A 57024-nucleotide genomic window follows, 5' to 3' on the forward strand; every position below is an offset into this window, starting at 1 on the left:
TAACCAGTTGAGTTCTTGAACCGTCAGAACGATGGCTTCATCCGAAAAATCCGGCGATGTTTTGAAGCGCTCGGACTCCAGCCGCTTTAGCCAAAGGCAAAAACCGTTACGCTCCCAATACAAAATTTTCACTCGGTTTCGAGGCTTGTTGAGGAACACGAAAAGTACCGGGTCAAACACCGCGACCTTAATGTCCAGTTCGACCAGAGCGGCGAGGCCATCGATGGATTTTCGGAAGTCGACGGGTTTGGGGTAGAGATAGACTTTTTCGACTTTTGCGTCGGGACGCATCATGAGGTGCTGGCTCCGGAAAGGAATCGAGAGCACAGCATCGGGGATCAGGTGGCGGCTTTGAATGTGGGGTTCATGGAGCGCTTACAATTCAGCCGGTTCGCCGCGGCGTCGTAGCGGAATTCTTCGCTGTCGACAAGCTTGCCGGTGTCGCGGCTGTGCAACTGGCCGTTGGCTTCGTATTCGTACTTGATCTCGCCGCGCAGTTTGTCGAGGGTTCGGATCAGTTCGCCGGCCGGGTCGTACTGGTGACGGCGGTGGATCGGGTTGTAGGCGTGCTCCACCAGCAGGTCGGGCTGGATGCCGGGGTTGTGAATTTTTGAGAGTTTTTCCGCTGGCAGGCGCGAGGCGAACTGCCAGCTCTTGCGGCCCATGGCGTCGCTGTCGAAACACTTCAAATATAGGCTGCAAAGCTCAATCTAATCATTGAAGTATATTTTTTTTAGCCGTAAACATTACTCTCTTGGGCCTTCTCAATAAAGATATCAAGGAGATCACCTTGAATTTCCTCTCCATCACACGTAACAACAAAATCTCCGTCTATACCATCAGGGAAATGAACGCCATCCAGCGCCCCCAAGACCACCGAAGCACTATCAGCAATAATAACTTTAAAGAAATCAAAAACATTAGCCCTATCATGATCGCTAAGCGTAGCCAATGCATTTCTGGCTTTGGCATAAGGGTCATTTTCGTTATTAATAGGCTTAGTTAATGAATCTCTATATTGCTCTAAATTTTTTGTATATAGCTCATTAAATATTGCTAATACAAATCGTTGATCCGTTTTCATAAACCATCCTCGTTAGCGCATTTCTGGGTACATTGCTTTATTGAGCGATATCAATTCTTGAAGCTTTGCATTGGGTACATCAGGATACACACGCCTGAGCTCTCTTATGTCGCGAGCCACAACATCACGCGCACTGGTAAATGGTAATCCTGTCTTTCCATTCACCCCACTCCTTGACAAAATACCTACTCCTTCTTTAGAAACAGTATGCCCCACACGAGGCACTAACATTGCAGGAGCAGTTGCTGGATCGTAGCCCTCAACCAAATCTTTCATAAGATTTTTTTGTCCAACATGGTGAGAGTCTAATCCCAGATTTTTACCCTTTACAGCACTTTTATTGCCTTGATGTGAGTTCACATCCCATTTTTCACAAGCAAGGCCTAAAGAGTCGATCCATGCATTTGGATTAGGCGCATACTGGTAAAGATTTTCTCCTCCGTATAACCCAATCGGATCCTGCGTTACAAACCGCCCCACCTCCGGATCGTAATACCGAAACGTGTTGTAGTGCAGCCCCGTCTCATCGTCAAAATACTGCCCCTGAAACCTCAGGTTCTGCTCGACGGCATTAACCGTCAGTTTCTCAACCGCCCCCCACGCCTTATACGTCGCCTGCCAGACAATCTGCCCTTCTCGGTCCGTCATCTCCAGCGGCGTACCAATCTGGTCGGTATGGAAGTAATAAAGCTTTTGCTCCTCACCTTCCGCCTGGTCGACCCGCGCCAGCGGCGCATAACTTCCCGGTTCATACAGGTACAAACTGCTCTGCCCCGGACTTTCCTCCCGCAGCATCCGCAGGCCTTGCCACAAGAAGTGTTTCTGCTCGGTCACGCCATTAACAACGGACTGCTTACCAACCCGCCGTCCCAGGCTGTCGTATCGATAAAAACCACTGCTTTCCAGCTTGCCGTTAACCAGCGTCTCGGCCTTGACCAAGTGGTTTTCGCAGTCATAAACAAACGTCTGCAGTTTGCCCATGCCGCTACGTTTTTCGATCAGGTTACCCCACGCATCGTAGGCATACTCCTGATCCCGCCAGCGTTTGAGGCGGTTGTCTTTGACGTGGTCGAACTGGCTGGTGTTGAAATTCAGCCGGTTCGCTGCGGCGTCGTAGCGGAATTCTTCGCTGTCGACAAGCTTGCCGGTGTCGCGGCTGTGCAACTGGCCGTTGGCTTCGTACTCGTACTTGATCTCGCCGCGCAGTTTGTCGAGGGTGCGGGTCAACTCGCCGGCCGGGTCGTACTGGTGACGGCGGTGGATCGGGTTGTAGGCGTGCTCCACCAGCAGGTCGGGCTGGATGCCGGGGTTGTGGATGCGCGAGAGTTTTTCCGCTGGCAGGCGCGAGGCGAACTGCCAGCTCTTGCGGCCCATGGCGTCGTAGCCGAAACAGCTGGTGAGCGCGCCTTGGGTGCGCAGGACTTCGCGGTGCAGGTCGTCGCGCTCGATGTCGCTGATCAACTGACCGTCGAGGTTGAGTTGGTGCAGGTGGCCGCTGCCGTAGTACAGGTGATTAAGGTGTTGGCCGGTGGGCAACGTCAGGGTGGTGAGGTTGCTCAGTGGATCGTATTCGTAGGACAAGGCGCCTTGCGCCGTGGTCTCCTGGATCAGACGGCCGAGCAGGTCGTAGGAGAATTCGAGTGTTTCTTCGCTGACGCCGATTTGCTTGCCCTGCGCGGTCGGCAGGCGCTGGATCGACAGCAAACGGTCGCCGTCGTCATAAGCATAATCTTGTCGAGCATCGGCATTGAGCTTGGCCAGCAGCCGGCCAATGCTGTCGCGCTCGAATTCGGTACGGCGTTGTGGCCGTTCACCGCGTTCGCCGTAGCCGGTTTCGTCGACCTGGGTCAGATGCCCGCCCAGGTTATAACTGAAGCGCCGGGTCAGGTTGTCGATGCGTTTTTCTTCGACCAACCGGTCGGACGCATCGTAGGCAAACTGGTACGCCGCGTTGTTTTCGTTGACCAGTGCAGTCAGGCGAATCGCCGGGTCGTATTCGTAGCGGATGCGCTGGCCCTTCGCATCCTGGCGGCTGCTCGGCAAGCCACGGGCGGTGCGCAGCAGGCGCGTGGTCTGGCCTTTGCCGTCGGTGTGCGTCAGTACCTGGCCGAGGGCGTTGTAAGTGAACGATTCGGCGCTGCCGTCCGGGTGCTGGATGCGCAGCACTTCGCCGTCGGGTTTGCGTTCCAGGGAAGTGGTCTGCCCCAACGCGTCGGTGACGGCGACCAGGTGTTGGCGTTCGTCGAAGCGATAGGTGGTGGTTTTACCCGAGCAATCCTGAAAGCGCTCGACTTGGGCCAGAGTGTTCCACCACAGGTATTTGGATTTGCCGGTCGCATCGATGATGGTGTGCGGCAGGCCGTCGTCACCGTTCAGGTATTCGGTGGTGTGACCGAGGGCATCGACTTCGGCGATGAGATTGCCCTTATCGTCGTAGCGGGCTTGCCAGGTGCTGCCGTCCGGGTAGTCCACCTGCGTGACCAGGGTAGTCAGGTGGTGATAGCGGTATTTGATCGCGCGCCCGAGCGGATCGGTCTCTTCGAGCAGGCGTGAGTATTCGTCGTACTTGAGCGTGACCCGGTTGCCATCAGGCAATGTCAGGCCGGTCATGTTGCCGCTGTCATCAATGTCGATGACGTAGTGCTCGCCACCGAAATCGCGACTGGAGGTGACGCGATGATCGGCGTTGTAATGAATCTCCGCTTCGCGCCCGAGCACATCGGTGATCCGCGTGGTTCGGGCCTTGATGTCGTAGCGGAACTGGTAACGTTCGCCATCGCTGGTCCAGTGCTCCACCACGCGTGGCTGGCCGCCAATCTGTTCCCAACGATAGTTACAGGTCAGGCCCAAGGCATTGCTATGACTGGCCATCACGCCATCGACATAGCTGAAACGGCGTACCGAATCGCCGTTGCGGTTGATTACTTCATTGAGCTGGCCATGGTCGTCGTAGCGGTACTGCACCAGGGTTTCAACGGCCTGGTTGTCGACCACGCGTCTGACGTCGGTCAGGCGACCCAGCGGGTGGTCGTAATGCAGGTGCACCCGCACGCCACCGGTGGCGCTGATATCGGTAAGCGTGCCCTCGGCGGTGCGGGTGAAATGCAGGAAATGGCCCAGTGCATTTTCGATGCGTTGCAGCGGCACGGGGATGTTGTCGCCCGCGACTTCGCCGAAATAGAAGAAGGTGTTGTCGAGGGTTTGCAGCAGGTAATGGCCACCTTCGGTGCGGACCAGATGCACCTGCTCGTGGGGGTTGTAGATGCGTTCCCCCGGTTGCACGTCGACGAACGGAACACTGCGGCCCTGATTGTCGGTGAGATAAACGAAAGCACCACTGCGACGCAGGCTCTGCTCCCAGGGCAAGACCCAACCCTTGCCAAGCACGCTGTCGACGCTCAGGTCGCTGGCATAGAAACGCGACCATTGAATGGGCATCAGGCCCGGGAGGCTGAAGTCGGTTTCGTCGGTGATGACCTTGCGGCCGGTGGTGGCGTCGACCGGATTACCGACCAGGCCACCCACCGCACGCTCGATCGCAGGCCCCACGACGTAACGCGAAGCGACCTCGCCGGCGACGAACCCGGCGGTGAATTTCAGGACACAGGGCATGACGGCTTTCATGCCGGCCTGGGTTCCGGCCTTGATCAACTGGGCAATACCACCCGCCGCACCCGCGACCGCCATCAGAATGTCGACCGTGGTCCGCAGCCAACCGGGAATTTCGTCGTCCACCGGCAGGTAGCGATAGGTTCCGCCACCGATGAAGACATTGTCCGAACCGCTCGAGAGCGTTGCGCCGCAGGTCAGCTTGTCACCCTTGCGGGCGGCCGCAGTGCCGTTGATGAAGACGTTGGTCGAACCCTCGGCGACCTTCACCGGGCCGGGATGCTTGTCGCAGGCGCCGGTGCTTTTCTCCACATGAGCCGCTTTGCGACTGTTGATGAAGACGTTGGGCGACGCGGTGACGATGGTCCCCGCGGGTGAAGAAAACATGCTGCCTATTTTCTCCCCGGCCGCGGTGAGCAGGCTACCTCCGACGCCTGCAAGTAAACCCGCCAACAATGCCACACCAAACCCACAGGTGAACGTCGCGATCGCCACCGTGGCGATCAGCGCGATACCCAGTGCTGCACCGATGAGAAACCCGCCCAACGCACTGGTGTGCGACAGTTCATCACCAAACCTTGCGGCTTCAAACATGACCGTTACTCCTGGGGGCTGGAGTCGGTCATCGGGGCGCCCGGCTGGCGAGGCTGAAAGCTCGCCAGCAGGTCCATCCAGTTCTGGTTCTGCTCGCTGCTGAAGTCAGCCTGGGCGGTGGTGGAGAAAATGATCGCGCGTCCGGGTTCGATCAGAAACGCTGCCTGACGCTGGTAGAACGGTCGGCCATCGGTCATGTAATACGCATCGATCTGCACGCCGTCGATCGGCGCGGTGGTCGACAGCGCTACGGCTTTTTTGCCCAGTAGCGTGTAGCCGCGCAGCTTGGACGCGAGCATTTTGATCTGACGCTCGACGTAGGCTTTGAGCACCTCGCCGGGCAGCAATGTGTCCCGGGAAATGGTGATGCTCAACGGCGCTGGAATGCTTGCCCCCAGCACAAACATGTTAACGGTTCGATCCTGGAAACCCTGTGGCAACACAATGCTGCCTTCCTGCAACTCATAATCCATGTGATGTAAATTCCTGAATTCAAAAAATGGGCATTTCAGCGGGCCGCGAGGCCATCGAGCATGCCGTCAAAATCAACCAGCCAGAGACTGAGCGCGGGTCTGGCCGGATCAATCTCGCAACCGATGCTCAGCCATTGCATATCTTCACGTCCGGCGACCGGCACAAGCGCCCCGACCAGACGCGCGTGTCGATCGGCATGGCCGCTCTTGAAATGCAGATCCGCCGACTTCGCCGCACTGCCGGCCACGTTGACATCGCGCTGGCGGATGATGCGCACGTCCGGATGATCCTCGCGAAACGCCTGCAACGCGGCCTCGAAAAACTGCTCCAGGGTCTGCCCCTGTTGCACATCGCGTCGCTTGATCGTCAGGCTGACCGGCTCGCCTTCGTGCTCGACGGTGGTCTGGATCTCACGGAAATGGAACCCCGCCGGGAATGCCAGATTGAAACCCGCGAAGGTGAAATGGCTGGGCGTGTCTTGCAGCGCCACAACAGGCGCGGGTTCCGGCTCGGGCTCAGGCTGGGCGAGAACCGCGTTCTGCTGGGCAAGGCGTTCAGCCTCCTCCTGCGCAATACGCTTTTCGGAAATGCGATCGTAGAGACTGACTCTGGTCATGGCGCCGTTACCTCAATCATTGACCCTGACCTCGGAGCCGGTGATCTGGGTCGTGCCGGTGCTCGTCGTAGTGATCGCCTTGCCTTTGATCTCGATGCCGTCCGGCGTGAGGATGATGCTGCTCTCCCCTACCTGAAGAATGATGTGCTGTTTGGCGTTGACCTGAATGAACTGGTTGTCGACCTGAATCGTCAGCGACCCTTCCTGGACGTTCATCACCGTGTCTTTCTTGATCGTTTCAGTGTGCGTGCCACCCACCGTGATCGTGCGGTTGCTGCCGACACTGTGGCTCTCGTCGACCTCGATCTCGGTGTCCATGTTGCGCTCGGCATGCATGATGATCTGCTCGGCACCGGCCTTGTCTTCGAAGCGGAAGAAGTTCGCCGTACCGCCGTCGCCTTTCATCGACCGGGTCAGGAAACCGCTTTGCGTCTTGTTGGCCGGCAACGACCATGGCGGCGTGTTCTGGCTGTTGTAGAGGCTGCCCATGACCAGCGGGCGATCTGGATCACCATCAAGGAAAGACACGACGACCTCGTCGCCAACCCGAGGAATCAAGACACTGCCGAAACCGCCACTGGCTCCGGATTGTGCGACACGGACCCAACAGGAACTCTTGTCGTTGAACTCCCCGTAGCGATCCCAGTGAAACTGCACTTTTACCCGGCCTAGTTCATCGGTGTAGATTTCTTCACCCGGTGGGCCGACGACGATCGCGGTTTGTGGGCCATTAATAGATGGCTTACGCGTGGTCAGTTGGGGACGGTAGGTGATCTTACTACGCACGCAAACAAATTTGTTCAGATAACCAGCTTGATCGCCGGTCATATAATTATTGCTACCGCTGTGTTCAACGCTGATGAGCAAAAACTGTCGATTCTCAGCAGAGCCCAGATCGTGTTCGTAGTGCTGCGTCAACTCAAAGGTGAAACCCGGCTTCATGGCGCGACAGTTGCTGTCGCCATAAAACGTTTTTCCGAGTAACTCCAACGCCTCGACCCGATTTCGCACAAATGCTTCACCGTCTTCATAGGAGCCGTGAGTGTACTGTCCGGGAAAGTCGTAGACTTCAAATTTTTCAACATTCCCTTGTTGATTGAGGCTCTGCATGGTGACAGGTAAGAAGTTCCGCGGCTGTCGGTAATCAAAAGTACGCACAGCGATCTTGCCTGACTGCAACTGACGAGTTGCGCTCCAACGAGTGATCGAGTCTGCCGTTTCTGTCACCGATGCGCTGTGAAAACGAATCTGTGGTTGCTCGGGTAATGGATCTAAAGTTCTGGAGTTATCCGCGATAACCATTAGGTGCGAGTCAGCAGTATGTTCAAAATAGTAAAACAACCCCTCGCTCTCAAGCAGTCGCTGTACAAAATTGAAGTCACTTTCGCGATACTGAGTAATGAAACTGCGCTGCTTGAGTGTTTTGCTCAGGCGAAACTCAAATTTCGGCAAAGTACCAAAATTACCAAAAACGTCGACGAGCACGTCTTGTACCGTCTTGTCCTGAAAAATCCGTGAATCAAATCGGCAGGTAAGCATCCACAACCATGGTCCCAGCACCGCACCGTAGCGAATGACTCCACCATCGCTGCCTTTACTACTGAAACGATTGATGTATCCGTTTAAATAACGTGTAGAACCATCCGCGAGCTCAATTTCAACCGTTGCGAGACGGCCGATCAAAGATTTTAGCTTTACATCCGCCCGGTGGCTTAACAGACCTAGATCAAACTGGAAAGGCTTCGATAATGCTTCAGCTCCGGAGAAGTATTCCAGCAGCAGTTCTTCGTCTCCGGGCTGGGCAAACGTGTTGAGTTTGAAGAGCCGTTTATTTTGCGGGCTCATCATCGCAAGCAAGTCCATTAACATTTCACTCTCCTTGAAACTGAAGTCTGATAAATCTCAACGATCAATATTTGCAGTGAACATCCGACCAATCAAAGAGGAAGCGCGCTTTTTACGAATCTCTTCAATATTCATAAATGTAAAACAAGAACCTTCTCGCGCCTCCTGCTCCTTCAGGGTTCTTAACGCAGATATACTGGAACGGTGATAAAACAGCATAAACAACGATATGACAATAAAAAGAAACACCAGGATTGAAGTCGACGACTTATACGCGTAAAAAACTGGATAGGTTAAAGAGCCCAAAGCAGCGCCAACCACACCTAATAACCAATGATTTTCCTGGATAGCCCCTATCACCTCGACCCGCTGCCCTCGAACGACTAAAGGGCTATGACCTCCACGCCACCGGTATAGGAAGCCATAGACAATCAAGGACAAGAATACGGGAACGAAACTTATAAAAACAGCTAACGGAGCATTCAACTTTAATTGCTTATAGCAAGTCACCAACGCAGCGACAAATGCAAAACCAGGCGCAATGGCAAGATTGGTAAATAGCCGAAGGCTAGCGTATTTGGTGAACCTTTCCGTCCGATAAGCACAATTTATGCACCAACACGTTAACCATAGGACAGCAAAAACTGCAGGCAAAGTCATAATTTCCGGCAGAATCCCAATCGAGAATGCAGCCAGCAAAGAAAACAAAAACCAAGTACCGAACACCGTGGACAAAAACCGCTGAGACTCAACACTAAACATAGTCAATCCTTCCCCAAAAGAACATCTCCGAAAGAAGTCCCCCAACCTGTAACTTCATCACTCATGACCACCTGTATCAACAAGCCTGCTCCAATACCCAACGCAATCACCACAACTGCAGGGGCACTAACGGTTGCACCAATAATTACACCACTGGCAAAAACCAAACCATTGGTAGGCTGACTGTAAGCAGTTTTTTCAAGGAATTCATCGGTACTCTCTGAACTTCTAATATCCATGACGAGTTGGGGACCAAATGCAAGCAGCGGCCCAGCTGCATTGCCAACAAGTACGCGACCCACGCCCCTTTGACCATACGCAGCGGCATCAACATGACTTGTCGCCCGCAACGCCTTGGCTGCGTTATGAGTAGGTATATGAATGACATCACCCACTACTTTGCCAGCGACTCTATAGATACTGGCTTTGGCTGATGCCGGTATTTCGAGATAAAGCGCACCCGCTATTCGAACAACTTTAATTCGCCCACGAAATGTTTTCTTTGCTGAGACACTACCAGATTTGCCACGCGAGGCAATCCATTTTTTAAGTTGCTTCCTAGTTGATTTATCAATATCAAGAAGGTCTTCAACCTTGGCTGCTCGCGAGCCAGCATGAATAAGCCCCCCAACACTTGCCAAGGTACCGGGCAGGTTCGCCGGTGAAAACAGCAATGGTCCAACTACAGGAATTGAAACTGCCTTTTTCTGTATCTTTGCAAATTGCTCTGCCGTGACATTTACAGCCTTTTTCAGTTTAGCAATAAGGGAGATCAGCAGTATCCAGTATTCCTCATATTCGTCTTCACTCAACTCTGCCTCAGGTGAACTCAATTCCTTTATGAGGAACTCAGCAGCACTCAGATCATCGGTAGAGTAGAGCCCTCCGATAGCCAATGAAGAAGGAAACGCTCGGGAAGCAATTTCACTTGGCCATGGTAGTGCCCCCTCACCTAACAACCCATCGTGGGGGCCAACACCCATTGGATCGGCGGCCGTACAGGGATAAAGTCCATTGTTCATGCAACAGCTCCTTTAAAAAGTGAAAATCCCTGGATCCTGCGCGGTCGCACATCTGATTATTTCGCTTTTGAAATACTTTCAAACCCTGTCATGGCTCAGCTTGCCGCAATGACAATCGCAAAAATCTCAAGCCCCTCCTGACCGCCAAAGATCACCAGAATCGGTTATTGTTCGGTAGGTAGCGGGGAATCGAAGGCGGTTAGCTGATTTTTCTGGGCGGTCAACTGCACGCTATCATTCGTTGCATCCTGCAAAAATTGGCCTCAAGTCAGCGATGGAAACCTCTTGAAAGTTCTTTGTCAAGGTAACGAAACACTTCTCAGTGATGGCAATTTGCCTGTTTTATTTTAGTTTTCGGTCAGTGCACCCTGCACTTCAGACGCTTGCCACGTAAGGCGAGTAGACAGGCTTACAGGGAGTTCGTCATGAGTTTGAGTGATACACAACTCGATCAGCTGGGCCGTGACATGGACAGCAATCAACATGAAATGGTCGTTCTGAGCATGGATGACGCAAACGCGTTGATAGCACAACGAAACGGCACCGCAGATACTGGCACCCAGCCACCAACCATGTGCTCCAGGACCCAACCGGAAATGCTGGATGGTCTTTGGGGCAACACGCAATCAATCTACAACGCGACCGTACATTCTTTCGTCAATACGAACTGGGGAGTACCGGCAGCGTTGGGCGCCTATGATGCGTACAACGTTGGCCGCTTGCTCAGTGACATTGGCGGAATTGGAACCAAGATTCGCGTCTTAATTAAAAACGGAAAGCGATATGTCGTTTTAACCGGATATCCGGGGTTGCGGAACCGCTTGAAAGGAACTCGTTACGGGATTCGAAATGCTCAGTTAGTTGAGGTTGGAATAGACAAATATGGGATTCGAGGATCTTCAGTAAAAGGCTTTAAACTTTCTTGCTATGTCGCGGTTGGCATTGAAGTATTGGAATGGGTATTTAATGACGAGGCTGTACTTTCTGATCTTTTTGCAGCCGTTGGCGTTGAGTTAATTAAAGCAGGGATAGCGACTGCGATTGGGTATGCGGCTGCAATGGCGGCAGGGGCGCTTTTTACCGCCGCCGCATTTCCGGTCGCAGTTGGAGCGGTGGTGGTATTCGGCATAGGCATTGGGTTGAATGTTTTGGACAATCAGTACGGCATCAAAAATAGTGTAAAGTCTGGAATGCGCTACGCCCTTCATAACATAGAACAACTACACGAAAAAGCGACCAGAATCAGCATTAAAGACTTGCAAATATATACTGAAAAGTTGCCACCAGCGTCATAGGCGAACTTATTGATCAAGCATACGACGAAACAAAATCCTGGATTGTCCGGAAAATACAGCCCAACGACCTTCCATTACCTAGCTGGCCAAAAGCTCCGGAACTACCAAATATATCAAAATTGATTTTTTTTTGAAGTCTAGATCACTTATGAACAATAAATCATGCGTATCTGCGCACTCCATGTCTCCTCTGGCCTTCAGACTAGGTGCTTTGGCCTTTGCCTTCTTCATGATACTCACGGGCTTTTTTTCGCTGTATTGGCTTTATGAACACGTGCTCCCAATTTACGGACGCATTTACCGAAACGCTCCCGTTGTAGAGACTCCTTATCTAGCGTTCGGCCTATTGATGGCTCCGCCTATTGTATTAATCGGGATAATAGGTGCCTTTATTGCTGCTTGGACGGGAAAAAAATTTGACCCTCCAAAAAACTCCTTCTTGCTGCGCCTTCAAACTCTGATGTTATACCTGTGCTTCAAGACAATAATATATATTGTACCCGCCACTATGATCCTGACCACTCTTACATTGCTCTATAAAGACTACACATCTTGCCCGAAGCTACTTATCTCTGGGTCGGCCTGGCAGTTGTTCTGGGTAAATGACGAAAACGCCTGCTTCAAGCCTACTCGCTATATCAATGATCATTGGCCTTGTAAAATGATCGGCGAGCAGGAGGTGTGCATACAGGTAGACGGAAGATGAACGACTTAAGAAAGATTCAACTGCTTTAATCAGCCAGCCTGATCAAACAACATTAGGTTGCGGGTGAGGGAACCGGCGCCGTTGAAGACTGTTGATCCTGCTGAACAGGGAGCTAAGGCGAAAGAGGCACCAGCTGTAAAATCTGCGAAAAGAACTGATATCACCCATCATCTAGCTGTATCCGATCCATGAACACCACATTCAAAGCCAACTGTTGATCCGCAATGCTGTGCTCCCGATTCCTTTCAGGAGCCAGCAGCTCATGATGCGACCCGACGCCAAAGTCGAAAAATTGTACCTCTACCCCAAGCCCGTGGACTTCCGAAAATCCATCGACGGGCTGGCCGCTCTGGTCGAGTTGGATATCAAAGTCGCCGTGTTCGACCCGGTGCTTTTCGTCTTTCTGAATCGCCACCGTAACCGAGTGAAAATACTTTATTGGGAGCGCAACGGCTTCTGCCTTTGGCTCAAGCGCCTGGAATCCGAGCGATTTAAAACATAGCCTGAGGCCACCGACGAAGCCATCGTGTTGAGCGTCCAGGAGTTGAACTGGTTGCTCGACGGTTTTGACCTGTGGCGCAACCGTCCACATCAGGTTTTGACTCCAAGATTTGTCGCCTGACAGGAATAATCCGGGGCATGCCATCCATGCCAGACAACCTTCCTGATGACCCAGTGCTTCTCAAGCAGATGCTGCTTGATACGTACGAAACGCGCGCACGTGATCAGGAAGTCAAAGAGGCTTACGAGACTCATATCGTTGATCTGAAAGAACAGATCAAATTGTTGCGCGACCGTATATTTGGTCGTAAATCCGAGCAAACGATTGAGCCCAACACACCGCAATTGGCCTTGTTCAACGAACCCGAAAGCGAGCCGATGCCAGTCGTCGATGACGCCGAAGAAGAAGTCGTTGCGCCGACTAAGCGCCGTGGCAAACGCAAGCCACTGTCAGCTGATCTGCCGCGTATCGAAGTCATCCACGAACTGCCCGAGCACGAACTGACCTGTGCCTGCGGTTGCCGCAAGCATGTGATCAGCGAAGAAACCAGCGAGCAGCTGGATATCGTGCCGATGCAGATCCGGGTCATCAAACACATCCGCAAAGTCTACGGCTGCCGCGGTTGTGAAACGGCTCCGGTCACCGCTGACAAACCGGCTCAGTTGATCGAAAAGAGCATGGCCAGTCCGAGCGTGCTGGCCATGCTGTTGACCACAAAGTATGTCGACGGCTTGCCGCTGCACCGTTTTGAAACGGTGCTGAGCCGACACGGCGTAGAGATCCCGCGTCAGACCCTCGCTCGCTGGATTATCCAGTGTGGCGAGCACTTACAACCGTTGCTGAATTTGATGCGCGACCGTTTGCTGGAAAGCCCGGTCATCCACTGCGATGAAACCCGCGTTCAGGTACTGAAAGAACCGGATCGAGACCCGACCAGCCAATCCTGGATGTGGGTGCAGGCCAGCGGGCCTCCGGATCGAAAAGTTGTGCTGTTCGACTACACCTCCAGCCGTGCGCAGGACGTGCCGCTGCGCCTGCTGGAAAGTTATCGTGGCTATGTCATGACTGACGATTACGCGGGTTATAACGCGTTGGCGTTGCAACCGGGTGTGGAACGTCTGGCGTGCATGGCCCCTGCCCGGCGCAAGTTCGTCGATGCGCAAAAAGTGCAGCCCAAGGGCAAGACGGGACGTGCCGATATCGCGCTGACGATGATCAACAAGCTGTACGGCATTGAGCGCGAACTCAAGGATGTCTGCGATGAACAGCGTTTTATTAATCGTCAGGAAAAGAGCCTGCCGATCCTGGCCCAGTTGAAAAGCTGGCTGGATAAAACGCAGTCGCAGGTGACGCCGCGAAGTGCGCTTGGCAAGGCCGTTAATTATCTGGCCAGCAACTGGAGCCGTCTGGAGCGCTACGTGGAGGCCGGTTTTTTACCTTTCGACAACAATCCGGCGGAGCGTGCAATAAAGCCGTTTGTAATCGGGCGCAAGGCTTGGCTGTTCAGCGATACGCCCAAAGGCGCCACCGCCAGTGCGCAGATCTACAGCCTGGTCGAGACCGCCAAGGTCACCGGCCAGGAGCCCTATACGTGGCTGCGCCACGTACTGGAAAGACTGCCGCATGCGCAGTCGGTCGCCGACTACGAAGCGTTGTTGCCGTGGAACTGCTCGCCAGAGATGCCACGGTAAACGACTGCCTCATCTGGAGGTAGGTGTAGTTCGTGGATCGCTTACGTAACTCCTGGAATCAATGTTCGGGCAACCACCGCGTTAACGCTCTGGTAGTCAGGAACCTGTCGACTGGCGCAGGGACCCCACCCATTTAAACAACCGGCCTAGCCACCAGCGGCTGCGGGCTTCGCGTATTTCTTCAATCTCCATAAATGTATAAGGCACTGGCATATTACGTTCTTCGATATAGAGTGTACGCAGACCTCGAATAATGTGACGTGACAAAACCGAAATAGCCACTGAACACCCAGTACATATTAATACTGCAAGTACATTGCTCGCCTGGGCATCTACCGACTTAAAAAAAACCCCACTTGCGAGCACTGAAACACCTACTATCAATCCGACGTTATAGCTTGTTTTTTTTCTGCTGCCGCCCTCGCGCGATTACTCTATTCCCTTTACATTCGAAAGGAAAAAAAGCTGTTTCCCCAACAAGTATTATGACAACGGTTAAAACTACAGCTATCGCAGGAACCAAGCCTAGCAGCACAGCAAATACATTTCCTGCACCTAAGACTGCCGAAGCAGTAAGATAAGCTACCGTACAGGCTAAATAGGCAAACAGGCCCACTGCGAGCAGAAACAAGGAAGACATATACAATACAAATCGCTCACAACAGTAAATTAGATATAAAACAAAGCCTAGAAAAACAACAACAAAAATCAGATATACCCACCAAAAATAGCTTAAGCTTGATGGACCAAAGACACCAAACAGAGCAGCGGAAAAAAACATTATCCAGCCCCCTTTCTTTAAACTGTGAGAATCAATCATATTTAGTATTCATTTTGAAAGAATATCGCCAATTTTTTTATCAGCCCCTGTACTGCTCATAACCGCCTGCGTGGCAAGCCCAGCGCCCCAGCCAATCAAAACAATTAGCACTAAAGGAGCTGCACCTAGTGCGGCAGCTCCTAAATAAAAACTTACCGCCATGGTCGCCGCAGTACCAACTGCAAACGAAGCAACATTAGTAGGCTGGCTATATGCAGACTTTGTATAAAATTCACCCATAGATGCCGAACTTGTATAGTCAAAATAAGCCTGCGGCCCAACGGCCAGAGCAAAACCGACCGTATTACCCGTCATGAGCTTCAGCCCGCCTGCCGCTCCGCTGGAATGCAACATTGCACTCCTGTTCAATGCAGCCTTCGTTCCATAAACCGGAAGATGAGCAGCTTGCTGCCCTACCTGACCAAGTACCTTGTAACTCTGCGCTTGGGCGGTTATAGGCACTTCAAAATGCAATTGACCCGCAATCCGAATCAGTTTTATCCGGCCCTTGAAGGCTTTTTAGCTGAGGTTGAATTCGCTGTTCCACGACTATTGGCCCACTTGATGAGGTTTTTCTTGTTGGCAGCGGAGAGATCCAGCAAGTCTATAACCGACTTCGACTTGGAAAATGCTGCTACGCTGGTGCCTGCACTGGCCAACGTGCCCGGCAAGTTGGCCGGGGCGAACATCAAAGGACCTATCTCCGGGATGGCCTCTGCAGTTCTCTGTAATTCTTTCAGTGCTTCAACAGTAATGTCCATTGCAACCGACAGCTTCCTGATTAGCGAGCGCAGCAGCTGCACGGACTCTTGTGTTTCACTGGGTGACATATCCGACTCAGGCGAAGCCAACTCATGCGCAAGAAACATCGCTGCGTTGTAATCGTTTGTCGCGTAATAACCGGCAAAATTTTGCGGCGCCGGGAAAGACCGCGAAGCGATCTCACTGGGAAATGAAAGACTGCCGCCACCAATCAATCCGGCTTGTTGACGCGTTCCGCGCGGGTTCGCAACTGTACAGGGTAAATACCTTTCGTCCATGTTCCCTCTCCTCTTACCGCCTTCCCGAAAAAAACTTTCGGCAGAACCCGCTACGCGCCACAACAACTGACCTGCACTTCATGAGCCATACTCATGCGGGCTGTATCTGCGTACTAACACAATCTATAAAACTGCATTCGCGCCCGCTGCCCTGAATGACGCTGCGGCTCCTACCCTGTCGGAAAGTGCCGTAGGAATTCAGAAAAATTGAACTACGTCACACTTTTTCAAGAGCGATCCGAGCACGTGCGAAAGGAAACATCCATGCAATACACAGTGTCAAGCCGGTATTTTTTTACTCCGGAAATTATTCGCCCAAGTGCTGGCACGTCAATCTTGCTTCGGTATCGCTTCTCCCTTGATCACTGCAAAGCGTCAAACTACTGACATCAGATGAACCGGTTCACCTTTTTTAAAATTATTTTCAGTTAAAAATTGGATCCATGGCCTCTCTGAAACCATTGAATTGACTGGCTTTCGGAACTGTCTGACAGACACATCCATCAAGTAGTAGCAAGCGGACATCATTGCGGCGTGTAACAAAAACGAGAAAAAATCCGCCGCCGAATGAACTTTTCGATACGACGTGTTGCCATACACGACGTTACTGGCAACTCAATATCCATATGCCAGCATCGCACTCCCGGTTATCCCCGGCAGTGTGTTTCCGTGATGACGAACATCAGTAATTAACCTCTCGTGGATCGATGTCCATGGAGAATCAAGTCACTCGACATGCTCCGGTTTTTATCCAGGAAGGCGTGGAGTGTTCAAGGACGATGTACCGATGACTCAAGCGTTTTTTGATGTTGAAGCATTGATCAAGCTGCGAAGCCAGACCCGGGCCATTTCCGATGCGCTGAAGGCGCAGGCCTCGGATTATCTGGCGACCCTGGCTTTGCTGATTCGTCCGCAGACGTTTTTCGGTGAGTACCTGCAGGGTGCGCAACGCAGCAGCGGGCGCGAGACCCAGCATCATTTCAAGGAGCTCAAGGAGCTCTACGACCGCATCGGCTCGACCGCTCCATTCCAGTTGGTCAATGAGCTCGAAGTGCCCCTCAACCTGCTCAGTACCACCCCGCAATTGTTTGCGCTGGAGTACGACAAGGTGCTGAGCGCAAGCGGTCAGACCATTCGCATCACCAGCCCCGTGCGCTGGGTGGTCGGGTTCAGTTCTTTCGACCTGGCCCGCTTCCGCGCCATCATCAAAGACCCCAATCGCAGCAGCGCCGAGTTGTACCGCTTCGTGGTGCATTACCTGGTGCTGTTCTACTGCCTGAGCAAATCACCCGGCATCAGCCGCTTGCTCGAAGGCTTGCGTTTCCCCGTCAGTTTCGAACGCTTGAAGGAGTTCGGCGACCTGCCCTTCTGCGTCATCAGCTCGCCGGTTCGCTCGCAGTTGCCCGACGAGGCCGTGATCCGCAGCAGCACCCAGATTGCCGGCAACACCAGTTTCGAAGAGCTGGTGGGGCACGCCAACATCATGGAAATGAACGATGAAATCCGTCAGCGCCTGCTGCTGACGATCGAAGGAATGTAACGCGCTCGGCCAACCATTGAACCGACACGCAAACGACTTGCAGCGAATTGTTCGCACAGGAGATCACGATGGCGAAGAAGGAAAGTACCCAGCACAAACTCGACCGCGTTCGCGCGCCTCGGGTCCATATCACCTACGACGTGGATATCGGTGACGCTCAGGAAAAGAAAGAGCTGCCCTTTGTCGTCGGTGTGCTGGGCGATTTCTCCGGCAACCCGCTGGAGCCGCTGCCGAAGCTCAAGGACCGCAAGTTCATTTTCATCGATCGCGACAACTTCAATGGCGTGCTCAAGGGCATCAAGCCGCGCCTGACCTACCGCGTCGACAACACCCTGGCGAAAAACGGCACGCAGCTGGGTGTCGAGCTCAACTTCAACGCACTGGAAGACTTTGAACCGCAGAACGTGGTCAAGCAGGTCGAGCCGCTGCGCAAACTGCTGGAAGTGCGCAACAAGCTGGCGGACCTGCGCAACAAGATGGGCGGCAACGACAAGCTCGAAGAGCTGTTGATGGACGTGTTGCAGAACACCGAGAAGTTGAAAACCCTGGGCAAGGAATTCGGTCGCGAAGCCGCCATTCCAGCCACCGACGGCAAAGCGTAGGAGCCTGACGATGAACGACAAGCAAACCGTGACTCAACAGGACAGCGAACTGGTTGAAGTGGAAAACTTCACCGCGCAATCCTCGCTGCTCGACAGCATCATTTCGCAAAGCCGCGTCGCCCGCTCCGAAACCGAGCGCAGCCGTACCCGTGACCTGATTGGCGAGTTGGTCAACCAGATCCTTGAAGGCGAAATGACGCCGAGCAAGGACCTGATCGCCGTGCTCGATGCGCGCATCGCCGAAATCGACGCGATGCTTTCCGAGCAGATGAACGAGATCATGCACGCCAGCGAATTCCAGCAGCTGGAAGCGTCCTGGCGCGGCCTGAAGTATCAGGTCGACCAGACCGAAACCAGCACCACGCTGAAGATTCACTTGCTCAATGCGTCGAAAAAAGACCTGGTGCGCGATCTCAAGGCTGCCTCCGAATTCGACCAGAGCGCGCTGTTCAAGAAGATCTACGAAGAAGAGTACGGCACCTTCGGTGGTGCACCGTTCGGCATGCTGCTGGGTGACTATGAGTTCAACCGCAGCCCGGAAGACATGTACCTGCTCGAAGAGATTTCCCATGTCGCCGCGGCCGCCCATGCGCCGTTCATCTCGGCGGCCTCGCCTGAGCTGTTCGGCTGGGACTCGTTTACCGACATGTCCGGCCCACGGGATCTGGCGAAGATTTTCGATACCGTTGAATACGCCAAGTGGAAGTCGTTCCGCGCCTCCGAAGACTCGCGGTATGTCGGCCTGACCCTGCCCCACGTGCTCGGTCGCCTGCCTTACGGCCCGGATACCACGCCGGTCGAAGAATTCAACTTTGTCGAAAGTGTCGACGGACGCGACCACAACAAATACCTGTGGATGAACGCCGCCTACGCGCTGGGCACCCGGGTCACCGATGCGTTTTCCCGTTACGGCTGGTGCGTGGCCATCCGTGGTGTCGAAGGGGGTGGCCTGGTTGAAGGCTTGCCAACCCACACCTTCAAGACCGACGACGGCGAAATCGCCCTCAAGTGTCCGACCGAGATCGCCATCACCGACCGCCGCGAGAAAGAGCTGTCGGACCTCGGTTTCATTCCGCTGGTGCACTGCAAAGGCACGGACTACGCCGCGTTCTTCGGCACCCAGTCAGCGCAGAAGCAGAAGCAATACAACACCGACATCGCCAACGCCAACGCCCGGCTTTCCGCGCAATTGCAGTACATCTTCGCCACTTCGCGCATCGCGCACTACATGAAGGCGATCATGCGCGACAAGATCGGCAGCTTCGCCTCGCGCAAGGACGTCGAGCTGTTCCTCAACAAGTGGCTGTCGAGCTACGTGTTGCTGGACGACACCGCCAGCCAGGAAGCCAAGGCCAAGTTCCCGCTGCGCGAAGCCCGTGCCGAGGTGTTCGAAGTACCGGGCAAACCAGGCGTCTACAAGGCCGTGACGTACCTGCGCCCGCACTATCAACTGGACGAACTGACCGCGTCGTTGCGCCTGGTCGCTGAATTGCCGCAATCGACCCGCGGCTGATCGAGCACATTGCCAGGGAGGCAATATGACAAATCAACACAAGCTGTTGCCCTCATTGCTGGACCGATTGCTGGACGATCGTCCGCACCAGTCCATCGAAGCGTCATCGCAACGCTTGTGTTCGCTGGCCGATTACAAGGCCAGCATCGTTCGCGACCTGGAAATCCTGGTCAACACTCGCCAGTCCCTGGTCGCCAACGAGCTGGACGATTTCGTCAATCTGAGCGGCAGCATCCTCGATTACGGCATGCCGGATTTCACCAGCCGCAGCGTGCTTGATCCAAAGGATCGTCTGTTGATTCAGCGGCAACTCGAGAAAGCGATCAGCGACGGCGACCGGCGCTTTCGCAGCGTCAAAGTCCAACTGCTCGCGCAACAAACCGGCCAACGCATGCTGACCTTTCGCGTGGATGCCGTCTTGCGTCTGCAAGACGTCAACCGGCAGGTGTCCTTCGACGCCGTGCTGCAGGTCAACACCCAGGAATACAAAGTGCAGAACCTCAACTGATGCTCGACGATCTGCTGCCCTATTACGAAAAGGAACTGTCGCACCTGCGCTTTTTGGGCCAGGAGTTTGCGAGCCAGTATCCGAAAATCGCTTCGCGGTTGCTCATCGAGGGCGATAACTGCGAAGACCCGCACACCGAGCGCTTGATCGAAGCGTTCTCGTTCCTCTCTGCGCGGGTGCACAAAAAACTCGACGACGAACTGCCGGAAATCGTCGAATCGTTTCTTGAAGTGCTGTACCCGCACTACCTGCGCCCTACCCCGTCGATGTCGATCGTCGAGTTCAACCTGGGCAAGCAGGAAAAAGTTACCGAAGCCTTCCGCGTTCCTCGGCACACAGAGCTCAGTGCCAATCCGATCGAAGGCGTGGTGTGTAAATTCCGCACCTGCTACCCGGTCGAACTGTGGCCGGTGGCGGTGCAACAGGCGTCGTTCATCGAGTTGGAACGCTCGGCGTTCAACGGCCACAGCGCTGACCTGGTCGCGCGCTTGCGCATTGGCCTGGCGGCGACGTCCGATGTGATGTTCGGCAAGATGGAGCTCGACAGCCTGCGATTTTTCCTCGACGGCGAAAGCACGTTGATGCTGCAGTTGTACGAACTGCTGTTCAACAACCTGGCCAAGGCCACGTTGAGCTTCGAGGATCAAGGGCGAAGCCGCGAGGTGGTCTTGCCGGCCAATGCGTTGAAAGCGGTCGGTTACGGCCTGGACGAAGGGCTGGTGGATTACTCGGAGCGTTCGTTCCTCGGGTATCGCTTGCTGCACGAATACTTCACCTTCCCCGACAAGTTCATGTTCTTCGACCTGTCCGGTTTTGCACGCATTCTGGCGGGCAAGGAAATCAAGCAAGTCGAGGTCAATTTCTACTTTTCCGACTACGACCTCAGCGATCGCCTGGCGCGCCTGACGCAAAATATCGGCCGCAATAACTTCAAGCTCAATTGCACGCCGATCATCAACCTGTTCCGCCAGCAGGCCGAGCCGGTCAAGTTGACCCACGCCCAGCACGAGTACGCGGTGACGCCGGATGTGCGTCTGCAAAGCTCGGCTGAAGTGGTGTCGATTGATCGCGTGCGGCGCGTGCGCAAGGTCGGCGGTATCGATCAGGTCGGCACGTGCCATCCGTTTTTCGAACCCCGGGGCGATCAAGGCCCCGGCCAAAGTTTCTGGATTGCCCGGCGCCGCGCCGTGCACACCGGCCAGCGTGACGGCTCGAACGTGTTTATCCGGGTGGTGGACCGCGAACTGGGTTTGCTGGAGGCCAACAACGATACGTTGAGCATCCGCCTGACCTGCAGCAACCGCGACCTGCCGCTGATGCTGCCGTTCGGGGGCGAGCGCGGCGATTTCAATATTCCCGGCAACTCGGTGATCAAAGACATCCGCTGCCTGCGCAAACCTACCGCCACTGCCCGGGTGCCGCTGGGCAACGGGGTGATCTGGCGGCTGATTTCGCACCTGTCGCTGAACCACATGTCGCTGGTCTCCCGTGGTCGCGAAGTGCTGCTGGAGCTGTTGTCGCTCTACAACTACCGCAACGTGTCAGCCATCCGCAAACAGATCAACGGCATCGTTTCGGTGAGCAGCGAACCGGTGGTTGCACGCATCGGTCACCCGCGGCCGAACTTCGTTCGCGGCGTCGGCATCACCCTCAATTTCGATGAAAGCCAATACACCGGCAGCGGTGTGTTTTTGTTCGGCATGGTGCTCGATCACTTCTTTGGTCAGTACTGCTCCATGAACAGCTTTACCCAATTAACCCTTCGCACCTTGCAGCGCGAAAAGAGAGTCGTCCAATGGCCACCGCGAACCGGCGATCAACCCCTGGTCTGATTGACCAGGCACGGGCTGAGCCGCACCGATTCGAGTTTTTCCAATTGGTGCGCTTGCTTCGCCTGCACTACAGCAGAACCGGGCGCATGGACCTGGAAACCCGACCGCACGAAGACCCTTTGCGTTTTCGCTCGCAGCTGTCGCTCAACTTCCCGGCCAGTGAAGTCAGCGACTTGCAGTTCGAGCGCGAAGGCAAAGTGTCGGTGGCCGGCCTGCCGCTGTCCGAGGTGCAGGTCACGTTCATGGGGCTGGTGGGGCCGTCGGGTGTCTTGCCGCGCCCGTACACTGAGTTGTTGATCGAGCGACACATCCAGTACCGGGATGACGCGGCGCACGCCTTTCTCGACATCTTTTCGCACCGCATGACCACGCTGTTCTACGAGGCCTGGCAAAAGTACAAGTTTTACATCGAGTACGAGCGCAACGGCAGCTCGGATTTCGACCGCTATCTGCTCAATCTGGTGGGTTTCGGCCCCGAGGCGCAGAAGCAGAAGTTCGACAGACAAGGCTCGCCCCTGCGTCGTGAATTGTTCAGCTATTTCTCCGGCCTGTTCGCCCAGAAGCCACGCAACGCCTTGAACCTGGAAGTGATGCTCAGCTTCTATTTTTCGCTGCCGTTCAAGGTCAAGCCGTTTGCCGGGCGCTGGCTCAAACTCGATGCCAGCCAATGCACGCAACTGGGCCGCAAGAACGCCGTGCTCGGGCAAAGTGCCGTCGCCGGTAACCGGGTCTGGGATTATCAATCGTGCGTGCGCATCGAGACGGCCCCACTGGAACTGGCTGACTATCAACGCTTGCAGCCGGGCGCCGTCGACTACCAGAAACTGCTGGAACTGGTGCGTTTCTATGTCGGTGCCGAGCTCGACTTCCAGCTGGCGCCCAAGCTCAAAACCCAAGCCGTACCCGTGGCCCGCCTCGGTCGCCAGGGCAACGTTTCGCTGGGCCGGCTCGGCTGGCTCAAACGACCAGGCGTCGACGTGGAACCCTCCCGTTGCGCGCTCTTCCACATTCCTTTTGATGGGGTCTCCCTGTGAACCTGAAGTCCCTGTTCGCCAAGCTGAACGACACCAGCCGCACCGCCACCGAAAGTGCCGCGGCGCTTTGTCTGTCGGAACACCACTACGATGTCGAAGTGGAGCACCTGTTGTTGCAGTTGCTCGACAGCAACGACAACGACCTGCCAGCCATCCTGCGCCATTACGACGTGGTGCCTGAGCGTTTGCAGGCACAATTGGTGACGGCACTGGGGACCTTCAAGAAAGGCAATACCCGCACCCCGGCGCTGTCCCCGCACCTGACCCGCATGATCGAACAGGCGTGGGTGCTGGCCTCCATCGAGTTCGGCCAGGCGCAGATCCGTACCGGTCATCTGCTACAGGCTTTGCTTGATGACGATGAACTGCGCCGGGTGGTGATCGCGGGTGCGGCCGAGCTGGAGAAGATCAACGCCGACGATTTACGGGTGAACCTCAACGCATTGGTAGAAGGCAGTGCCGAATCGAAACAGGCCAAGGCGCTGGACACGTCCGGCGGCGCCAGCGCCAACCCGGTAAAAGGCAACGGCAAAACCCCGGCCCTTGATCAATACACCATCAACCTCACGCAAAGTGCGCGCGAAGGCCGGATCGATCCGGTGCTCGGTCGCGAGTTCGAGGTGCGGCAGATGGTCGACATCCTGACCCGCCGCCGCCAGAACAACCCGATCCTCACCGGTGAAGCCGGCGTCGGCAAAACCGCCGTGGTCGAAGGCCTGGCCCTGCGCATCACCCAGGGTGACGTGCCGTCGGTGCTCAAGGGCGTGGCCATCCACACATTGGACCTGGGCTTGTTGCAGGCCGGTGCCGGGGTGAAGGGCGAGTTCGAAAACCGCCTCAAGTCAGTCATCGAAGAAACCAAACGCAGCCTGCACCCGATCATTCTATTCATCGACGAAGCGCACACCCTGATTGGCTCGGGCGGCCAGGCCGGGCAGAACGATGCGGCCAACCTGCTCAAGCCAGCCCTGGCTCGCGGCGAACTGCGCACTATCGCGGCGACCACCTGGGCCGAGTACAAGAAGTACTTCGAAAAGGATGCCGCCCTGGCCCGCCGCTTCCAGGTGGTGAAAGTCGAAGAGCCGGACGAAGACAAGGCGATCCACATGCTGCGTGGCCTGCTGGCCAAGATGCAGGAACACCACAAAGTCACGGTGATGGACGAAGCGCTGGTGCAGGCCGTGCGCCTGTCCAATCGCTACATCACCGGGCGCCAGTTGCCGGACAAAGCCGTCAGCGTGCTGGACACCGCTTGCGCCCGGGTCGCCCTGGGGCAATCGGCGCAGCCCGGGCCGCTGGAAGACTGCAAGCGTCAGATCGACAATTTGCAGGCGGAAATCTCGGTACTGCAGCAGGAAGCCGCCAAAGGCAGCGACCACGCCCGACGCCTGAGCACCCTCAACGCCGAACTGCTGAACGAACAGCAGACCCGCGACGCCCTCGAGCAACAATGGCAACGGGAACTGCAACTGGTCGAGCAACTGGGTGCCCTCAGCCACCCGGAAAATCAATCACCCGATGCCCTCGAGATTGCCGCCGTACGCGCCGAGCTGATCAGCGTCCAGGGCGAGCAACCGCTGGTGCATGCCCTGGTGGATGGCGGCACCATCGGCGAAGTGATCTCCGGCTGGACCGGCATCCCGCTGGGCAAGATGCTGCGCGACGAAATCGAAACCGTGCAGCGCCTGCCAGCGCTGCTGGGCGAACGCGTGCTTGGCCAGGACCATGCGCTGCACGAAATCGGCAAGCGCATCAAGATTTCCCGCGCCCGCATGGAAGACCCGAACAAACCGATCGGCGTGTTCCTGTTGCTCGGTCCGAGTGGCGTCGGCAAGACCGAAACCGCACTGGCGCTGGCCGACACCCTGTACGGCGGCGAACGCAACGTCATCACCATCAACATGTCCGAGTACCAGGAAGCCCATACGGTCTCCAGCCTCAAGGGCTCGCCGCCGGGTTACGTCGGTTATGGCGAAGGCGGCGTGCTGACCGAGGCCGTGCGGCGCAAGCCTTACAGCGTGGTGTTGCTCGATGAAGTGGAAAAGGCCCACCCGGACGTGCTCGAACTGTTTTTCCAGGTGTTCGACAAAGGCGTGCTGGATGACGGCGAGGGTCGCGAGATCAACTTCCGTAATACCGTGATCATCCTCACGTCCAACACCGGCACCGACCGCATCATGCAGTGGTGCCTCAATGCACAGCCGCAACCGACGCCGGAAGCCATCGTCGAAGGGCTGCGCGACGAACTGAATCAGGTGTTCAAGCCAGCCTTCCTCGGTCGCCTGACCATCGTCCCGTATTACCCGGTCAAGGACGCGATTCTGGAGCGCATCGTCGCCCTCAAGCTGGAGCGCATTCGTCAGCGTTTCGAACGCAACCATCAGGCCGTCCTCAGCTATGACGAGGCACTGGCCAAAGCCATCGCCTCACGCTGCACCGAGGTCGACAGCGGCGCCCGCAACATCGACAACATTTTGTCCAAGACCCTGATGCCGGAACTGGCGCAACGGGTACTGGAGCGCATGGCGCAGGACAAACCGATCCAGAGTTTGAACATCGAGTTGGGCAGCGATGGCGATTTCGCCTATCGCCTGTCCTGACCGGGCATTTACAGGTAGTGGTCATGGATAACAGACATACAGGGAAGCGTTGCGCGAAAGCGGCATGGGCAAAAAGCCTGACGGCGGTGGCGGTGATGCTCGCGCTGACGGCGTGTGGCGTGACCGATCGGGTCAGCAAACGGGTCGACGACACATGGGCCGGCGACATGCTGTTCGATGACACCGAAAAAGTCATCCTGACGTCCGACGGCGGCAACCAGCTCAATCCCGACGCGGCCGGCCAACCGCTGTCCGTGGTGCTGCGTGTCTACCAACTGACTTCGCTTGAACGCTTTTCGTCGGTTGACGCGGACTCATTGTGGGACGACCCGCAAAAAGCACTCGGCAACACCCTGATCGAGAACCGCGAAATCACCTTGTTGCCAGGAATGGGCCAGGTCGACAAATGGCCGCTGAACAAGGCCACGGGTTATGTCGGCGTCGCGGCTTTTTTCCGCACTGACGAGAACAGCCGCTGGAAGGTCGCGTTTGACGCCAACTCCCTGCGCAAGGACGGCATCTGGTTCTCATCCAACGGACTGCGTGTGCTGGTGGACAACAACACGGTGTCCGCCGTCAGCGGCGTCGACGTGCTGAACAAACCCAAGAGCGAAGGACAACTCGCCAAAGCCTCCGCCCTGCCCGACCAACAGGCCCAGCCGACCCTGACCCAACGGGTTCAGGACGCCGTGATCGAAAAAGCCCAGGACGAGGCCGCCGGCTCCGCGCAAAAAGCGCTGGACTCGAAATTGAATTCATTTTTGGAAGGCGCTCAATGAGTAAGCAAAGCCGGGTGATGTGGTCCGAAGGCATGTTCCTTTTGCCACAACATTTCCAGTATCAGGATGAGTTCCACCAGCATCAGCTGGCGCAGGCAACGCTGCGTAACACGCCCTTTCACTGGGGCGTGCAGTTGCTGGAAGTAGACGAGGAAGCCCTCGCCACCGGTTCCCTGCAGCTCAAGCGTCTGAAACTGGTGTTTCCCGACGGCAGCCTGTTCGACGCGCCGCAGCATGATCCGCTGCCGGCAGCCCGCGACTTGAAAGACCTGCTCAAGGGCAACGACCTGAAGGTTTACGCTGCGCTGAAACTGCCTGAGCCCTTCGGCCTGAATTACGTCGAAGACGGCCAGGAGCAAAAAACCGGGCGTCGCTTTCGCAAGCAGTTCGACACCTTGCCGGACCTCAACGAAGGCGACCTGGAAAACGAAATCACCAGCCTGCGCCTGAACGTGGTGATGCTGATCGACGGCGACAATCTGGATGGTTACACCTGGTGCCCGATTGCCCGCCTGTCGCGCAACAACATCGGCGGTTTCAACCTCGACGGGCATTTCGTGCACCCGACGCTGCACCTGGGCACCCATGACACCCTGATCGGTCTGGGCAAGCGTTTGCTCGGCGCCCTGCAATCCAAGAGCAAGGCGTTGTCGGGCCGGCGTCGCGAGCGTGCGGACCAGATCGCCGAATTTGGCTCAAGCGATGTGACCCTGTTCTGGCTGCTGAACACGGTCAACCGTGCCCATCCGAGCCTGGCGCACCTGCTCGCGCACCCGCGTTTGCACCCCGAGCGTTTGTATCTGTTCCTGGCAGAACTTGCCGGCGGCCTGCTGACGTTTTCACTGGATACCCAGCTCAACGACATTCCCGAATACGACCATCACGATCCGGCGGCCTCGCTGGTCAAGCTCGACGAGATGATTCGCGTGCTGCTCGACAACGTCGTGCCGAACCAGTGCGTGGTGATCAACCTGACCCAGACCAAACCGTCGTATTGGCAAGGCCAGTTGCACGACCCACGGCTGGCGGAGGCGGATTTCTACATTTCCGTGCACGCCGACATGCCCGGCGCAAGCCTGCTGGAACTGGTGCCACGGGCATTCAAGGTCGGCTCGCCGGAGGACATCGAAGTGGTGGTCAACAGCGCCATGCCGGGCGTCACGCTCAATCACTCGACCCGCCTGCCCAATGCGATTCCGGTGCGACTGGACAATCACTACTTCTCCATCGAGCCCCACGGCCGGGTCTACGAACGAATGATGAGTGCCCAGGCCATTTCTTTCTATGCGCCCAGCGCGTTCACCAACCTCAAGCTTGAACTGATGGCGGTACTCAAATGACCGAAGCCGTACTGCAAGGCGCCGTCGCGGCTGCCAGTGAAAAACCGACGCTCAAAGACCTGGTGCAGGACTTCATCAGCATGGCGCTGATCGTGCGCAAGGGCCGCCAGGTCACCTCGGTCAGCGCCTTTGAAGCGAGCGTCGACACGTTCTTCAATTCCCTGGAACGCGATGCCCGCAGCGCCAACTACAGCGTTGAGCAGGTGAAGGACACCCAGTACGCCCTGTGTGCGTTCCTCGATGAAAGCGTATTGCGCTCAGAGGAAAACGAATTGCGCCGTCACTTTGAATTGCAGCCTTTGCAGTTCCGCTATTTCGGCGTGCACCTGGCCGGCGAAGGCTTTTACGAGAAGATCGATTCGTTGCGTGGCGACGTCAAACAGAATCTCGATGTACTTGAGGTGTATCACCTGTGCCTGGCGTTGGGTTTCGAAGGCAAATTCACCATTGGGCAAAAAGACCAGCTGCGTTACATCGCCAACACACTGGGCCAGGACATCGCGCGTTTTCGCAAGACGCCCAAGGCGCTATCGCCCGACTGGGCACTGCCAGACCAGGTCTCGCAGATGCTGCGCCATGAAGTCCCCCTCTGGCTCTACCTGGCGCTGATTGCGCTGGTCTGCGTGGGTGTTTACCTGACGCTGGACTGGTTGCTGGGCAAGGATGTAGCCGCGTTGTCCGAACAAATCAGCCAGCTGTTCAGTGCCTGAGCACAGGTCAGGTAACCGAGTCAGGAAGACATGAAAACATTATTGCGTTTGTTGAAAAGCTTTTGGTTCCTCATCCCCGTCCTGTGGCTGGCAAGCCTGGCGGTCAGTTGGTTCGCGGCCCCGCGCGTGAGTTGGCTGCGCGGTTATGCGCTGGAGACGATGGCGATCGTCAGCGCCTTCTACCTGCTGATCATTGTGCTGCGTCAGTACAAGCGTATCCGGGCTGAACACAACCTCGAAAACCTGGTGCAGATCGAAGTTGACCGGTCGCTCAAAGGCGCCGGTGAGTTCCGTGACCAGCAAGTGCTGCGCGAACGCCTCAAGCACGCCATCGCCATGCTGCGCGCCGATCGCTCGGCCGGTGGCGGCGGTTCGTCGGCACTTTACGATTTGCCGTGGTATCTGGTCATCGGCATGTCGGCCGCGGGCAAGACCTCGTTGCTGACCCGCTCGGGGCTGTCCGCCAACATTGCCAGCAGCGCCAACGACACCGAAAGCGGGACGCAGCACTGCGATTGGTATTTCAGCCCCGAGGCCGTGATGATCGACACGGCCGGCCGTTACCTGCGCGACGACCCGTCGGCCAGCGAATTCGCCGCCTTCCTGCGCATGCTGAAAAAACAGCGCAGCAAGGCCGCGGTCAATGGCCTGGTGTTGGTGGTCAGCCTGCCGGAACTGCTGGCCTGCAGCGTGGCCAAGCGCAATGAGCTCGCCGCGCAACTGGTCTCGCGTATCGAGGAATACAACGATTGCCTTGAGGCCAATCCACCGATTTACCTGATGCTGAGCAAGACCGATCAACTGCCGGGGTTCAACCAGGCGTTCGAAGGCCTGGACCTGAACGAGCGCCAGCAACCGCTGGGCATGACCTTCGGTTTGTCCGAGATCCGTAGCCAGGGCCTGCGTCCGGTGCTGGACGCCAAGCTGGCCAACCTGCACAGCCACATCCGTCGTCACGTCGACGCGCAAATGATTGCGTTGGGGGCCGATGCCAACAGTGCATTGCTGAACTTCCCGAACTATTTCGCCGAGTTGTCGGGCGTGCTGGAGCAGTTTCTCCAACACTTCGCCGAGAGCCGTCGCAGCGGCGCGCCACTGTTGTTGAGGGGACTGTATTTCACCAGCGCCTTGCAGACCGATCAGCAACTGAGCCAGGTGTATGAAGACGACCTGGCCGAGTCGTTCGCCCTGCAACCGGAGCAGGGGCAACCGGAGCCAAGCACCGGCCGCAAGATCAGCGAGCGCAGCTACTTCATCACCGATACGTTCCGTCGGGTGATCTTCCCCGATCGCGACTTGACCGTTTACCAGTCGCGGTTCGGCAAGAACAAATCCGCCAGCCCTGCCCTGCTGGGTCTGGCGGTGCTGGCGGGTGTGGCGTTCATTGGCTGGCAGATCCTGTCGTTCCAGAACAACCGCCAGTGGCTGGCGACACTGCGCGAGCAACTGACCGAACTGCACCAATCGCCGGACAGTGCGCGGTTACTCGCCTCGGGGCACGGCCTGGAACTGCTGCGCGAGCAACTCACCACTATAGAGAAGCACCGCGCCAAAGGCGTGCCGCTGCAACTCGGCGCCGGCCTGTACCGGGGTGACGATGTTTATCGCGTCGCACAGACCGCCTACTTGCAGCAACTGCGCACTCAGGCCCTGGAACCGATCACCCTGCAACTGCAATTGCAGATGCGCGCGTTCAATGAGTTCGCCAAAACCATGGACCCGCAGAATAACTTTGCGCCTGCGACGGCCAAGGCCGGCTCAGCCAAAGCCCGTTTGCAGGGGCAAAAACTGCCAACCCGCCTGAACAACCTGCCGCGCAGTACCGGTGATGTAGCCAGTCGCTTGAACGGGGCTGCCAGGGGCGCCGCAAACCAGGTTCGCGGCGAAGCACTGACAGCACTGCGCAACCCGGCTACCGCGAGCGATGCCGCTGAACTGTCGGCGACGACCGGCGGGCTTTCGCTGTCCGAAGAAATGTTGGGCCGACTCGATGAACGCCAGGTCGCTTCGATTATCGAATCGTACAACGCACTCAAGTTGTATCTGATGCTGACCCAACCTGCGACCCATCCGGATCCGGAATTCGTGAGTGCGGCGCTGCCAGTGGCCTGGGCCAAGACCGCCAGCACCGACAACGCGGTCAGCAGTGCGGTGATTCAGGACAATGCGCCGGTGTACGTGCAATTGCTCAAGAGTGGTCAGGCGCCGACCTTGTCGCGCAACGAGCAGTTGATCAGCGAAACCCGCAACAGCCTGAAGTCGTTCATGATTTCCAGTTCGCTGGTAGACCGCGAATACCTGCGTCTGCAACTGGAATCGAGTCGCCAGTTTCCGGCGGTCGGCCTGAGCGATCTGGTGCCCTTGCCGGGCCGTCAATTGCTGTACGGCACAGAAGCGGTCCCAGCGATTTTCACCCGTCAGGGCTGGGAGCAATTCGTCAAGCCGGAGCTGATCAAACTGGTGTCCGGCAACCTGCAGAATGAATCGGACTGGGTGCTCGACGGCGAAGGCGCCGACAGCATTGTGCAGAAGGCCAATTTCATCCGTGAGTTCATGGCGCGCTACAAGCGCGATTACACCCAGGCCTGGTACACCCTGATCGACAGCGTCGGCGTTCGCCACTTCACGGACATGGCCAACGCGACTCAACAACTGTCGCTGCTCAGCGATGTGCAGAACTCGCCGGTGAAGATCCTCCTGGCGGCGGTCAATGACAACACCCAGTGGGATGTCCCTGCCCCCCGCGAAACCCTGCAGGCAGGCATCAAGCCCGATGACGGATTCTGGAGCAGTGTCAGCGGCATTTTTGATGGCAAGAATGCATCGCCAAGCTCACTGATTTCGCCATTGCCGGCGGTTGACGACGGCAGCCTGGCCAAACGCTTCGAGCCGGTGTCGCGGGTGTTCGCCGTGCAAAACGCCGAAGGTGCCGACAGTACGATCATGGACCGCTACCTGGCGGGCTTGCGCAAACTCAAGGTGCGGATGAACAACATCCAGCGCTCCCAGGACGTCGGTAAAAGCAGCAAGCAGCTGATCAGCGAAACCCTTGAAGGGCTGCCAAGCGAAGTGACCAGTGTGCGCAACTATGTCGAGACCACCGTCGACACCAGTCAGGGCGGCTTGTCCACTGCGTTGCAGGGCCTGTTCAGCCTGCCGATCCAGTTTGCCTGGGAAACCTTGCGTGACCCTGCCGGCCAACAGATTGCCAAAGCCTGGGCACAGCAGATCGCCAAGCCGTGGGAACAGGTCATGGCGCACCGTTATCCGATCGCGGCAGGCAGCCGCAACGAAGCGTCGGTCAAGGACCTGCAGCGTTTCGTCGACCCGGAATCCGGCCTGCTGCCAAACTTCAAGCGTAACGAAATCGGCAACCTGTCCGGTGGCGAAGGCCTGGGCATGAGCAGCGACAGCAAGGCAACGCCGCTGGTCAACCCGAACATGGTCAACAGCATCGACAAGGCCAGCTCGTTGGGCCAGGTGATTGCCAGCCTGTCGGACCGTGACAATGGCTTTGAAATCATGCTCGAACCCTCCGCCAGCCTGACCGACATCATCTTCACCCTCGATGGCCAGGTGCAGCACTACCGTAACGGCAAGACCAGCTGGAGCCGCTTCTCGTGGCCGGGCACAACCACCACGCCGGGCGCGCGCCTGGATGTGGTGACCCTGACCGGCGAGCGCCTCACGGTGTTCGACTACCCGGGCCGTTGGGGCCTGCTGCGCATGAACGACAGCGCACGGGTCAGTGATCTGGACGGTATTCAACAACGTTTCAGCTGGAACACCAGCAGCGGCCCGGTCAGCCTCGCCGTGCGCAACTACGGTGGCGTCAAGCTGACGGACCTGGGCAACGTCAAGGCCTTGAGTGCGCTCAACGCCAAAGAAGGTCGTCCGCTGTGATAGGCCGCCTCTCGAATCAGGGAACCGGCCAATGATCGGCTGTTTCGGCAAAGTCCCCGCGAGCCCGGACTTCGTCAGCCTGCAAGGTGCAGGCGACGACGTCTGCGAGTTCGACGGCTGGCTGCAAGGCGCGCTGGCGGCCTTGCAGCACCGCGAAGACTGGCGGGAACTGTTCGACGCCTTGCCGCTGTGCTTTTTCAGCTACCGCGCACGCAGCGGCAACTGGCTGCTGGGCGGGCTGATCAGCTCCAAAGATTCAAGTGGACGCCGCTATCCGTTTTTCATTTTCCAGACCCTCAAGGCCAGCGAGGTCGAGCCTCTGGTCAATCCATTTACCCTCGGCGAACTGTTCAGCGGGCAGATCAGGCCGTTGCTGCACATGGCAGTCCAGGGCGAAAGCACTACGGTGCTGTTCGAACGCATCAAGGCGCTGCGCCCATTACAAGGCCAGGACTTCGAGTTGTTCCGGCGCGTGCACGACAAGTTTCTGGTGAATTTCAATCTGCGCGACATCAGTACCGCGCTCGAAGGTGCCTACCCGGAGTTCGTTACCAACGCCGTGCTGACCCGACTCCTGGCCCTCAGACGGCATCTGTCTCGCCCGACGCCAATCGGCATCGCCCTGCCCTTGCCGGCGGAAAGAGGCCTGAAGAATCCGACCGCCGATTTGTGGGTCACCTGGCTGACGCAAATGACGCCTGAACGCACGGTGCCACAGGTCAACCTGCTGGCGGACGACTTCATGCGCCCCCGGCTGATCTGTTTTGCCTCACGCCAGACCAGCGATGCCTACCGCGTGCTGACAGGCATCAGTGAGCGGTCACAAAGCTACGACGTGTTGGCCTCTTTCGATGCCTTCGACGAGCACTACCGCACACACGCCTTTCCCGAAATCGACCGCCCTCTGGGTGACGTTATCGACCGTTTTGTCGATGCCCTGGATTCGAAGTCCGTATGAACAAGATCAAGTATTACTTCTTGCGCTATCAACCCTACATTCTCGGGGTGTGCTTTTTCCTCACGATCTTCGTGGTGTGGGGCATCGGGCGGGCGTTCGATTTCAGTTCGCTCAACAGCCTGCTGACCGGCATTGGCGTGTTCCTGGGGCTGTCGGCCGGCTACGTCTTGCTGCTTTATCGAGGCGTGTCCCGGCATCACAATCTCGAAGGATTGCTGCGCGAAGATGCCGATCAGGCGGTATTGAACGCGAGCCCGGCCGATCGCGAAGAGGTCAGCCTGCTGCGCGAGCGGCTGCTGCAGAGCATTGAACGCTTGCACAACAAAAAGCCCCGGGGCAGCAACGCCAAAGATGCGCTGTATGCCCTGCCCTGGTACCTGGTGGTCGGGCAGCCTGCGGCCGGTAAAAGCACCATGCTTTATCAGTCGGGTCTGAATTTCCCCTACGCCGAACGCGAGGGCGTGCGGGTCGCGGGCCTGGGTGGCACGCGCAACTGCGACTGGTTCTTCAGCTCCGAAGCGGTCCTGCTGGACACCGCCGGCCGCTACATGAATAACCAGGAAGAGGCCGGCAAATGGCGGGCCTTCCTTCAGCTGCTGCGCCAGCATCGCCAGCGCCGGCCACTCAATGGCCTGATCGTCACCGTCAGCATCCACGACATCCTGCAATCCTCGCTGGAAGATCAGGAACGTATCGCCAAGCGCCTGCGCGAACGCATTCAGGAAACCCATGCCCTGCTGGAAGTGCGTCTGCCGGTCTACCTGGTGTTCACCAAGTGCGACCTGGTCCCGGGTTTCGCCCCCTTCTATCGCCAGCTGGATGAAACCGCGCGCGGCGAAGTCATGGGCAAGACCTTTTCCCACAAAGGCTACGAGCAGGCCGATTGGGGCCAGCGCTTCGGTGTCGCGATGGATGAGTTGGTCAGCTACTGGCAACAGGTGGCGAGCCAGCAGTTGGTGACGCAGGACATTCAGATCACCCGCCAGGATTCGGCGGTGTATCGCTTCCCGCTGGAACTGGCGGCGCTCAAGCCACGGCTGCAACTGTTCGTCGATGCGCTGCTGCGGGCCAATCCTTATCAAAATGCAGAACTGCTGCGCGGTTTCTATTTCACCAGCGCCCTCGATGCCGACCAGCCGGAAATGGGTGGGCACGCACGGCAAGTGACAGAGCGTTTCTCGCTCGAACGGGATCTGGAGGTCGCCAGCGGCAACGCGCAACCGCGCCCATTGTTCATCAACAGCCTGTTCCGCAAAGTCATCATTCCCGACCAGCATCTGGTGGCGCTGTACACCACCAACCATCGCGAGCGTCGGCGCAAAGCGGCATGGATCGGCGGTGCCGGGCTGGGCGCGGTGCTACTGTGCAGCCTGCTCGGCTGGTCGTACATCAACAACCGCAACACCCTGCACTCCCTCTCGGCAGAGCTGACGCAGGCCGCTGCCGACGATCAGTCGGCCACCGGCCAATACACCGATTGGCAAACCCTCGATCGTCTGCGCTTCTGGACCGCGCATTACTACGCCCGGCATCACGACGAAGGCGTGCCACTGAGCATGCGCCTCGGGCTTTACCAGGGCCATAAGGTCGAGCCAATGCTGCGCAGCCGGTATTTCGATCGACTGGAAAGCGTGATGCTCAAACCCACGGCCGACAACCTGACCCGCTCGCTGTATCTGCTGACCACGCTCAAGGTCTACCAGCGCAATGCCAAAGAATTGATGCCGGTGACCGGCGTGGACAGCGTCGAGCCCAAGGCGTTGCCAAACGACAACCGCGCGCAATCCATAGCCGCGTTCGGCAAGGCCACGCTGGACACTTACGTCATGCTGTCGCGTGCGCAACGGGACAAGGCCGACCCGGCGTTCCTGAAAGCGAAAATCCCGGATTACTGGTATCCGGCGATTGCCCGCCAGGTCGGCAACGCCGACGTCGCCGCGACCCATCAGGACTATGAGTTCGCCAGCCGGCAGATCACTTTCTACAGCGATCAGATTCACGAGCCGGACGTGCCGCGGATCCTCGACAACGCGTTCCTGATCTCCAGCTCGCGCAACTACATCAACAGCCTGCTCACGCAGTCGTTGCGCTCGATCGAGACCATCACGCTGGAGTCGGACACCCTGTTCGCCTTTGCCCGTGCCGACTTCCAGAGCCTCAAGACTGAGGGGCAAAGCCAGCTCAGCGCGATTGCCGGCAAGCTGCTCAGCACGCCCAACATCGGAAAAATCATCATCGCCGGGCATGCCGATCAACTCGGCGATCCACAGGGCAACCTGCAGGTTTCCAGGCAACGGGCACAAACCATCAAGACTTATCTGGTCGGCAAAGGCGTCCCCGGCGAGCTGGTAGAGGCGGTCGGCGAAGGCAGCAACAAACCTTTGGTCAAGTGCGATATGCAGCAACCAAGGGCTCAGCTGATTCACTGCCTGGAACCCAACCGGCGGGTAGAAATCGAAGTGCGGGCACTCAATTGAGACGCTACGTGCAATGAAGAAAAACCGCCACTCGGGCCAGTCCCGAGTTGGCGTAACACACCTCTCTTGATTGTTTCAAAGAGGTTAAACGAAGGGCTGTGATCTGTTTGCAGGTGACAACCTTTAAATGAAGGTAAGGAGAAACTAAAAATGGCATTTGACGCATACATCCAGATCGACGGCATTCCAGGTGAAGTACTGGACGAAAAACACAAGGATTGGATCGAAGTGCTGGGCTACGAGTACGGCGCAACCCAGGCCACTTCCGCGACGGCCAGTTCGTCGGGTGGTGCTTCGTCGGAGCGTGTAGCGCTGAGCGACTTCAGCATTCGCAAAGCCGTGGACAAGGCTTCTGCCAAGCTGTTTGAAGCCTGCTGCAAAGGCACGCACATCGCCAAGATCCAACTGAATGTGAACCGCGCTGGTGGTGACAAGGTGACCTACCTGACCATCAACCTGGAAGAAGTCGTGGTGTCTTCGGTCAAAGCGGTCGCCGGTGGCAGCCAGAACGGTGAAGACAAATCGGTTGGCGACCTGCCGATCGAAGAAATCAGCTTCAACTTTGCCCGCATCAAAACCACCTACACCCAGCAGAGCCGTGCCGATGGCCAGGGCGGCGGCAACGTCACCGGTGGTTGGGATCGCACTGCCAACAAGGTTTTCGCATAAAACCGTGGCAATGACGGGCCGCCCCGGCGGCTCGTTTTCAGCACCGTGCCTGCCGGGCGGGCACGGTGTTCTTTTATTTTGATCAGAGTTTCCTATGTCTGAATTTCTCAACGACCTTTCGCTGGCCGAACTGACCGCGCCCATCAATGAGGGGAGCGGCGAAGACTTGAGCTTTTCCGCCTTGTTCGATCAGGTGAAAGAAGCGCGGCGAGCAGACCCCGATTATTTGACCCAGGGTGACTGGCAAACGGATCTGAAGTCCTCTGACTGGTATCTGACCATCACCCTGGCTGCCCAAGGCCTGGCTCGACAGAGCAAGGACCTGATGCTTGTCGCCTGGCTCAGCGAAGGGCTGGCGCACAAGTATCACTTCAGCGGTATCACCTTTGGCCTGACGCTGGCCGAACGTATTCTGGATACGTTCTGGGCCGATCTGTTTCCGTCCCTCGAAGACGGCGTCGATGAGCGTGCGGCCCGCCTGGCGTGGATGAAGACGACCCTCGCCGATGTCGTCGGCGGTCTGCCCATCACCCAGGGCCAGCAATACGGCTTGCTTCGTTATGACGAATCCCGGCATGTCGAAAACCTGGCCCTGCAAAGCCCGCAGGCCATGCGCGCCGCCCTTGACGAAGGCAAGATCAACGCCGAGGTGTTCCAGCGCTCGGTGGTGCTGACCGACTCGGATCACCTGCGCCGCAAAGCCGGCGAAATTGCCGCCAGCCTGAGTGCCTGCCAGCAACTGCAGAGTACCGCTGACCGGCTGTTCGGCCATGACGCGCCGAGTTTTGCCGGGCTCATTGACGTGTTGTCCCGGGCTGGGCAACTGGCCGAGAAACTGCTCAAGGATCGAGGGATCGAACTGAACCCGACCCCCATCGCGCCTGCCCCGACCGTCTCCGAAAGCGCTGGCACACAACCCATAGGTGCTGCAATGACCCAGACCCAGCAAGACATTCCCGTCACGCCGTTGCGCACCACGCCCCAGACCCGCGACGAGGCGTTCACCCTGCTGGCGGGGATCGCGCAGTTCTTCAAGCAGACCGAACCGCAGAGTCCCGTCCCTTACCTGATCGAACGCGCGATCAAATGGGGCAACATGCCGCTGGAAGGTTGGCTCAACGATGTCATCAAGGACAGCAATGTGGTGGATAACATCCGCGACGTGCTGGGCACGAAGGAAGCGAAGTCCTGATTGAGCCTCGAAGCTCGCAGGACGTAAAAATGGCGGGCAAAAAAAATCCCGGGCAGCTGATGGACGCCCGGGACTTAAAAATGCATAAACCGTGGTGGTGAACGCGGCGCGGATATTACGCAATGTTTCGCGCTGTAACAAGATATTTTGCTTAACCAGCCAGTTACTAAACTGTCTAACCCATTAAATATCCAGATATTTTTTAGGGCTAACCTAGAATCCTCTTTAACTACAGGAACCAGCGATACTCCCTCGCACTGATGTCGTGCAGGAAGGCCAGGTGGTCCTGACGCTTGTTCTCGCAATAGACATCCACAAACTCCGCGCCCAATCCTTCGCGCAGTGGTGAGTGATTTCGCATTGAGTGCACAGCCTCGAGCATTTCCAGCGGGAAATCGATACCACTGCTGCGGTCTTCGTTCAGCGGTGCAATCGGCTCGCACTTCCCTTCCAGCCCTTGCTCCAGGCCCACCAGAATGGCCGCAAGCACCAGGTATGGATTGGCATCAGCGCCGGACAGACGATGTTCGATTCGCAGGTTTTTCGCGTCCGAGTCCGGCACGCGCAGGCACGCATCACGGTCTTCAAACCCCCAACTGGCGCGCGATGCGACGTTCACCGTGCCGCTCAGACGGCGCAGGGCATTGTGGTTCGGTGCGAAAATCGGCATGCAGTGCGGTAATACATCCAGGCAACCGGCCACGGCATGGCGCAATGCCCGCTGACCATTCACCGCCAACAGGTTATTGCTGGCTTTGTCGTAAAGGCTCACATGCACATGCATGCCGCTGCCAGGATGCTGCAAGTACGGCTTGGCCATGAAACTGGCGCGGTAGTTGTGCTTGAGCGCCACGCCACGGGTGCTGCGGCAAAACAGGGCGGCCCAGTCGGCGGCGCGCAGGCCGTCGTCCGAGTGGCCGAAATTGATTTCAAACTGGCCCGGCCCCAACTCGGCGGTGATCACCGTGGCATCGATACCCTGCGATCGCGCGGTCTCGACCATTTCATCGAGCACCGGGGCAAACCGCGACAGGCGTTCGATGTGCATATTGGGCTGGTCGTCTGCATCACCCGTCAACGGATCGCGGGCAAACTGCGGCATGCCATCACGCAACTGGCTGTCGAACAGATAGAACTCCAGCTCGAACGCCACCACCGGGAAAATGTCTTTGCGTTTGAGTCGGTCCAGCACTTGCGCCAACACTTCACGCGGCTCGAAGACGATCGGCTTTTCTGTGCCATCGGAGGTGATGAGCATTTGCCCCAGTGGCTGTTTCTCCCAGCTCACCCGCTTGAGCGTGCCCGGCACCAGGCGACGCAGCGCATCCGGGTCGCCGTCGTTGAAGCAATAGTCACCGATCTTGAACAGCCCGCCCTGAGTGCCGAGCAACACACAGTTTTGCGGCAACTTGAGCGCACTGCCGGCGGCGACTTTTTCGAGCATTTCGATCGGGTAGCGCTTGCCATAGAAATGGCCCGGGATGTCCAGGGAAATCAGGTCGACGTAACGCACATCGGGATTGCGCTGACGAAACCCGCGCACTTCGGCCAGCAGTTCAGAGCACACAGCATCCATCTTGTTGTTCCTTGTTTTTATCAGGTGTAAACCCAAAGCACGCGGGTGAGTTGGTCAGAAAGGTTGCCGTAACGGCAATGGGCATGACTGGCGAGTTGAAAGCTGTCGCCGGCGTGCAGAGTCACCGGCTCGTCGTCATCCAGCCATAACGTCAACTGCCCTTCGAGGACATAGCCGCCCTGCTCCGAGCTGTCTTTCATGTGCCGGTCACCACTGCTCGCACCCGGTTCCAGCTGGCTCTCCAGCATCGAAAAGGACGCGCGCATTTTCGGTGAAACCATGATGTCGGTGATGCCGTCGGCGTAGTACAACGTGCGGCGCTCATCCGGCCGCGTCACCCAGGGCAAGGCCATGGGCTTGGGCAGGCTGTAGAAATAGGTGGTGGGCACGCCGAGGGTTTCGCTGATGGCCGTCAGGTCTGCGACCGTGGGACGGGACAAGCCGCGCTCGACCTGCGACAGAAAACCCACCGACCGGCCGATTTTGTCCGCCAGTTCCTTGAGGGTGTATTTCTTGTGTTTGCGCAGGTCCTGAATCAGGATCGCCAGCGCCGAAATCTCTTCTTGCATGTCCATCTATAGGCTTCCGCAAATTCTTGTTTCAAATGCTGTCGCGCAGCCGATACCAGGCTTTGCCGATGGCTTCCAGCGGAGCGGCCATGTACTTGCCGCCGGGAAAGCTGCCGTTGGTCAAACCCTGGTACAACGCCAGTTCATCTTGCTGGCCGAGTATTGCATCGGACACCGCCCGCGCCCCGGCCAGGGTCGGCAGTACACCGTGCCCGGAGTAGCCCTGCAGCCAGTAAAGGTCGCCGCGCCGGCCGATGTCGGGGGTGCGCTTGAGGGTCAGGTCGATGTGCCCGCCCCAGGCGAATTCCAGCTCAACGCCTTTCAATTGTGGAAACACGCGTTCCAGGCACGGCCGGGTGGCACCGGCGATGTCCTTCGGCATGCCGCCGAGGTAAGTGCAACCACCGCCGAACAACAACCGGTTGTCCGGCGTGCGACGGAAATAATCGAGCACGAACTGGTTGTCAGTGACACACACATTGCCCGGCAGCAACGCCGTGGCCTGTTCCTCAGTCAGCTCAGCGGTGGCCACCTGGTACGTGCCGACAGGCAACACACAACTCGCGAGCTGTGGATCAAGGCGATCAAGGTAGGCATTGCAAGCCAGCACCAGCACATCCGCGCGGATGTGACCACGCTCGGTGGTCACCACGTACCCGCCTGCCTCCTCGCGGTAATCCAGTGCCTTACTGTGTTCATGAATCACCCCGCCGGCACGCTCAATCGCAGCGGCCAGCCCCAACGCCAGTTTCAGCGGATTCAAATGCCCGCCCTCGGGATCGAACAACCCCGCCTGATAGCGCTCGCTGGCAACCCAGTCGGGCAACTGGTCCCGGGGGATGAACTGCAAACCGTCGTGACCCCATTTGTGGCTGGCTTCGTGCTGCCATTCGGTGAGCAGACTGACCCGGCGCGGCATCACCGAGGTCCACAAGTGGCCGGGCCGATAGTCGCAATCGAAGCCATGGCGTCCCGGTAAATCCCGCAACTCCCGCGCCGCCCAGCGCATCCCCTCCCACAACTGCCGCGCGCGCTGGTAGCCCAGTGCGGCTTCCAGCGGCGGCATGTCGCATGACCAGCCGAGAATGGCCTGGCCACCGTTGCGTCCTGATGCAGCCCAGGCCACGCGGCTGGCTTCCAGCAACGTCACGCGTTTGCCAGCCAGGGTCAGGCGTAAAGCGGTATGCAGGCCACTGAAACCGGCGCCGATGATCAGTACCTCAGTGGCTTCTTCGCCTTCCAGAGCCGGTCGATTGGGGATTTTATCAGCGCAGGTATGGGCGTAATAGCTGGCAATGTGTTGGGTGGATTGCTGAAACATACCGGTTCCGTGAAATTTTATAGTTTTAATTTCATGAAAAAATACACTATGAATTTCACGCAGGCAATGGTTTGATTTTTTGGGTGCCTTAACACCTAAGAGGTAAAACAAAAAATCCCGCCCAGGTAATCCCGGGCAGGATTCAGTTCAAGCCGTAATCATCACGCAATCGGAATCAAAGGATCCGCTGCCGCCCAAGCCACTGCACGATCAGCCACCGGCGGGTAAATCCACACCGTGTTGATTTGCGTCTTGAGTTCCTTGCCCTCCTGCCCGAACAACTTGACCTGACGATCCCAGCCCTCGGTATAAACCGCCCCCCAAGCCCCCAGGTCCAGACAGGTCACGTACTTCGGCTGACGATACGGCGTCGGCTCCACACCCAGAATCTGTGCTGCAACGTTATTGCCCGCATGACGCCCCAACATAATCGCGTGCTGACACGTCATCAACGCATGGTTGCCGATGTCATCGCTGGCCGCGTAGGCAACATCACCCGTGGCGTAGACATCGTCCAGCCCGATGACTTTCAGATGCGCATCAACATGCAGGCGTCCCAGATGATCACGCTCGGCGGGGATCTGCTCGGTCAGCGAACTGGCGCGCACGCCGGTCGTCCAGACCACGGTCTTGGTGTCGATGCGCTGGCCATCGGACAACGTCACGCCTTGTTCATCGACAGCGACAACCGAAGCGTTCAGGTGCCATTTCACGCCGGTTGCAACGCTGGCTTCAACGATTTTCTCGGCGATTTGCGGCCCCATGGAACCGCCGACCTTGTTACCCCGATCCACGATGATCACGTTGATGTCCGCACGATCCCCCAGGATGGCCCGCAGTCGAGTCGGCATTTCAGTCGCCGTTTCGATGCCGGTGAAACCGCCGCCGGCCACCACGACAGTATTACGCGCCTGGCTTTCTGGCTGGTTGACCAGGGACTTGAGGTGGTTTTCCAGGCGCACGGCCTGCTCGATCTGGTCGACATCGAACGCATGCTCAGCCACACCCGGGGTACCAGGCACGGCCAGACGACTGCCGGTGGCCAGAACGAGTTTGTCGTAGATGGCGACCTGTTTTTCGCCCGCCGCGTCGATGTAGCCCACACGCTTTTGCGCGACGTCGATGGTTTCGGCGGCGCCCTTGATGAACTTCACACCGACCGCATCGAACAGTTCGCCAATCGGAGCGGCCAGCTGGTGGGCATTCGGCTCGTAGAAGCGCGGACGCACACGCAGTTCGGCCTGCGGAGCCAGCACGGTCACTTCAACGTCATCGTGACCATGAATGTCGAACAGACGCGTGGCGCTCAAAGCGGTCCACATGCCACCGAAACCTGCGCCGATTACCAAAATATGCTGTTTCATTTGTCGCTCCAGAGAGGCATTGAAATTCGTTGAATGATCAGGGGATTGGTGTGCTCGTCCTGGTGAACGCAGCGCTGGGCTCCCGACCTGACAACGGCGACTCTATTAGTCCGAGTTAAAGACCGCAACAGATTTTTTCAGATGCTTGCAATCGATCAAATCGATACACCGGGAAAACCCTGTGAAACCCGGAGCTTCAGCACAGTTATCAGAAAAATTCAAAAGCGGATCGGCGCGTTGAACAGAGGGTCATCAGCTGCTAATATTTGCGACAACATTAGTCGGAGATCGATATGTCTCTTTACAGCGCAGGTGTCGAGTACGGCATTCACTGCCTGATTTACCTGGTGGGCAATTGCGGCGATACCCGTGAAGCGAGCGTGCGCGACCTTGCGCAACTGCAGGGCGTGCCTCTGGACTATCTGGCAAAAATCTTCACCAAACTGGCCAAGGCAAAACTGGTGGTCGCCACCGAGGGTGTGCGGGGTGGCTTCAAGTTAGCGCGACCAGCCGACGAGATCTCGCTACTGGATATCGTCAACGCCATCGATGGGCGCAAGGCCATTTTTGAATGCCGGGAGATTCGTGGCCGCTGTGCGTTATTTGAGGGTGAGGCCCCCGCCTGGGCGCTTGAAGGCCACTGTTCGGTGCATGGCGCGATGATGACGGCGCAAAAGCGCATGGAAGACGCCCTCGCCCAGCAAACCATTCTGGATATCGCCAGGAAAGTCGGGCGTAAAGCGCCAGCCGAGTTCAATGCGCAGGTCGACAACTGGATGAATGAGCGCCGGGAAAAGAAAGGCACAGCGAACGCTCAGGCAAGCGACGGTCAACTCATCCAGGTCACGGACATCTCCGGCTGAAGACTACAGGCAGTCACGCACTGCATCGCGCAGTGCGCCGGATTTGGCCCAGGGCGGACCTTGATACAGCGACACCCGGCTACCGTCCTTGGACTTCACGATGTCCAGAACCTCGTCGGCCGTGATGATGCTGGGCGCGGTGATCCGGTAGCCATTGGAAATCGACGCCTGAGTACTGTTGGAAACTTCTTTCTGCCACATCGGCAATACGCACGCCGCATAGTCCTTGGGTGCTTTCTCACTGTACTTGCTGACATTCGGTTCGCCGGGCACGACAGACGCCGGCAACGAACATCCCCCCAACAACGCCAAAACCACACCCCCCAACAACCTGCGACTCTGCATAAAGCTTCCTTATCCTCAAAACATGAAATGTAGCCTCTCCCTACGCCGGCAGCCATTTTGCGGCGTCGCGCCTTAGGAGATGGTGCTGTGATCGCCATTTGTAAAACCACTACGGGACTACGACAGCGAATTTTGCCGATCGCGCAAACTTCCCGACCAAAGGAAACGGCGCAGAAGCCGACGAATACAACGCCCCGTGTCAGTAATGGGTCTAACCTTCCGTAGCACAGCGTTTCAGGAGAACATCATGTGGCTTAACGAAAGCGAACAAGCGCTTCGGCGTGATCTGCAAGGGCTGGCGTCAGACCTGCGATGGTCGGCAGTAGAACTGTTGCGCATCGCGGAGCAATTGCGCCTGACCGGTAACGATGTCGATGCAGAAGCCGTCAAGCGCCTGTGCGACCTGTTTCAAGGCGATGAAAAGCGCTTGTCGGAGTATGCCGAGGAAGTGAAAGCCAAGACCATCACTCGCAACAAGTGACCTTTCACCGGACACTCCCGACACAACAAAAAGCCCCGGCATGCCGGGGCTTTTGCCTGCGCTACATGAGCTTACTGACTGTTCGCCTGTTTGCTCGACTTCGATCGGTAACCGGGAAGAGACGCCGCAAATGCCAAGGCTTCCTCTCGGCTGGCAAATGACGCCAGTCGGTCACCTTTGGTGCAGACACGCCATGGGCCGTTGTTTACGCTGAGTACGTCGTAACCGTTCATGTGCATTCTGTTCAACATCGGAACGCTCATAGTCACCCTCCATTTCGGCAGTGATATCCAGAGTCAACGCTTCTACCTTACACCCACCTGCCGCAAGAATGCCGACCAGACGTCGTGTCGAATCACTCCGTTTAAATGCACTTTTACACTTGTGAAGCCCTCCAACGTCCCGAAGAGAGGCAAAATGCGCGCGGCTTGAATATTGCACTTTTATTTCTGCTTTATGACAAACGGCAATCGAGTAACACATGAAAGTACGCGCTACCATCATTTGCGAGCAGGACCGGCACATTCTCCTGGTGCGCAAGCCGAGATGTCGCTGGGCATTGCCCGGCGGAAAGGTCGAACCCGGTGAAACGGTGGCAGAGGCAGCCCAGCGCGAGCTCCAGGAAGAAACCGGGCTCGAGAGCGATGACATGCTGTACGTGATGGAATTGGAAACGTCTGGCACCCGCCACCACGTCTACGAAGCCTCAGTGGTGAATCTGGATGAAGCCCGACCACAAAACGAAATCTTCGATTGCATCTGGTTTCCCCTGGATGCCGTACACAACCTTGACACCAGCGACGCCACGCTCAGGATCGTCAGGGCCTTTCAGCGCCGCTTGTAACCCATCGTTTGTCAGCCTTGATCACCACCGCCAACCGGCATGACCATGCCGGTAATGTAGGAAGCGTCATCGCTGGCCAGAAACAGAATTGCGCCGGCCTGCTCATCCAGCGTGCCGTAGCGTTTCATCAGACTGCTCTCGATGGTCTGGTCAACGATCTGCTGATACCAGACTTTCTCTTGCGGGCTCTGCTCGGCGCTGTTGCGCGGAATCACCCGCGGCGGCGCTTCAGTCCCCCCGGGCGCCGTGGCATTGACCCGCACGCCGCGTCCGGCGGTTTCGAACGCCAGGCAAGCCGTCAATGCATTCACACCGCCCTTGGCCGCGCCGTAGGGCACGCGATTGACGCTGCGGGTGGCGATGGACGACACGTTGACGATCGCACCACTGCCCTGCTCCAGCATGAACGGCAGTGCGGCGTGGCAACACCACAGTGTCGGGAACAGCGAACGGCGAACTTCGGCTTCGATCTGCGACGCTTGGTAATGCTCGAAAGGCTTGGCCCAGATTGTCCCGCCGACGTTGTTGATCAACACGTCCAGGCGCCCGAAACGCTCTACGGCAGTCTGCATCACCCGATTGCATTCCTCGTATTGCTCAAGATCGGCAGTCAGGGCCAGGACCTGGCAGTCCGGTGACAATTGTTGCTGCACCTCGAACACCCGCTCGGAACGATCAACCAGAATCAGCCTCGCCCCTTCCGCGGCCATGCGCTCTGCGACGCGCCGGCCGATGCCTTGTGCCGCGCCGGTGATCAGCGTGACTCTGTCTGTGAATCTGTCCATCAGCACCTCACGCCGCGCTGGCGGCAAATTTTTCGTAGTAGAAGTTCGCCGGGGCGATGCCTTTTTCGCGAATGAACTGGCTGACCGCTTCGACCATCGGCGGTGGACCGCACAGGTAGACGTCGACATCACCGTCATTCAAATGCTTTGGCTCGATGTGCTGGGTGACGTAGCCCTTGAGCGGATGCTGGCTCTCAGGGCTGGCGACGCAGGCGCTGAAGGTGAAGTTGGGAATGCGCGCGGCGAAGTCTTCCAGGCGGTCGAGTTCCACCAGGTCGAAATCGTGGGTCACGCCATAGATCAGGTGCAACGGGTGATCACTGCCCTGCTCGGCGATTTTCTCCAGCATCGCGGTGAACGGCGCCAGCCCGGTGCCACCGGCCAGCAACAGCAACGGGCGGCGGATATCGCGCAGGTAGAAACTGCCAAAGGGACCGGCAAGGCTCATGCTGTCGCCCGCCTTGGCCATGCCGGTGAGGAAGCTGCTCATCAACCCGCCCGGCACGTTGCGGATCAGGAAGCTGACCTCGCCGTCGCGCTGCAACGAGCTGAACGAATAGGCGCGGGTCTGCTCGCTACCGGGAATGCCCAGGTTCACGTACTGCCCCGGCAAGAATGCCAGTTTGCTCAACGCCTCACCCTTGATCGACAGCGCGATGGTGCTGTCGGACAACTGGCGCACGGCGCTGATGGTCGCGTCATAGCTGGCCTGACGGGTGCGACAGACTTCCGAGGACGTTGGCACCCGCACCACGCAATCGCTTTGGGCGCGCATCTGGCAGGTCAGGACAAACCCTTGTTCGGCCTCTTCAGGGCTGAGGGCGTCTTCGATGTACTCCTCGCCCAAATCGTATTGCCCGGCTTCGGCAAAGCACTTACAGGTGCCGCAGGCGCCGTCGCGGCAGTCCAGCGGAATGTTGATGCCTTGGCGGTACGCGGCATCGGCCACGGTTTCGCCGACGTTGGCGTCGATGAATCGAGTGACGCCGTCTTCAAAATTGAACGCGATGGAATGGGTCATGACGGCCGCCTCACAAATGGTAAACATCGATGACCTGGCGAACGTAATCGTTCTTCAGGATCACTTTCTTGGCCTTGATCAGCGGGTTTTCTCCGCGCACGTCGAGGGTGTAGAAACTGCTGCCGAAATAGCTGTCGACGGTTTTGTAGCGAAAGCTCAGGGTGTGCCAGTTGAAGCGCACCTTGCACAGTCCGTCGGCTTGTTCCAGTAGCTCGATGTTGCTGATGTTGTGGGACGTACGGGTGTCCGGCACGCTGGCGCTGGAGCGCTCGGTCTTGATGCGGAAGATGCGGTCTTCAAGGCCGGTGCGGTTGCCGTACCAGATCAGCGAGATTTCCCGCTGCGGGTCTTCGGTCAGCTCGTCGTTGTCATCCCAGGACGGCATCCAGTAGGTCGCGTCGGGGGCGTACATTTCCAGCCATTCGTCCCACTGGCGGTCGTCGAGGTAACGTGCTTCGCGATAAAGGAAGTCGCGCACCGCTTCATAGGAAAGGGTCATTGCACGTCCTCCACGGCGATCAGTTTCGACTGCTCGGCCGCCAGGGCCTTGAGCATGGTCTGCTGCCAATACTTGTGTTGCAGCACGAACAGGCCTTCGTCCTCGGTGCGCACACCGCTGAGCAGCGGATGCAGGTCGATTTCCTTCGCGGACTCATCGGCGCCTTCGATCCAGTGTTCGGCCCCCCGGGACATGTCGTTCCAGGTGGTGACGCTGCCCTGGTAGCTGGTCTGACAGGAGCGAAACTCTTCCAGGTCGTCCGGCGTGGCCATGCCGCTGACGTTGAAGAAGTCTTCGTACTGCCGAATCCGGCTCGACCGCGCGTGATCGCTCTCGCCCTTCGGCGCGATGCAGTAAATGGTGATTTCCGTACGGTTGACCGAGATCGGCCGGGCGATACGGATCTGCGAGCTGAACTGGTCCATCAGATACACGTTCGGGTACAGGCACAGGTTGCGCGAGTTCTCGATCATCCAGTCGGCGCGAGCCTTGCCAAAGTCTTGCGCGAGCTCGTCGCGACGCTCGTACAGCGGACGGTCCTCGGGGTTGGCCCAACGGGTCCAGAGCAGCATGTGGCCCTTGTCGAAGGAATAGAAACCACCGCCCTGCTTGGCCCAGCTGCCGGCGCTCATGGTCGGGTTTTCATCACCGGCCTCGCGCTGCTTGCGCTGGTTCTGGGTGGCCGCGTAGTTCCAGTGCACGGAACTGACGTGGTAGCCGTCGGCACCGTTTTCGGCGGTGAGTTTCCAGTTGCCTTCGTAGATGTAGCTCGAAGAACCGCGCAGCACTTCCAGGCCATCAGCCGACTGATCGACGATCATGTCGATGATTTTCGCCGACTCGCCCAGGTGCTCCACCAGCGGCAACACATCGGCCTTGAGGCTGCCGAACAGGAAACCGCGATAGGACTCGAAACGCGCCACTTTGGTCAGGTCGTGGGAGCCTTCGCAATTGAAACTCGCCGGGTAACCGGCGTTGGCCGGGTCTTTGACTTTGAGCAGCTTGCCGGAATTGTTGAAGGTCCAGCCGTGGAACGGGCAGGTGTAGGAGCTTTTGTTGCCGGACTTGTGCCGGCACAGGGTCGAGCCGCGATGACTGCAGGCGTTGATGAAGGCGTTGAGCACACCGTCCTTGTTGCGCGCGATGAAGATCGACTGGCGCCCCATGGTGGTGGTGTAGAAATCGTTGATATTGGGGATCTGGCTTTCGTGGGCCAGGTACAGCCAGTTGCCTTCGAAGATGTGCTCCATCTCCAGATCGAACAACCGGGGGTCGGTGAACATCTCGCGCTTGCAGCGATAGACGCCTTTGTTGGGATCGTCTTCAAGCAGGGAATGCAAATATTCGGGTCGCAGGGTCATGGCTGCCGCCTCCATTGTTATTGTTCAGGCAGGGGTCATGCTAGGACGGGGCAATGGGCTGGACTATCCGCGGGGTGCAGACCTTTATCCGTATTGTGCAGGGGGCTTGCGGTGTGTCAGGCGCTATCAAGGGTGAATGTGCAGGCCCCTTCGCGAGCAGGCTCGCTCCCACACTGGATCGCGTTACCCCTGTGGGAGCGAGCCTCCTCGCGAAGACGTCGGGTCAGGCGCCATGAATGTTGGACGTGTCGGTTTCAATGCCGGCGTTTGAGGGTATCGGACGGCAATTCGCCGAACTGCTTGCGGTAGCTGTCGGAGAACCGCCCCAAGTGCAGGAAGCCGTAATCCATCGCCACTTCGGTGACGTTACGCACGTTGCAGGTCGGGTCGCTGAGGCAGGCGTTGATGCGTTCCAGGCGTTTCTGGCGCAGGTAGTTTTTCGGCGTGAGTCCGGCATTGCGCTCGAACAGGCCATACAGCGAACGCAAGCTCATGTGCGCCTGGCGGGCGAGTTCTTCGCTGTCGATGTCCTGCTTGAGGTTATTGGCGATGTAATCGGCAATCGCCTCGAAGGTGGCCGCCTGCGAGCTCAGTTCGAGGCGGCAGACGTTGGTCTTCATCAGGCTGAGCATCTTGCTGACGATGATCTGCGTGTAATGCTCCTGCACCCTGGGGATCTGTTCGGTGGACTCGGCCTCCTGACAGATCATCGCCAACAGGTTGACGAAACCTTCCAGTTCATCGAGTTGATAACGGTTTTCCAGAAACCGCACGCCCTGCCCCGGATAACGCCAGCGCTGCTCATCGCAGACTGACTCAAACAAGCGGGTCGGGACTTTGAGGATGAATTTCTCGCAATCGGCGGAATAGGTCAGGTCCACCGGATCGTCGGGGTTGATCAGCAGCAATTCGCCAGGCGCAAAGTAATGCTCCTGGCCGTGGCCACGCCACAGGCAGTTGCCGCGCAGCAACACTTGCAGGTGATAAATACTGTCCAGCGCACCGGACGTCACGCGCACACTGGCTCCGTAGCTGATGCGGCACAGGTCGAGGCTGGCGAACTTGCGATGGTCAAGGCTGGCCAGCGGACTGCCGGCACGGGGCATGAGAATGCAGTGATTACCGACGTGCTGATTGACGTAGCCGGACACCGCATAAGGGTCGGCATGGTCGAACACTCTGCTGCGCTGACTCAACAGTTGAGCTTGCATCATCGGGTCACTCTCGTTGTTGTTATACGCTTCGGGCCATTCTAGAACACTGCATCAGTCGCCAGAGATTTTCCAGACAGCTAACCGAAACCCTTGTGGAAGCGAACCTGCTCGCGAAAGCGCAATGTCAGTCAACATTGATGTTGACGCTGACTCCGTCTTCGCGAGCAGGCTCGCTCCCACAGGGCTTGTTGTCAGTCTTCCAGTGCGCGAACCCGCTCGTGGCGCTGTTGTTCTTCAGGCTGGGCAGACGATTGCAGGGTGAAATCGAACTCGATTTCGGCAAAGCGACCGCTCACACCGTAGGCAGCGGCGCGCTGCTGATCGTCGCTGAAGGTGATCTTGGCGATCAGCTCGTCACGGGTGGCGTAAGCGAAGTCGTCATGCAGGTATTTTTCGCCATCGAGGTTGATCTGCGTCGTCAGGTGGCGATGATCCGGTGCGGAAATGAAGAAGTGCACGTGCGCCGGACGCTGGCCATGACGGCCCAGTTGATCGAGCAGTTGCTGGGTCGGACCGTCCGGCGGGCAGCCGTAACCCGACGGCACGATGCTGCGGAAACGGTAGCGGCCATCGGCGTCGGTGACGATGCGGCGACGCAGGTTGAATTCCGATTGGGCCGGGTCGAAGTACGAGTAGGTACCGCCGGTATTGGCGTGCCAGACGTCCACCACGGCACCGGCCAGAGGCTCGCCTGCGGTGTTGAACACGCGGCCTTGCATGAACAGGGTCACACCCGGATCAACCCCGTCATCCAGGCGCGCTTCGCCTTCGGACAATGGTGCACCCGCCACGTACAGCGGGCCTTCGATGGTACGCGGGGTGCCGCCGGATTTGCCGGCCTGCTCGTCTTCGGCGTCCATCAGCAGGTCGAGGTAGTGCTCCAGACCAAGACCGGCCACCACCAGTCCGGCTTCCTGACGCGCACCCAGCACGTTCAGGTAGTTGACCGCTTTCCAGAACTCTTCCGGGGTCACGGCGAGGTCTTCGATGATGTTCACCGAGTCACGCAGGATGCGATAGATCAGCGCCTTGGTCCGTGGATTGCCGGCGTCGTTGTGCAGGCCGCTGGCCTCTTCGAGAAAATTCTGGACTTCAGCAGTGTGGGAAATTTTGACGTTCATTGGGTGGTTTCCTCATCTTGTAATTATTAGGTTAGCGCGCTGGGCAGGCTGGGCTCAGCGGTCGTCGTCACGGATGGAAGATGGATGCCGGCACATCGGGTCGATTTCGATGGCCATGTACGGAAACAGCGGCAGTTGCATCAGCAGGTCATGCAGCTCCTGAACGCTGCCGACATCGAACACGCTGTAATTGGCGTAGTGCCCGGCGATGCGCCACAGGTGACGCCACTTGCCTTGATCTTGCAGGCGCAGGGCAAGGGCTTTTTCGTCAGCCTTCAATTTGGCCGCCGCTTCTGGATTCATGTCGACCGGCAGGTTCACAGTCATTTTTACGTGGAACAGCATAACGCTCTCCTCAGGCTTGATGAATGGCGGTGGATGTCTTGTCGCGGCGGAAAAACGCCAGGCGTTCTTCATCCAGGCTCAGACCCAGACCCGGCGTGTTCGGCACGTGCAGCTCGAAATCGCGGTAGACCAGCGGTTCGCTGAGAATGTCTTCGGTCAACAGCAACGGGCCGAACAACTCAGTGTCCCACGCCAGTTTGTTCAGGGTGACGAAGGCGTGCGCCGAGGCCATGGTGCCCAGGCCACCTTCGAGCATGGTGCCGCCGTACAGGGCGATACCCGCCGCTTCGGCGATAGAGGCAGTGCGCAACACGGCGCGCGGGCCACCATTCTTGGCAATCTTCAGGGCGAACACCGAAGCCGCGCCTTCGCGAGCCAGGTTGAACGCATCTTCCACGCACTCGATGGACTCGTCGGCCATGATCGGTGCCGGGCTCATGGCGTTCAGACGCGCCATGCCGCCGCGGTTGTTGCGCGAGATCGGCTGCTCGACCAGGTCGATGCCGTTGGTCCCGAGAATCCGGCAGGCACGCAGCGCGACGGCTTCGTCCCAGGCCTGATTGACGTCGACCCGGACACTGGCGCGGTCGCCCAGGGCTTTCTTGATCGCAATCACGTGGGCCAGGTCGCGGTTGACCTCGCCGGCACCGATCTTCAATTTGAAGATGCGGTGGCGACGCAAGTCGAGCATTTTTTCCGCTTCGGCAATGTCTTTTTCGGTATCGCCACTGGCCAGGGTCCAGGCCACTGGCAGCGCATCACGCACCCGGCCGCCGAGCAGTTCACTGACCGGCAGCCCCAGGCGTTTACCGTGAGCGTCGAGCAGCGCGGTTTCAATCCCCGATTTGGCGAAGGTGTTGCCACGGATGCTGCGCTCCAGGCGCAACATGGCGGCATTGACGTTGCCGCTGTCCTGGCCGATCAACAGTGGCGCAAAGTGTTTGTCGATGTTGGTCTTGATGCTGTCCGGGCTTTCGTTGCCGTAGGCCAGACCACCAATGGTGGTGGATTCGCCGATGCCTTCGATGCCGTCGGCGCACCGCACGCGGATGATCACCAGGGTCTGGTTCTGCATGGTGTGCATCGCCAGCTTGTGCGGGCGGATGGTCGGCAGATCGACGATGATCGTCTCGATCGACTCAATGGCTGTTGCAAGCATTTCGATACCCGTCAGGTTCTTGAAGTTCTGGAATCGATTCTCGTACGGCTTTTTTCTCGATGCCAATATAGAATTGGTCTGACTTGATACCTTAAAGGTATGCAACCGACTGACTGCTGGAGGCTCCATGGAACTGCGGCACTTGCGTTATTTCCAGGTATTGGCGCAAACCCTCAACTTCACTCGCGCCGCCGAACTGCTGCACATCGCCCAGCCGCCCTTGAGCCGGCAAATCCAGCAATTGGAAGATGAACTGGGGGTGATCCTGCTGGAGCGTGGGCGACCACTGAAGTTGACCGACGCCGGACGATTTTTCCATGAACACTCCACCGCCCTGCTCGAACAGCTGAACAAGATTTGCGACAACACGCGGCGCATCGGGCTGGGGGAAAAAACCTGGCTGGGCATCGGTTTCGCGCCGTCGACGCTGTACGGCGTGCTTCCGGAACTGATCCGCCGCTTGCGCAGTGGCGAGCCGTTGGAGCTGGAGTTGGGCCTCTCGGAAATGACCACCCTGCAACAAGTGCAGGCATTGAAGGCCGGACGTATCGATATCGGCTTCGGACGCATCCGTATCGACGACCCGGCTATCGTACAAACCGTACTGACCGAAGACCGCCTGGTTGCCGCCCTGCCCGCCGGGCATCCTTTGCTTGCCGGCCCCATCAGCCTGCGCGATCTGGCCAGGGAACCCTTTGTGCTCTACCCCGGCAACCCACGCCCCAGCTATGCCGATCACGTCATCGCGCTGTTCGAGTCCTACGGCGTGAGCATCCACGTCGCGCAATGGACCAACGAGCTGCAAACGGCAATTGGTTTGGTGGGAGCCGGAATCGGGGTCACGCTGGTGCCGGCCTCGGTGCAATTGCTGCACCGCGACGACATCGGCTTCACGCCATTACTGGAAGACAATGCGACCTCGCCGATCATACTCAGTCGGCGGGTGGGCGATGTGTCGCCGGGCTTGAACCATTGCCTGCGGATGATTGATGAACTGTTGCCGAGGAACTGAAAGCGATCAGCCGGCAAACGCCCGGCGCCCGGCACTCATCTCGGTCCGCAACTCGCCGATCAGCTCGGAGATGGCGCGCACGCTGGTCAGTTGCTCGGTCGACACGCCATCGATCAACAGCTTGACGTCGCCGGAAGCGGGCTCGAAAACCTCGATGCGCAATAGGCCCAGGGTTTCCGTGCACTCACAAGTCAGCGGCTCAAAACCGGACTCTACGATGTTGCAAAGTACTGAGATAGGAACCATGGCCGGTGCCTCGGCGACAGTTGATCGGTTTGGATCCGTTTCAGCATAGATCGCCTTTGCCGATTTTGCGCCAGCGCAAAGTGTTAAATGCCTCTCACTTTGAACAGATTATTCAATGCGGATTGTCCTTCCAGATCCAGTTCCACACGCCCGGCAGTTCAACCGGCTGCGAACTGTCACGCAACGTGCGTGCCATCGCCGCGCGTTGCAGCGCGGCGGTGTCGTCGTAAAACGGCTGGCCTGCAGTCCTGACGCCCGTCGCCTGGGCGCTGTCGAGCAGGATCTGCAAGTACTCGCGGGTATGCCGGGCCGTGTAGCGATTAAGGTCATGGAAGGTCACCACCACCGGAATCACCCCGTCCACCACGGGCAGCTCACCACGGGCGATGCGCTCGCGCACCTCGGACATTGAACGCAGCATGTGCGAGCGCCGCCGCGGGCTGGCATTGAAGCCCCAGATCTTGCCGTCGTTGGCGCTCAGGTCAGTGAGCAACACATGCAGGCCATGCTGTTGATAAGCGGCGAAGGTGCGCTTGTCGTAACTCCAGAATGGCGGCCGTACCAGGGTTGGCGGCGCACCGCTGATCGCCGCGATATCGGCACAACCATCGGTGAGCGCCTGTTGCAACTCTTGCGCGTCCAGAGAACGGTGATTGGTGTGTGAAGGCGTGGCCGTGTGGAAGGCCAGGATGTGCCCGGCATCACGTTCGCGGTGCATGACCGCCCGGCCGATCTCACTGTTGCCGGCCCGAGTGGCGCGGGTTTGCACGAAGAATACGGCTTTGATGTCCGGCTGCAGCGGGTTCACCGCCAGGCTGTCGAGCACGGTTTCGGTGGGGTTCCAGAAACTCGAGGCGCTGGGACCGTCATCGAATGTCAGCAGAAAGCGGATCGGTGGTTGCGCACGCAGAGCCTGTTCGGTTTGCGGGGTCATTTCGATGGGGGCTGCAATACAGCCCAGCAGGCCGACGGCCATTGCGCCGGTCAGGAGTATCTTCAACCACTGTTTCATGTTTTGCCTTGGACCAGACCGTTGCGGTCAATACGTCAAACGGCAAAATTCCTTCGCCCGTTCATCCTGCTTCAGCTCCCAGCGCGCTGCGAGCCGAAGTTGGATAAGGGTACACAGAGTTTGGTTCCGACAGGAACTGGCGGTGCAGCTGGCGGGCGCACGTGGACTGAGGCAACTAGACTGAAAGCCTTGACCAGAGGAACCCGTCGATGTGCGGACGCTTGTCGCAATACCGGGGCATCCACGACTTCGTCGCGGTGCTGAGCATTCCCGATGCGCTGATCAACCACGTCGGCGATCAGCCTTTGGCGCGTTATAACGCCGCGCCCACCACGCAACTGGCGCTGTTGCATCGGGAAGACGACGGCCTGCACGCCGATTCGCAGCGCTGGGGCTGGCGTCCGCATTGGGCCAAGGATCGCGCCGCGCCGATCAATGCGCGGGTCGAGAAAGTGGCCCACGGTCCTTTCTTCCGGTCAATCTGGCCACACCGGGCGATCTGCCCTGTCGACAACTGGTTCGAATGGGTCGATGCCGCAGACGGCACGCGGCAACCCTGGCTGATTAGGCGACGTGATCAGGGGCCGGTGTTCTGCGCCGCCATCGGCCAATTCCCGACGGGCGGCGCTGCGCCCAGAGATGACGATGGCTTTGTGATCATCACCGCCGACAGCGCCGGCGGCATGCTGGACATTCATGACCGTCGGCCGGTGGTGTTTTCCGCCGAACTGGCGCGGGAATGGCTGGACCCGGCCACGCCCAGGGAACGCGCCGAGCAAATGGTACTTTTGCAAGGTGAAGACAGCCACGCTTTCTGCTGGCACAAGATTGGAAAAGCGGTTGGCAATGCGAGAAACCAAGGACCGGAATTAATTATTGAAACAACCTGAAAGTGTCAATAACGACAGTGACTCTGGCATAAATAACAGGTATTTCTGAAGGATAAAGTTACAACTACAAGGAAGACTGTTTCAGTCAATTAACACCGGCATTCCCGATTCAACCGCTGGTCTGACCAGGGAGTCGCGTTGCATACATTTTTTGTCGCTACCGCTAGTATTCGCGCCGTATTTCCAGCAGCACCATCAGCTGACCAAAGAGTCAGCAATTAGGCAATCCCCATACATCAAGCCTTGCAGAGAACGAAATTGCGCGACGATTTTATAAATAATCAAGTCGTGAGTCTGGCGCGTGTTTATCTTACAAAGACAGAGCACTACCAACTCGACTGTTTCATCGGGCAATACATACAGACCCGTAACTTGCGTTCAATCCCCAATATCAATGAAATCCTGAGTTCAACCCTCGAAAGTTACCCGGGCAAGCCCCCGGTAATGGTCAACGAACTCAATGCCTGGATCGACAAGACATTGGGTTTTCGGGCCGCTCATCCGGACTTCCTGAACACTCTGGAAAACTCCAGGTAACGGTTACAGTCACGACAAAGCCCCGCGACAAAACGGGGCTTTATCGGGCCTGGAACCCGGTCAGGGGTCAGGGTTTTAATGGAATTTCGATGTCACGATCCGACAACTCGCGACTGTCGTCGTGTTTCCACGTCTTCTCCGATTTTCGCTGCAGTTCAAGCTCTTCTTCTGTCGGCTCATCCATGTCGTCTTCCGGGTCCGGACGCTTGGGGTCGATTGCCATGTTCACCTCTCTTCCTGAAGGAACTGTTCATCCGTTTTAAGCGTAGATCAGAATCCTGTGCCCGACTTACAGCCACCCGCGCAGCAAAAAGAAGAAGCCCATGCTCAACACCATGCTGAGCAAGGTGTTGCGGGTGTAGAGCACCAGGCAGACCGCCACCAGCGAACTGATCAGGTACGGGTTGTCCCATTGCAGGTTCAGTTGTTTCTCGGGCATGAACACGATCGGCCCGCAAATCGCGGTCAACATCCCGGGCACGGCGAAGCCGAGAAACTGCCGGGCATTGCTGCTCAGACGCAGCGGCAGCCGCGGCTCGAGAAAGACATAACGATTGAGAAACACCAGCACGCCCATGCCGACAATCACTGCCCAGACCATCATGTGCGCGCTCCCTGGAATTTGTTGCAGATAAATCCGGCAGTCATGCCCGCCAGCCCCGACAACACCAGCGCCGAGCCCCACTGCCAATAGCTGAATAGCACCGAGCAGAACAACGAAACAGCAACGCAGACCACGGTT

At 57.7% G+C, this 57024-nt stretch carries 55 protein-coding genes and 1 pseudogene (1 of these 56 only partly in view); 24 read left to right on the plus strand and 32 right to left on the minus strand.

The genetic code is table 11. The features are described from left to right. From tnpB to BVK86_RS27425, 9 genes and pseudogenes are all read right to left on the minus strand, one after another. The coding region (tnpB, locus tag BVK86_RS27385; RefSeq protein WP_075949357.1) for an IS66 family insertion sequence element accessory protein TnpB at positions 1–294 on the minus strand (294 nt) is incomplete at its 3' end. A gap of 86 nt (positions 295–380) precedes the next feature. Next, positions 381–683, minus strand: a pseudogene (locus BVK86_RS27390) (HNH/ENDO VII family nuclease); the annotation flags it as partial. Between the two features lie 50 nt (positions 684–733). Next, a complete protein-coding gene (locus BVK86_RS27395; protein WP_075949358.1) occupies positions 734–1084 on the minus strand; it encodes a hypothetical protein in 351 nt (116 codons plus the stop codon). A 12-nt stretch (positions 1085–1096) separates the two neighbouring features. After that, positions 1097–5287 (minus strand): RHS repeat-associated core domain-containing protein, encoded by a 4191-nt coding sequence (locus BVK86_RS27400; RefSeq protein ID WP_075949359.1) that lies wholly within the window; start codon positions 5285–5287, stop codon positions 1097–1099. A 5-nt stretch (positions 5288–5292) separates the two neighbouring features. Continuing rightward, positions 5293–5760: a DcrB-related protein gene (locus tag BVK86_RS27405; protein ID WP_075949360.1), complete on the minus strand. Its 468-nt coding sequence runs from the start codon at positions 5758–5760 to the stop codon at positions 5293–5295. A 35-nt stretch (positions 5761–5795) separates the two neighbouring features. After that, positions 5796–6377 (minus strand): DcrB-related protein, encoded by a 582-nt coding sequence (locus BVK86_RS27410; protein ID WP_075949361.1) that lies wholly within the window; start codon positions 6375–6377, stop codon positions 5796–5798. Positions 6378–6389: 12 nt separating this feature from the next. Next, the gene (locus BVK86_RS27415) at positions 6390–8246 is read right to left on the minus strand and encodes a type VI secretion system Vgr family protein (RefSeq protein ID WP_075949362.1); all 1857 of its coding nucleotides are present in this window, start codon (positions 8244–8246) and stop codon (positions 6390–6392) included. A gap of 33 nt (positions 8247–8279) precedes the next feature. Beyond that, complete coding sequence (locus BVK86_RS27420; protein WP_075949363.1) at positions 8280–8984, minus strand: hypothetical protein; 705 nt, start codon at positions 8982–8984, stop codon at positions 8280–8282. 2 nt (positions 8985–8986) lie between these two features. Beyond that, positions 8987–10006, minus strand: coding sequence for a hypothetical protein (locus tag BVK86_RS27425; RefSeq protein WP_075949364.1), 1020 nt, complete (start codon positions 10004–10006; stop codon positions 8987–8989). A gap of 425 nt (positions 10007–10431) precedes the next feature. On the opposite strand from BVK86_RS27425, the gene BVK86_RS27430 reads away from it, so the two are divergent. Together BVK86_RS27430 and BVK86_RS27435 are read left to right on the plus strand one after the other, a co-directional pair. After that, a complete protein-coding gene (locus BVK86_RS27430; protein WP_231977867.1) occupies positions 10432–11301 on the plus strand; it encodes a hypothetical protein in 870 nt (289 codons plus the stop codon). 148 nt (positions 11302–11449) lie between these two features. Then, positions 11450–12007 (plus strand): hypothetical protein, encoded by a 558-nt coding sequence (locus BVK86_RS27435; protein WP_075949365.1) that lies wholly within the window; start codon positions 11450–11452, stop codon positions 12005–12007. A 160-nt stretch (positions 12008–12167) separates the two neighbouring features. On the opposite strand, the gene BVK86_RS30645 is transcribed toward BVK86_RS27435, so the two are convergent. Continuing rightward, complete coding sequence (locus tag BVK86_RS30645) at positions 12168–12599, minus strand: hypothetical protein (RefSeq protein ID WP_425272405.1); 432 nt, start codon at positions 12597–12599, stop codon at positions 12168–12170. A 47-nt stretch (positions 12600–12646) separates the two neighbouring features. Between BVK86_RS30645 and tnpC the strand changes: the two genes are divergently transcribed. Further along, positions 12647–14200 (plus strand): IS66 family transposase, encoded by a 1554-nt coding sequence (gene tnpC, locus BVK86_RS27450; RefSeq protein ID WP_075949368.1) that lies wholly within the window; start codon positions 12647–12649, stop codon positions 14198–14200. Between the two features lie 391 nt (positions 14201–14591). Here the strand turns inward: tnpC and BVK86_RS29670 are convergent, their stop codons facing one another. The 3 genes from BVK86_RS29670 to BVK86_RS30265 all read right to left on the minus strand — a co-directional run bounded on the left by BVK86_RS29670 (position 14592) and on the right by BVK86_RS30265 (position 16060). Next, positions 14592–15020: a hypothetical protein gene (locus BVK86_RS29670; protein ID WP_139315813.1), complete on the minus strand. Its 429-nt coding sequence runs from the start codon at positions 15018–15020 to the stop codon at positions 14592–14594. A 9-nt stretch (positions 15021–15029) separates the two neighbouring features. Continuing rightward, positions 15030–15374, minus strand: coding sequence for a hypothetical protein (locus BVK86_RS30260; protein WP_231977865.1), 345 nt, complete (start codon positions 15372–15374; stop codon positions 15030–15032). 143 nt (positions 15375–15517) lie between these two features. Further along, the gene (locus BVK86_RS30265) at positions 15518–16060 is read right to left on the minus strand and encodes a hypothetical protein (RefSeq protein ID WP_231977863.1); all 543 of its coding nucleotides are present in this window, start codon (positions 16058–16060) and stop codon (positions 15518–15520) included. Between the two features lie 787 nt (positions 16061–16847). Here BVK86_RS30265 and BVK86_RS27465 point away from each other — a divergent pair. From BVK86_RS27465 to tssA, 15 genes are all read left to right on the plus strand, one after another. Further along, on the plus strand, positions 16848–17600 hold the full coding sequence (locus BVK86_RS27465) for a hypothetical protein (RefSeq protein ID WP_075949407.1): 753 nt from the start codon (positions 16848–16850) through the stop codon (positions 17598–17600). A 68-nt stretch (positions 17601–17668) separates the two neighbouring features. Next, entirely contained in the window at positions 17669–18202 is a 534-nt protein-coding gene (gene tssB, locus BVK86_RS27470) for a type VI secretion system contractile sheath small subunit (RefSeq protein WP_034150990.1), read from the plus strand. A 10-nt stretch (positions 18203–18212) separates the two neighbouring features. Continuing rightward, positions 18213–19715, plus strand: a complete 1503-nt coding sequence (tssC, locus tag BVK86_RS27475; RefSeq protein ID WP_075949369.1) for a type VI secretion system contractile sheath large subunit — start codon at positions 18213–18215, stop codon at positions 19713–19715. Positions 19716–19740: 25 nt separating this feature from the next. Further along, a complete protein-coding gene (gene tssE, locus BVK86_RS27480) occupies positions 19741–20223 on the plus strand; it encodes a type VI secretion system baseplate subunit TssE (RefSeq protein WP_075949370.1) in 483 nt (160 codons plus the stop codon). Beyond that, a complete protein-coding gene (gene tssF / locus BVK86_RS27485; RefSeq protein ID WP_075949371.1) occupies positions 20223–22055 on the plus strand; it encodes a type VI secretion system baseplate subunit TssF in 1833 nt (610 codons plus the stop codon). Before tssE ends, tssF begins: the two co-directional genes overlap by 1 nt. Then, entirely contained in the window at positions 22019–23089 is a 1071-nt protein-coding gene (gene tssG / locus BVK86_RS27490) for a type VI secretion system baseplate subunit TssG (protein ID WP_075949372.1), read from the plus strand. The genes tssF and tssG overlap by 37 nt, the downstream gene beginning before the upstream one ends. Further along, positions 23086–25689, plus strand: coding sequence for a type VI secretion system ATPase TssH (tssH, locus tag BVK86_RS27495; RefSeq protein ID WP_075949373.1), 2604 nt, complete (start codon positions 23086–23088; stop codon positions 25687–25689). The genes tssG and tssH overlap by 4 nt, the downstream gene beginning before the upstream one ends. Before the next feature lie 23 nt (positions 25690–25712). After that, positions 25713–26468 carry a type VI secretion system lipoprotein TssJ gene (gene tssJ, locus BVK86_RS27500; RefSeq protein WP_075949374.1) on the plus strand — a complete coding sequence of 252 codons (756 nt, stop codon included), beginning with the start codon at positions 25713–25715 and terminating at the stop codon, positions 26466–26468. Continuing rightward, positions 26465–27808: a type VI secretion system baseplate subunit TssK gene (gene tssK / locus BVK86_RS27505; RefSeq protein ID WP_034150984.1), complete on the plus strand. Its 1344-nt coding sequence runs from the start codon at positions 26465–26467 to the stop codon at positions 27806–27808. Before tssJ ends, tssK begins: the two co-directional genes overlap by 4 nt. Continuing rightward, entirely contained in the window at positions 27805–28518 is a 714-nt protein-coding gene (gene icmH, locus BVK86_RS27510) for a type IVB secretion system protein IcmH/DotU (RefSeq protein ID WP_075949375.1), read from the plus strand. The genes tssK and icmH overlap by 4 nt, the downstream gene beginning before the upstream one ends. Positions 28519–28548: 30 nt before the next feature. After that, on the plus strand, positions 28549–32421 hold the full coding sequence (locus BVK86_RS27515) for a type VI secretion protein IcmF/TssM N-terminal domain-containing protein (RefSeq protein ID WP_075949376.1): 3873 nt from the start codon (positions 28549–28551) through the stop codon (positions 32419–32421). Positions 32422–32452: 31 nt separating this feature from the next. Then, complete coding sequence (tagF, locus tag BVK86_RS27520) at positions 32453–33379, plus strand: type VI secretion system-associated protein TagF (RefSeq protein ID WP_075949377.1); 927 nt, start codon at positions 32453–32455, stop codon at positions 33377–33379. Then, entirely contained in the window at positions 33376–35856 is a 2481-nt protein-coding gene (gene tssM / locus BVK86_RS27525; RefSeq protein ID WP_075949378.1) for a type VI secretion system membrane subunit TssM, read from the plus strand. Before tagF ends, tssM begins: the two co-directional genes overlap by 4 nt. Before the next feature lie 150 nt (positions 35857–36006). Continuing rightward, on the plus strand, positions 36007–36525 hold the full coding sequence (locus tag BVK86_RS27530) for an Hcp family type VI secretion system effector (RefSeq protein WP_075949379.1): 519 nt from the start codon (positions 36007–36009) through the stop codon (positions 36523–36525). A 94-nt stretch (positions 36526–36619) separates the two neighbouring features. Continuing rightward, positions 36620–37717: a type VI secretion system protein TssA gene (gene tssA / locus BVK86_RS27535; RefSeq protein ID WP_075949380.1), complete on the plus strand. Its 1098-nt coding sequence runs from the start codon at positions 36620–36622 to the stop codon at positions 37715–37717. A gap of 229 nt (positions 37718–37946) precedes the next feature. Here tssA and BVK86_RS27540 read toward each other — a convergent pair whose 3' ends face one another. The 4 genes from BVK86_RS27540 to BVK86_RS27555 all read right to left on the minus strand — a co-directional run bounded on the left by BVK86_RS27540 (position 37947) and on the right by BVK86_RS27555 (position 42547). After that, positions 37947–39293, minus strand: coding sequence for a glutamine synthetase family protein (locus BVK86_RS27540; RefSeq protein WP_075949381.1), 1347 nt, complete (start codon positions 39291–39293; stop codon positions 37947–37949). A gap of 20 nt (positions 39294–39313) precedes the next feature. Next, entirely contained in the window at positions 39314–39868 is a 555-nt protein-coding gene (locus tag BVK86_RS27545; RefSeq protein ID WP_075949382.1) for a helix-turn-helix domain-containing protein, read from the minus strand. A gap of 25 nt (positions 39869–39893) precedes the next feature. Next, positions 39894–41183, minus strand: coding sequence for an NAD(P)/FAD-dependent oxidoreductase (locus BVK86_RS27550; RefSeq protein WP_075949383.1), 1290 nt, complete (start codon positions 41181–41183; stop codon positions 39894–39896). A 161-nt stretch (positions 41184–41344) separates the two neighbouring features. Continuing rightward, on the minus strand, positions 41345–42547 hold the full coding sequence (locus tag BVK86_RS27555) for an NAD(P)/FAD-dependent oxidoreductase (RefSeq protein ID WP_075949384.1): 1203 nt from the start codon (positions 42545–42547) through the stop codon (positions 41345–41347). Positions 42548–42840: 293 nt separating this feature from the next. Here BVK86_RS27555 and BVK86_RS27560 point away from each other — a divergent pair, with 293 nt between their 5' ends. Beyond that, a complete protein-coding gene (locus BVK86_RS27560) occupies positions 42841–43410 on the plus strand; it encodes an RrF2 family transcriptional regulator (RefSeq protein ID WP_075949385.1) in 570 nt (189 codons plus the stop codon). Positions 43411–43413: 3 nt separating this feature from the next. On the opposite strand, the gene BVK86_RS27565 is transcribed toward BVK86_RS27560, so the two are convergent. After that, positions 43414–43755 (minus strand): hypothetical protein, encoded by a 342-nt coding sequence (locus BVK86_RS27565; protein WP_075949386.1) that lies wholly within the window; start codon positions 43753–43755, stop codon positions 43414–43416. Positions 43756–44002: 247 nt separating this feature from the next. Here BVK86_RS27565 and BVK86_RS27570 point away from each other — a divergent pair, with 247 nt between their 5' ends. Next, complete coding sequence (locus BVK86_RS27570; RefSeq protein WP_075949387.1) at positions 44003–44236, plus strand: hypothetical protein; 234 nt, start codon at positions 44003–44005, stop codon at positions 44234–44236. 71 nt (positions 44237–44307) lie between these two features. Here the strand turns inward: BVK86_RS27570 and BVK86_RS27575 are convergent, their stop codons facing one another. Next, positions 44308–44499, minus strand: coding sequence for a DUF2188 domain-containing protein (locus BVK86_RS27575; RefSeq protein WP_075949388.1), 192 nt, complete (start codon positions 44497–44499; stop codon positions 44308–44310). 218 nt (positions 44500–44717) lie between these two features. Here BVK86_RS27575 and BVK86_RS27580 point away from each other — a divergent pair, with 218 nt between their 5' ends. Continuing rightward, on the plus strand, positions 44718–45080 hold the full coding sequence (locus BVK86_RS27580) for an NUDIX hydrolase (RefSeq protein ID WP_075949389.1): 363 nt from the start codon (positions 44718–44720) through the stop codon (positions 45078–45080). Positions 45081–45091: 11 nt separating this feature from the next. Here BVK86_RS27580 and BVK86_RS27585 read toward each other — a convergent pair whose 3' ends face one another. From BVK86_RS27585 to BVK86_RS27620, 8 genes are all read right to left on the minus strand, one after another. After that, positions 45092–45865 carry a 1,6-dihydroxycyclohexa-2,4-diene-1-carboxylate dehydrogenase gene (locus BVK86_RS27585; protein WP_075949390.1) on the minus strand — a complete coding sequence of 258 codons (774 nt, stop codon included), beginning with the start codon at positions 45863–45865 and terminating at the stop codon, positions 45092–45094. Between the two features lie 7 nt (positions 45866–45872). Next, positions 45873–46886: a benzoate 1,2-dioxygenase electron transfer component BenC gene (gene benC / locus BVK86_RS27590; RefSeq protein WP_075949391.1), complete on the minus strand. Its 1014-nt coding sequence runs from the start codon at positions 46884–46886 to the stop codon at positions 45873–45875. Positions 46887–46896: 10 nt separating this feature from the next. Then, positions 46897–47385, minus strand: coding sequence for a benzoate 1,2-dioxygenase small subunit (gene benB / locus BVK86_RS27595; RefSeq protein WP_075949392.1), 489 nt, complete (start codon positions 47383–47385; stop codon positions 46897–46899). Then, positions 47382–48746: a benzoate 1,2-dioxygenase large subunit gene (benA, locus tag BVK86_RS27600; RefSeq protein ID WP_075949393.1), complete on the minus strand. Its 1365-nt coding sequence runs from the start codon at positions 48744–48746 to the stop codon at positions 47382–47384. The genes benB and benA overlap by 4 nt, the downstream gene beginning before the upstream one ends. 254 nt (positions 48747–49000) lie before the next feature. Further along, positions 49001–49960 carry an AraC family transcriptional regulator gene (locus BVK86_RS27605; protein WP_075949394.1) on the minus strand — a complete coding sequence of 320 codons (960 nt, stop codon included), beginning with the start codon at positions 49958–49960 and terminating at the stop codon, positions 49001–49003. Positions 49961–50151: 191 nt separating this feature from the next. Beyond that, the gene (gene catA, locus BVK86_RS27610) at positions 50152–51081 is read right to left on the minus strand and encodes a catechol 1,2-dioxygenase (protein ID WP_075949395.1); all 930 of its coding nucleotides are present in this window, start codon (positions 51079–51081) and stop codon (positions 50152–50154) included. Between the two features lie 54 nt (positions 51082–51135). Then, on the minus strand, positions 51136–51426 hold the full coding sequence (gene catC, locus BVK86_RS27615) for a muconolactone Delta-isomerase (RefSeq protein ID WP_075949396.1): 291 nt from the start codon (positions 51424–51426) through the stop codon (positions 51136–51138). A 10-nt stretch (positions 51427–51436) separates the two neighbouring features. Next, positions 51437–52585 carry a muconate cycloisomerase family protein gene (locus BVK86_RS27620; RefSeq protein ID WP_162279056.1) on the minus strand — a complete coding sequence of 383 codons (1149 nt, stop codon included), beginning with the start codon at positions 52583–52585 and terminating at the stop codon, positions 51437–51439. Positions 52586–52712: 127 nt separating this feature from the next. Between BVK86_RS27620 and BVK86_RS27625 the strand changes: the two genes are divergently transcribed. Further along, positions 52713–53597 carry a LysR family transcriptional regulator gene (locus BVK86_RS27625; RefSeq protein WP_075949397.1) on the plus strand — a complete coding sequence of 295 codons (885 nt, stop codon included), beginning with the start codon at positions 52713–52715 and terminating at the stop codon, positions 53595–53597. Between the two features lie 6 nt (positions 53598–53603). Here BVK86_RS27625 and BVK86_RS27630 read toward each other — a convergent pair whose 3' ends face one another. Both BVK86_RS27630 and BVK86_RS27635 read right to left on the minus strand, forming a co-directional pair. Further along, a complete protein-coding gene (locus tag BVK86_RS27630) occupies positions 53604–53843 on the minus strand; it encodes a DUF1652 domain-containing protein (RefSeq protein WP_075949398.1) in 240 nt (79 codons plus the stop codon). A 112-nt stretch (positions 53844–53955) separates the two neighbouring features. Further along, entirely contained in the window at positions 53956–54855 is a 900-nt protein-coding gene (locus BVK86_RS27635) for a polysaccharide deacetylase family protein (RefSeq protein ID WP_075949399.1), read from the minus strand. Between the two features lie 209 nt (positions 54856–55064). Here BVK86_RS27635 and BVK86_RS27640 point away from each other — a divergent pair, with 209 nt between their 5' ends. Both BVK86_RS27640 and BVK86_RS27645 read left to right on the plus strand, forming a co-directional pair. Continuing rightward, positions 55065–55745, plus strand: a complete 681-nt coding sequence (locus BVK86_RS27640; protein WP_075949400.1) for an SOS response-associated peptidase family protein — start codon at positions 55065–55067, stop codon at positions 55743–55745. Positions 55746–56003: 258 nt separating this feature from the next. Further along, positions 56004–56282: a hypothetical protein gene (locus tag BVK86_RS27645; RefSeq protein WP_075949409.1), complete on the plus strand. Its 279-nt coding sequence runs from the start codon at positions 56004–56006 to the stop codon at positions 56280–56282. A 67-nt stretch (positions 56283–56349) separates the two neighbouring features. Here the strand turns inward: BVK86_RS27645 and BVK86_RS29910 are convergent, their stop codons facing one another. The 3 genes from BVK86_RS29910 to BVK86_RS27655 all read right to left on the minus strand — a co-directional run. Beyond that, positions 56350–56505 carry a hypothetical protein gene (locus BVK86_RS29910; RefSeq protein ID WP_167371522.1) on the minus strand — a complete coding sequence of 52 codons (156 nt, stop codon included), beginning with the start codon at positions 56503–56505 and terminating at the stop codon, positions 56350–56352. Between the two features lie 66 nt (positions 56506–56571). After that, on the minus strand, positions 56572–56883 hold the full coding sequence (locus BVK86_RS27650; protein ID WP_167371524.1) for an AzlD domain-containing protein: 312 nt from the start codon (positions 56881–56883) through the stop codon (positions 56572–56574). Beyond that, on the minus strand, positions 56883–57024 hold the 3' end of the coding sequence (locus BVK86_RS27655) for an AzlC family ABC transporter permease (RefSeq protein ID WP_075949402.1). The gene runs 557 nt beyond the window's last position; 142 of the gene's 699 nt are visible here — the last part of the coding sequence; its start codon lies beyond the right edge, outside the window; the stop codon is at positions 56883–56885. Before BVK86_RS27655 ends, BVK86_RS27650 begins: the two co-directional genes overlap by 1 nt.

This window comes from Pseudomonas reinekei (genome assembly GCF_001945365.1).
Taxonomy (GTDB): Bacteria; Pseudomonadota; Gammaproteobacteria; order Pseudomonadales; family Pseudomonadaceae; genus Aquipseudomonas; species Aquipseudomonas reinekei.

Bases quoted from the DNA above. Each gene is read 5' to 3' on its own strand.
- catC (WP_075949396.1), bottom strand. From the start codon at position 51,426: ATGCTGTTCCACGTAAAAATGACTGTGAACCTGCCGGTCGACATGAAT.
- BVK86_RS27560 (WP_075949385.1), top strand. From the start codon at position 42,841: ATGTCTCTTTACAGCGCAGGTGTCGAGTACGGCATTCACTGCCTGATT.
- BVK86_RS27575 (WP_075949388.1), bottom strand. From the start codon at position 44,499: ATGAGCGTTCCGATGTTGAACAGAATGCACATGAACGGTTACGACGTA.
- tssF (WP_075949371.1), top strand. From the start codon at position 20,223: ATGCTCGACGATCTGCTGCCCTATTACGAAAAGGAACTGTCGCACCTG.
- BVK86_RS29910 (WP_167371522.1), bottom strand. From the start codon at position 56,505: ATGGCAATCGACCCCAAGCGTCCGGACCCGGAAGACGACATGGATGAG.
- BVK86_RS27550 (WP_075949383.1), bottom strand. From the start codon at position 41,183: ATGTTTCAGCAATCCACCCAACACATTGCCAGCTATTACGCCCATACC.
- BVK86_RS27410 (WP_075949361.1), bottom strand. From the start codon at position 6,377: ATGACCAGAGTCAGTCTCTACGATCGCATTTCCGAAAAGCGTATTGCG.
- icmH (WP_075949375.1), top strand. From the start codon at position 27,805: ATGACCGAAGCCGTACTGCAAGGCGCCGTCGCGGCTGCCAGTGAAAAA.
- BVK86_RS27650 (WP_167371524.1), bottom strand. From the start codon at position 56,883: ATGGTCTGGGCAGTGATTGTCGGCATGGGCGTGCTGGTGTTTCTCAAT.
- BVK86_RS27400 (WP_075949359.1), bottom strand. From the start codon at position 5,287: ATGTTTGAAGCCGCAAGGTTTGGTGATGAACTGTCGCACACCAGTGCG.
- BVK86_RS27405 (WP_075949360.1), bottom strand. From the start codon at position 5,760: ATGGATTATGAGTTGCAGGAAGGCAGCATTGTGTTGCCACAGGGTTTC.
- BVK86_RS27515 (WP_075949376.1), top strand. From the start codon at position 28,549: ATGAAAACATTATTGCGTTTGTTGAAAAGCTTTTGGTTCCTCATCCCC.
- benA (WP_075949393.1), bottom strand. From the start codon at position 48,746: ATGACCCTGCGACCCGAATATTTGCATTCCCTGCTTGAAGACGATCCC.
- benC (WP_075949391.1), bottom strand. From the start codon at position 46,886: ATGACCCATTCCATCGCGTTCAATTTTGAAGACGGCGTCACTCGATTC.
- benB (WP_075949392.1), bottom strand. From the start codon at position 47,385: ATGACCCTTTCCTATGAAGCGGTGCGCGACTTCCTTTATCGCGAAGCA.
- BVK86_RS27530 (WP_075949379.1), top strand. From the start codon at position 36,007: ATGGCATTTGACGCATACATCCAGATCGACGGCATTCCAGGTGAAGTA.
- BVK86_RS27435 (WP_075949365.1), top strand. From the start codon at position 11,450: ATGAACAATAAATCATGCGTATCTGCGCACTCCATGTCTCCTCTGGCC.
- BVK86_RS27635 (WP_075949399.1), bottom strand. From the start codon at position 54,855: ATGAAACAGTGGTTGAAGATACTCCTGACCGGCGCAATGGCCGTCGGC.
- BVK86_RS27465 (WP_075949407.1), top strand. From the start codon at position 16,848: ATGACTCAAGCGTTTTTTGATGTTGAAGCATTGATCAAGCTGCGAAGC.
- tssC (WP_075949369.1), top strand. From the start codon at position 18,213: ATGAACGACAAGCAAACCGTGACTCAACAGGACAGCGAACTGGTTGAA.
- BVK86_RS27415 (WP_075949362.1), bottom strand. From the start codon at position 8,246: ATGTTAATGGACTTGCTTGCGATGATGAGCCCGCAAAATAAACGGCTC.
- BVK86_RS29670 (WP_139315813.1), bottom strand. From the start codon at position 15,020: ATGATTGATTCTCACAGTTTAAAGAAAGGGGGCTGGATAATGTTTTTT.
- BVK86_RS27545 (WP_075949382.1), bottom strand. From the start codon at position 39,868: ATGGACATGCAAGAAGAGATTTCGGCGCTGGCGATCCTGATTCAGGAC.
- BVK86_RS27580 (WP_075949389.1), top strand. From the start codon at position 44,718: ATGAAAGTACGCGCTACCATCATTTGCGAGCAGGACCGGCACATTCTC.
- BVK86_RS27605 (WP_075949394.1), bottom strand. From the start codon at position 49,960: ATGATGCAAGCTCAACTGTTGAGTCAGCGCAGCAGAGTGTTCGACCAT.
- BVK86_RS27630 (WP_075949398.1), bottom strand. From the start codon at position 53,843: ATGGTTCCTATCTCAGTACTTTGCAACATCGTAGAGTCCGGTTTTGAG.
- BVK86_RS27540 (WP_075949381.1), bottom strand. From the start codon at position 39,293: ATGGATGCTGTGTGCTCTGAACTGCTGGCCGAAGTGCGCGGGTTTCGT.
- BVK86_RS27640 (WP_075949400.1), top strand. From the start codon at position 55,065: ATGTGCGGACGCTTGTCGCAATACCGGGGCATCCACGACTTCGTCGCG.
- BVK86_RS27395 (WP_075949358.1), bottom strand. From the start codon at position 1,084: ATGAAAACGGATCAACGATTTGTATTAGCAATATTTAATGAGCTATAT.
- BVK86_RS27555 (WP_075949384.1), bottom strand. From the start codon at position 42,547: ATGAAACAGCATATTTTGGTAATCGGCGCAGGTTTCGGTGGCATGTGG.
- tssE (WP_075949370.1), top strand. From the start codon at position 19,741: ATGACAAATCAACACAAGCTGTTGCCCTCATTGCTGGACCGATTGCTG.
- BVK86_RS27430 (WP_231977867.1), top strand. From the start codon at position 10,432: ATGAGTTTGAGTGATACACAACTCGATCAGCTGGGCCGTGACATGGAC.
- BVK86_RS30265 (WP_231977863.1), bottom strand. From the start codon at position 16,060: ATGGACGAAAGGTATTTACCCTGTACAGTTGCGAACCCGCGCGGAACG.
- catA (WP_075949395.1), bottom strand. From the start codon at position 51,081: ATGAACGTCAAAATTTCCCACACTGCTGAAGTCCAGAATTTTCTCGAA.
- tssJ (WP_075949374.1), top strand. From the start codon at position 25,713: ATGGATAACAGACATACAGGGAAGCGTTGCGCGAAAGCGGCATGGGCA.
- tssB (WP_034150990.1), top strand. From the start codon at position 17,669: ATGGCGAAGAAGGAAAGTACCCAGCACAAACTCGACCGCGTTCGCGCG.
- BVK86_RS27425 (WP_075949364.1), bottom strand. From the start codon at position 10,006: ATGAACAATGGACTTTATCCCTGTACGGCCGCCGATCCAATGGGTGTT.
- BVK86_RS27625 (WP_075949397.1), top strand. From the start codon at position 52,713: ATGGAACTGCGGCACTTGCGTTATTTCCAGGTATTGGCGCAAACCCTC.
- BVK86_RS27620 (WP_162279056.1), bottom strand. From the start codon at position 52,585: ATGCTTGCAACAGCCATTGAGTCGATCGAGACGATCATCGTCGATCTG.
- tnpC (WP_075949368.1), top strand. From the start codon at position 12,647: ATGCCATCCATGCCAGACAACCTTCCTGATGACCCAGTGCTTCTCAAG.
- tssK (WP_034150984.1), top strand. From the start codon at position 26,465: ATGAGTAAGCAAAGCCGGGTGATGTGGTCCGAAGGCATGTTCCTTTTG.
- BVK86_RS27570 (WP_075949387.1), top strand. From the start codon at position 44,003: ATGTGGCTTAACGAAAGCGAACAAGCGCTTCGGCGTGATCTGCAAGGG.
- BVK86_RS30645 (WP_425272405.1), bottom strand. From the start codon at position 12,599: ATGTGGACGGTTGCGCCACAGGTCAAAACCGTCGAGCAACCAGTTCAA.
- BVK86_RS30260 (WP_231977865.1), bottom strand. From the start codon at position 15,374: ATGTTGCATTCCAGCGGAGCGGCAGGCGGGCTGAAGCTCATGACGGGT.
- tssG (WP_075949372.1), top strand. From the start codon at position 22,019: ATGGCCACCGCGAACCGGCGATCAACCCCTGGTCTGATTGACCAGGCA.
- tssM (WP_075949378.1), top strand. From the start codon at position 33,376: ATGAACAAGATCAAGTATTACTTCTTGCGCTATCAACCCTACATTCTC.
- BVK86_RS27420 (WP_075949363.1), bottom strand. From the start codon at position 8,984: ATGTTTAGTGTTGAGTCTCAGCGGTTTTTGTCCACGGTGTTCGGTACT.
- BVK86_RS27565 (WP_075949386.1), bottom strand. From the start codon at position 43,755: ATGCAGAGTCGCAGGTTGTTGGGGGGTGTGGTTTTGGCGTTGTTGGGG.
- tagF (WP_075949377.1), top strand. From the start codon at position 32,453: ATGATCGGCTGTTTCGGCAAAGTCCCCGCGAGCCCGGACTTCGTCAGC.
- BVK86_RS27585 (WP_075949390.1), bottom strand. From the start codon at position 45,865: ATGGACAGATTCACAGACAGAGTCACGCTGATCACCGGCGCGGCACAA.
- tssA (WP_075949380.1), top strand. From the start codon at position 36,620: ATGTCTGAATTTCTCAACGACCTTTCGCTGGCCGAACTGACCGCGCCC.